Source organism: Limnohabitans sp. Hippo3 (assembly GCF_003063665.1).
Classification (GTDB): domain Bacteria; phylum Pseudomonadota; class Gammaproteobacteria; order Burkholderiales; family Burkholderiaceae_C; genus Limnohabitans_A.
In genome coordinates this window covers 54,720-109,752 of record NZ_NESF01000002.1, presented here as the reverse complement: position 1 = coordinate 109,752, position 55,033 = coordinate 54,720, and the positions used below count along the sequence as shown (strand labels likewise).

57 protein-coding genes (2 of these 57 only partly in view) are annotated in these 55,033 nt (G+C 61.8%); 44 read left to right on the top strand and 13 right to left on the bottom strand.

The window, feature by feature from the left end; translation table 11 throughout:
• Positions 1-549 carry the 5' portion of an ArsJ-associated glyceraldehyde-3-phosphate dehydrogenase gene (locus B9Z34_RS04940; RefSeq protein ID WP_108427002.1) on the bottom strand. The gene continues 495 nt to the left of window position 1, outside the view, so only the first 549 of its 1,044 coding nucleotides appear in the window; its start codon is at positions 547-549; its stop codon lies off the left edge, out of view.
• Positions 550-728: 179 nt separating this feature from the next.
• On the opposite strand from B9Z34_RS04940, the gene B9Z34_RS04935 reads away from it, so the two are divergent.
• The 13 genes from B9Z34_RS04935 (at position 729) to B9Z34_RS04875 (ending at position 13,763) form a co-directional block, all read left to right on the top strand.
• Positions 729-2,954, top strand: a complete 2,226-nt coding sequence (locus B9Z34_RS04935) for a PhoX family phosphatase (protein ID WP_108427001.1) — start codon at positions 729-731, stop codon at positions 2,952-2,954.
• Between the two features lie 393 nt (positions 2,955-3,347).
• The gene (pstS, locus tag B9Z34_RS04930; RefSeq protein ID WP_108427000.1) at positions 3,348-4,367 is read left to right on the top strand and encodes a phosphate ABC transporter substrate-binding protein PstS; all 1,020 of its coding nucleotides are present in this window, start codon (positions 3,348-3,350) and stop codon (positions 4,365-4,367) included.
• Between the two features lie 121 nt (positions 4,368-4,488).
• Positions 4,489-5,466 (top strand): phosphate ABC transporter permease subunit PstC, encoded by a 978-nt coding sequence (gene pstC / locus B9Z34_RS04925; protein ID WP_369907585.1) that lies wholly within the window; start codon positions 4,489-4,491, stop codon positions 5,464-5,466.
• A 13-nt stretch (positions 5,467-5,479) separates the two neighbouring features.
• Complete coding sequence (gene pstA / locus B9Z34_RS04920) at positions 5,480-6,328, top strand: phosphate ABC transporter permease PstA (RefSeq protein WP_108426998.1); 849 nt, start codon at positions 5,480-5,482, stop codon at positions 6,326-6,328.
• A 19-nt stretch (positions 6,329-6,347) separates the two neighbouring features.
• Positions 6,348-7,127 (top strand): phosphate ABC transporter ATP-binding protein PstB, encoded by a 780-nt coding sequence (gene pstB / locus B9Z34_RS04915; RefSeq protein ID WP_108426997.1) that lies wholly within the window; start codon positions 6,348-6,350, stop codon positions 7,125-7,127.
• Between the two features lie 13 nt (positions 7,128-7,140).
• Positions 7,141-7,839 carry a phosphate signaling complex protein PhoU gene (gene phoU / locus B9Z34_RS04910; RefSeq protein WP_108426996.1) on the top strand — a complete coding sequence of 233 codons (699 nt, stop codon included), beginning with the start codon at positions 7,141-7,143 and terminating at the stop codon, positions 7,837-7,839.
• Entirely contained in the window at positions 7,836-8,531 is a 696-nt protein-coding gene (phoB, locus tag B9Z34_RS04905) for a phosphate regulon transcriptional regulator PhoB (RefSeq protein ID WP_108426995.1), read from the top strand. Before phoU ends, phoB begins: the two co-directional genes overlap by 4 nt.
• A 3-nt stretch (positions 8,532-8,534) precedes the next feature.
• Positions 8,535-9,869: a phosphate regulon sensor histidine kinase PhoR gene (phoR, locus tag B9Z34_RS04900; RefSeq protein WP_108426994.1), complete on the top strand. Its 1,335-nt coding sequence runs from the start codon at positions 8,535-8,537 to the stop codon at positions 9,867-9,869.
• A gap of 131 nt (positions 9,870-10,000) precedes the next feature.
• The gene (locus B9Z34_RS04895; RefSeq protein ID WP_369907577.1) at positions 10,001-10,408 is read left to right on the top strand and encodes a DUF1924 domain-containing protein; all 408 of its coding nucleotides are present in this window, start codon (positions 10,001-10,003) and stop codon (positions 10,406-10,408) included.
• A complete protein-coding gene (locus B9Z34_RS04890; protein WP_108426992.1) occupies positions 10,405-10,890 on the top strand; it encodes a diheme cytochrome c in 486 nt (161 codons plus the stop codon). The genes B9Z34_RS04895 and B9Z34_RS04890 overlap by 4 nt, the downstream gene beginning before the upstream one ends.
• 58 nt (positions 10,891-10,948) lie before the next feature.
• Complete coding sequence (locus tag B9Z34_RS04885) at positions 10,949-11,722, top strand: cytochrome b/b6 domain-containing protein (protein ID WP_233249415.1); 774 nt, start codon at positions 10,949-10,951, stop codon at positions 11,720-11,722.
• Positions 11,723-11,751: 29 nt separating this feature from the next.
• A complete protein-coding gene (locus B9Z34_RS04880; protein ID WP_108426990.1) occupies positions 11,752-12,420 on the top strand; it encodes a winged helix-turn-helix domain-containing protein in 669 nt (222 codons plus the stop codon).
• Positions 12,417-13,763, top strand: coding sequence for an ATP-binding protein (locus B9Z34_RS04875; RefSeq protein WP_108426989.1), 1,347 nt, complete (start codon positions 12,417-12,419; stop codon positions 13,761-13,763). The genes B9Z34_RS04880 and B9Z34_RS04875 overlap by 4 nt, the downstream gene beginning before the upstream one ends.
• A 19-nt stretch (positions 13,764-13,782) precedes the next feature.
• Here the strand turns inward: B9Z34_RS04875 and B9Z34_RS04870 are convergent, their stop codons facing one another.
• Positions 13,783-16,491: a cation-translocating P-type ATPase gene (locus B9Z34_RS04870; protein WP_108427155.1), complete on the bottom strand. Its 2,709-nt coding sequence runs from the start codon at positions 16,489-16,491 to the stop codon at positions 13,783-13,785.
• Between the two features lie 106 nt (positions 16,492-16,597).
• Here B9Z34_RS04870 and B9Z34_RS04865 point away from each other — a divergent pair, with 106 nt between their 5' ends.
• Complete coding sequence (locus B9Z34_RS04865) at positions 16,598-17,209, top strand: hypothetical protein (RefSeq protein WP_108426988.1); 612 nt, start codon at positions 16,598-16,600, stop codon at positions 17,207-17,209.
• Here the strand turns inward: B9Z34_RS04865 and B9Z34_RS04860 are convergent.
• Complete coding sequence (locus B9Z34_RS04860; protein ID WP_108426987.1) at positions 17,198-19,189, bottom strand: site-specific recombinase; 1,992 nt, start codon at positions 19,187-19,189, stop codon at positions 17,198-17,200. The genes B9Z34_RS04865 and B9Z34_RS04860 overlap by 12 nt on opposite strands.
• Positions 19,190-19,285: 96 nt before the next feature.
• On the opposite strand from B9Z34_RS04860, the gene B9Z34_RS04855 reads away from it, so the two are divergent.
• The gene (locus B9Z34_RS04855; RefSeq protein ID WP_108426986.1) at positions 19,286-19,741 is read left to right on the top strand and encodes a MaoC family dehydratase; all 456 of its coding nucleotides are present in this window, start codon (positions 19,286-19,288) and stop codon (positions 19,739-19,741) included.
• On the opposite strand, the gene trmL is transcribed toward B9Z34_RS04855, so the two are convergent.
• Positions 19,732-20,229 (bottom strand): tRNA (uridine(34)/cytosine(34)/5-carboxymethylaminomethyluridine(34)-2'-O)-methyltransferase TrmL, encoded by a 498-nt coding sequence (gene trmL, locus B9Z34_RS04850; RefSeq protein WP_108426985.1) that lies wholly within the window; start codon positions 20,227-20,229, stop codon positions 19,732-19,734. The genes B9Z34_RS04855 and trmL overlap by 10 nt on opposite strands.
• Before the next feature lie 22 nt (positions 20,230-20,251).
• Positions 20,252-20,998 (bottom strand): ComF family protein, encoded by a 747-nt coding sequence (locus tag B9Z34_RS04845; protein WP_108426984.1) that lies wholly within the window; start codon positions 20,996-20,998, stop codon positions 20,252-20,254.
• A gap of 86 nt (positions 20,999-21,084) precedes the next feature.
• Between B9Z34_RS04845 and B9Z34_RS04840 the strand changes: the two genes are divergently transcribed.
• The 8 genes from B9Z34_RS04840 (at position 21,085) to B9Z34_RS04810 (ending at position 27,378) form a co-directional block, all read left to right on the top strand.
• On the top strand, positions 21,085-21,999 hold the full coding sequence (locus B9Z34_RS04840; protein ID WP_108426983.1) for a biotin synthase: 915 nt from the start codon (positions 21,085-21,087) through the stop codon (positions 21,997-21,999).
• Between the two features lie 94 nt (positions 22,000-22,093).
• Positions 22,094-22,570: a DUF2244 domain-containing protein gene (locus B9Z34_RS04835; protein WP_108426982.1), complete on the top strand. Its 477-nt coding sequence runs from the start codon at positions 22,094-22,096 to the stop codon at positions 22,568-22,570.
• 77 nt (positions 22,571-22,647) lie between these two features.
• A complete protein-coding gene (gene coxB / locus B9Z34_RS04830) occupies positions 22,648-23,820 on the top strand; it encodes a cytochrome c oxidase subunit II (protein ID WP_108426981.1) in 1,173 nt (390 codons plus the stop codon).
• Positions 23,821-23,852: 32 nt separating this feature from the next.
• Positions 23,853-25,469 carry a cytochrome c oxidase subunit I gene (gene ctaD / locus B9Z34_RS04825; protein WP_108426980.1) on the top strand — a complete coding sequence of 539 codons (1,617 nt, stop codon included), beginning with the start codon at positions 23,853-23,855 and terminating at the stop codon, positions 25,467-25,469.
• Between the two features lie 5 nt (positions 25,470-25,474).
• Positions 25,475-25,591, top strand: a complete 117-nt coding sequence (locus B9Z34_RS14705) for a cytochrome oxidase small assembly protein (RefSeq protein ID WP_369907575.1) — start codon at positions 25,475-25,477, stop codon at positions 25,589-25,591.
• A gap of 10 nt (positions 25,592-25,601) precedes the next feature.
• The gene (locus B9Z34_RS04820; RefSeq protein ID WP_108426979.1) at positions 25,602-26,231 is read left to right on the top strand and encodes a cytochrome c oxidase assembly protein; all 630 of its coding nucleotides are present in this window, start codon (positions 25,602-25,604) and stop codon (positions 26,229-26,231) included.
• Positions 26,228-26,452: a DUF2970 domain-containing protein gene (locus tag B9Z34_RS04815; protein WP_108426978.1), complete on the top strand. Its 225-nt coding sequence runs from the start codon at positions 26,228-26,230 to the stop codon at positions 26,450-26,452. Before B9Z34_RS04820 ends, B9Z34_RS04815 begins: the two co-directional genes overlap by 4 nt.
• Before the next feature lie 44 nt (positions 26,453-26,496).
• Positions 26,497-27,378 (top strand): cytochrome c oxidase subunit 3, encoded by an 882-nt coding sequence (locus tag B9Z34_RS04810; RefSeq protein WP_108426977.1) that lies wholly within the window; start codon positions 26,497-26,499, stop codon positions 27,376-27,378.
• A gap of 118 nt (positions 27,379-27,496) precedes the next feature.
• On the opposite strand, the gene B9Z34_RS04805 is transcribed toward B9Z34_RS04810, so the two are convergent.
• The gene (locus B9Z34_RS04805; RefSeq protein WP_199220066.1) at positions 27,497-27,730 is read right to left on the bottom strand and encodes a twin transmembrane helix small protein; all 234 of its coding nucleotides are present in this window, start codon (positions 27,728-27,730) and stop codon (positions 27,497-27,499) included.
• 14 nt (positions 27,731-27,744) lie between these two features.
• Here B9Z34_RS04805 and B9Z34_RS04800 point away from each other — a divergent pair, with 14 nt between their 5' ends.
• The 5 genes from B9Z34_RS04800 to B9Z34_RS04780 are packed head-to-tail and all read left to right on the top strand — an operon-like array spanning position 27,745 to position 31,797.
• The gene (locus B9Z34_RS04800) at positions 27,745-28,488 is read left to right on the top strand and encodes an SURF1 family protein (RefSeq protein WP_108426975.1); all 744 of its coding nucleotides are present in this window, start codon (positions 27,745-27,747) and stop codon (positions 28,486-28,488) included.
• On the top strand, positions 28,439-29,152 hold the full coding sequence (locus tag B9Z34_RS04795; protein ID WP_108426974.1) for a hypothetical protein: 714 nt from the start codon (positions 28,439-28,441) through the stop codon (positions 29,150-29,152). The genes B9Z34_RS04800 and B9Z34_RS04795 overlap by 50 nt, the downstream gene beginning before the upstream one ends.
• Positions 29,153-29,155: 3 nt before the next feature.
• Complete coding sequence (locus tag B9Z34_RS04790) at positions 29,156-30,286, top strand: heme A synthase (protein WP_108426973.1); 1,131 nt, start codon at positions 29,156-29,158, stop codon at positions 30,284-30,286.
• Entirely contained in the window at positions 30,283-31,179 is an 897-nt protein-coding gene (gene cyoE / locus B9Z34_RS04785; protein ID WP_108426972.1) for a heme o synthase, read from the top strand. The genes B9Z34_RS04790 and cyoE overlap by 4 nt, the downstream gene beginning before the upstream one ends.
• A gap of 9 nt (positions 31,180-31,188) precedes the next feature.
• Positions 31,189-31,797 (top strand): SCO family protein, encoded by a 609-nt coding sequence (locus B9Z34_RS04780; protein WP_108426971.1) that lies wholly within the window; start codon positions 31,189-31,191, stop codon positions 31,795-31,797.
• 59 nt (positions 31,798-31,856) lie between these two features.
• Here B9Z34_RS04780 and B9Z34_RS04775 read toward each other — a convergent pair whose 3' ends face one another.
• The 3 genes from B9Z34_RS04775 to ftsY all read right to left on the bottom strand — a co-directional run bounded on the left by B9Z34_RS04775 (position 31,857) and on the right by ftsY (position 35,070).
• Positions 31,857-32,861 (bottom strand): tripartite tricarboxylate transporter substrate binding protein, encoded by a 1,005-nt coding sequence (locus B9Z34_RS04775; RefSeq protein ID WP_108427154.1) that lies wholly within the window; start codon positions 32,859-32,861, stop codon positions 31,857-31,859.
• A gap of 104 nt (positions 32,862-32,965) precedes the next feature.
• Positions 32,966-33,898, bottom strand: a complete 933-nt coding sequence (rpoH, locus tag B9Z34_RS04770; protein WP_108426970.1) for an RNA polymerase sigma factor RpoH — start codon at positions 33,896-33,898, stop codon at positions 32,966-32,968.
• Between the two features lie 152 nt (positions 33,899-34,050).
• Positions 34,051-35,070: a signal recognition particle-docking protein FtsY gene (ftsY, locus tag B9Z34_RS04765; RefSeq protein WP_108427153.1), complete on the bottom strand. Its 1,020-nt coding sequence runs from the start codon at positions 35,068-35,070 to the stop codon at positions 34,051-34,053.
• 28 nt (positions 35,071-35,098) lie between these two features.
• Between ftsY and B9Z34_RS04760 the strand changes: the two genes are divergently transcribed.
• From B9Z34_RS04760 to coaD, 5 genes are all read left to right on the top strand, one after another.
• Positions 35,099-36,541, top strand: coding sequence for a pitrilysin family protein (locus tag B9Z34_RS04760; protein WP_108426969.1), 1,443 nt, complete (start codon positions 35,099-35,101; stop codon positions 36,539-36,541).
• Positions 36,542-36,582: 41 nt separating this feature from the next.
• Positions 36,583-37,950 carry a pitrilysin family protein gene (locus B9Z34_RS04755; protein ID WP_108426968.1) on the top strand — a complete coding sequence of 456 codons (1,368 nt, stop codon included), beginning with the start codon at positions 36,583-36,585 and terminating at the stop codon, positions 37,948-37,950.
• 165 nt (positions 37,951-38,115) lie between these two features.
• Positions 38,116-38,403: a cell envelope biogenesis protein TolA gene (locus tag B9Z34_RS04750; protein ID WP_108426967.1), complete on the top strand. Its 288-nt coding sequence runs from the start codon at positions 38,116-38,118 to the stop codon at positions 38,401-38,403.
• A gap of 141 nt (positions 38,404-38,544) precedes the next feature.
• On the top strand, positions 38,545-39,192 hold the full coding sequence (rsmD, locus tag B9Z34_RS04745; RefSeq protein ID WP_108426966.1) for a 16S rRNA (guanine(966)-N(2))-methyltransferase RsmD: 648 nt from the start codon (positions 38,545-38,547) through the stop codon (positions 39,190-39,192).
• 49 nt (positions 39,193-39,241) lie between these two features.
• Positions 39,242-39,748, top strand: a complete 507-nt coding sequence (coaD, locus tag B9Z34_RS04740) for a pantetheine-phosphate adenylyltransferase (protein WP_108426965.1) — start codon at positions 39,242-39,244, stop codon at positions 39,746-39,748.
• Positions 39,749-39,823: 75 nt separating this feature from the next.
• Here coaD and recJ read toward each other — a convergent pair whose 3' ends face one another.
• On the bottom strand, positions 39,824-41,533 hold the full coding sequence (recJ, locus tag B9Z34_RS04735) for a single-stranded-DNA-specific exonuclease RecJ (RefSeq protein WP_108426964.1): 1,710 nt from the start codon (positions 41,531-41,533) through the stop codon (positions 39,824-39,826).
• Between the two features lie 18 nt (positions 41,534-41,551).
• Complete coding sequence (locus B9Z34_RS04730; protein WP_108427152.1) at positions 41,552-42,511, bottom strand: hypothetical protein; 960 nt, start codon at positions 42,509-42,511, stop codon at positions 41,552-41,554.
• 112 nt (positions 42,512-42,623) lie between these two features.
• On the opposite strand from B9Z34_RS04730, the gene B9Z34_RS04725 reads away from it, so the two are divergent.
• The 3 genes from B9Z34_RS04725 to B9Z34_RS04715 are packed head-to-tail and all read left to right on the top strand — an operon-like array spanning position 42,624 to position 45,588.
• The gene (locus tag B9Z34_RS04725) at positions 42,624-43,808 is read left to right on the top strand and encodes an MFS transporter (RefSeq protein WP_158268704.1); all 1,185 of its coding nucleotides are present in this window, start codon (positions 42,624-42,626) and stop codon (positions 43,806-43,808) included.
• A gap of 21 nt (positions 43,809-43,829) precedes the next feature.
• Entirely contained in the window at positions 43,830-44,297 is a 468-nt protein-coding gene (locus tag B9Z34_RS04720) for a CoA-binding protein (protein WP_108426962.1), read from the top strand.
• A gap of 7 nt (positions 44,298-44,304) precedes the next feature.
• Entirely contained in the window at positions 44,305-45,588 is a 1,284-nt protein-coding gene (locus B9Z34_RS04715; protein ID WP_108426961.1) for an O-acetylhomoserine aminocarboxypropyltransferase/cysteine synthase family protein, read from the top strand.
• Between the two features lie 68 nt (positions 45,589-45,656).
• On the opposite strand, the gene B9Z34_RS04710 is transcribed toward B9Z34_RS04715, so the two are convergent.
• Together B9Z34_RS04710 and nhaA are read right to left on the bottom strand one after the other, a co-directional pair.
• The gene (locus B9Z34_RS04710) at positions 45,657-46,499 is read right to left on the bottom strand and encodes a phosphatase PAP2 family protein (RefSeq protein WP_233249413.1); all 843 of its coding nucleotides are present in this window, start codon (positions 46,497-46,499) and stop codon (positions 45,657-45,659) included.
• A gap of 135 nt (positions 46,500-46,634) precedes the next feature.
• Positions 46,635-47,822, bottom strand: a complete 1,188-nt coding sequence (gene nhaA, locus B9Z34_RS04705) for a Na+/H+ antiporter NhaA (protein ID WP_108426960.1) — start codon at positions 47,820-47,822, stop codon at positions 46,635-46,637.
• Positions 47,823-47,912: 90 nt separating this feature from the next.
• On the opposite strand from nhaA, the gene B9Z34_RS04700 reads away from it, so the two are divergent.
• The 8 genes from B9Z34_RS04700 to B9Z34_RS04665 form a co-directional block, all read left to right on the top strand.
• Positions 47,913-49,181, top strand: a complete 1,269-nt coding sequence (locus B9Z34_RS04700; protein WP_108426959.1) for a lipoprotein-releasing ABC transporter permease subunit — start codon at positions 47,913-47,915, stop codon at positions 49,179-49,181.
• Positions 49,174-49,869 carry a lipoprotein-releasing ABC transporter ATP-binding protein LolD gene (gene lolD / locus B9Z34_RS04695; RefSeq protein WP_108426958.1) on the top strand — a complete coding sequence of 232 codons (696 nt, stop codon included), beginning with the start codon at positions 49,174-49,176 and terminating at the stop codon, positions 49,867-49,869. The genes B9Z34_RS04700 and lolD overlap by 8 nt, the downstream gene beginning before the upstream one ends.
• Positions 49,870-49,873: 4 nt before the next feature.
• Complete coding sequence (locus B9Z34_RS04690; RefSeq protein WP_108426957.1) at positions 49,874-50,698, top strand: TatD family hydrolase; 825 nt, start codon at positions 49,874-49,876, stop codon at positions 50,696-50,698.
• Positions 50,695-51,240: a DNA-deoxyinosine glycosylase gene (locus B9Z34_RS04685; protein ID WP_108426956.1), complete on the top strand. Its 546-nt coding sequence runs from the start codon at positions 50,695-50,697 to the stop codon at positions 51,238-51,240. Before B9Z34_RS04690 ends, B9Z34_RS04685 begins: the two co-directional genes overlap by 4 nt.
• Positions 51,237-52,007 carry a spermidine synthase gene (locus B9Z34_RS04680; protein WP_108426955.1) on the top strand — a complete coding sequence of 257 codons (771 nt, stop codon included), beginning with the start codon at positions 51,237-51,239 and terminating at the stop codon, positions 52,005-52,007. Before B9Z34_RS04685 ends, B9Z34_RS04680 begins: the two co-directional genes overlap by 4 nt.
• 148 nt (positions 52,008-52,155) lie before the next feature.
• Entirely contained in the window at positions 52,156-52,644 is a 489-nt protein-coding gene (locus B9Z34_RS04675) for a tripartite tricarboxylate transporter TctB family protein (protein ID WP_108426954.1), read from the top strand.
• A 10-nt stretch (positions 52,645-52,654) separates the two neighbouring features.
• Positions 52,655-54,166: a tripartite tricarboxylate transporter permease gene (locus tag B9Z34_RS04670; RefSeq protein WP_108426953.1), complete on the top strand. Its 1,512-nt coding sequence runs from the start codon at positions 52,655-52,657 to the stop codon at positions 54,164-54,166.
• A gap of 172 nt (positions 54,167-54,338) precedes the next feature.
• Positions 54,339-55,033, top strand: partial view of a tripartite tricarboxylate transporter substrate binding protein gene (locus B9Z34_RS04665; protein ID WP_108426952.1) — the 5' portion only. 280 nt of this gene lie beyond the right edge of the window; 695 of the gene's 975 nt are visible here — the first part of the coding sequence; its start codon is at positions 54,339-54,341; the stop codon falls past the right edge of the window.

The following is a 55,033-nucleotide window of genomic DNA, read 5'->3' as shown; positions in this document are numbered from 1 at the left end:
GCGGATGCCAATGGCTTCGTGCACGACTTTGACCACCGGGGCCAGGCAATTGGTGGTGCACGATGCGGCCGTGACGATGCGGTCCTTGGCCGGGTTGTAGAGAGTGTGGTTGATGCCGACCACGATGTTCAGCACATCGCCCACCTTGACAGGCGCGGCCACAATGACGCGCTTGGCGCCCCGGTCCAGGTGGCCCTGAATCGTTTCGGGGGTCAAAAACTTGCCCGTGCATTCCAGCACCACATCCACCCCCATCTCGCCCCAAGGGATGTCGGCCGGATTGGCATGCGACGAGAAGCCAAGGGTGCGATCTCCGATGCGGATCTGGGTGTCACTTTCGTCTTCAATGCGCTCGCGCCATTTGCCCTGTACGCTGTCAAACGCGAGCAAATGCGCTGTGGCGGCTGCGCCGCCTTTGAGTTCGTTGACGTGCACCACCTCCAGGCGGTTGCCTGCGCGGGGGTCGTCCGAGGGGCGCTCGGCAGCACCCATGGCTGCACGCAAGGCCAAGCGGCCAATGCGGCCCATACCGTTGATACCGATTTTCATGGCTGATCTTTCAATGCTTCTGGAAATGTGATTTTCGGTACTTTGCCATGCATTTGTGACGCATTCATGACAAGATTTCAGAGGCAGCCGGCCGAGGATCTGTCATTCAAACTTCAGATTTTCGCCATCAAACTGTCACGTGAAAGCCCTTCAATCGGACTTTTCCCCAGGAGCTTCACATGTCTCACCACGACCTTGACCCGATTTGCAACACCTCTGACAACCCCCACTTTCAGGACGTCCTGAGCCAGTCCCTGCAAAACCCCGCACGCCGGGGTTTGCTGCGTGGTGGTTTGGGTTTGGCAGGGCTGGCCATGCTGCCCGGCTGCGCCAGCTTGACCACAGGTGCGCCTGCTGCGCCCAAAGCCTTGGGCTTTGCCGCTGTGGAAAAAAGCCTGCTCGACAACGTGATCTTGCCGCCGGGCTACCAATACAGCGTGCTGCACGCCACTGGCGATGCGCTCGATTCGGCCTTGGCGGCCTATTCCAACCGCGGCCTTGAGTCGGACGACTGGTCGCGCCGCATTGGCGATCACCACGATGGCATGGACATTTATTACATCGACGCCAATGGCCGCTATTTCGAGAAGGACACGGGCCGCGCCGTGCTGTGCGTGAACCACGAAAGCTCGGCCGATGCGCACTTCATGCACCCCAATGGCCAAACTTCCAACAAGGTCAGCGGCAAGAAATTTACCCAATTTGGCGACTGGGATTTGGGCGTCCGCCCTGAGTTGGAAGTGCTCAAGGAAATCAACCACCACGGCGTCTCTGTGGTCGAGATCGTGAAAACGCCGCAAGGCTGGCGAATCAAGCAAGATTCGCCCCTGAACCGCCGTATCACCGCACAAACGCCTGTGCGTATCAGCGGCCCCCGCGCTTCGATCGAGCAGATTCGCAGTCTGATGGTGACCCGCTGGGACACGGCCGGGGCCATGGCTCGCGGCACACTCAACAACTGCGGCCATGGCAAAACGCCGTGGGGCACGTATTTGGGCTGCGAAGAAAATTGGGCCTATTACTTCCAGACCACTGGCGAAGGCTTAGCCTTGACAGCGAAAGAGTTGGCCTCGCGCAAGCGCTACGGTGTGGCCGCTGCCGCGCCTGCTGCCGGTTCGACCAAGTCAGTCAGCCAGGGCTGGCATACGGTGTCGTCCACCGATGACCGCTTTGCCCGCTGGAACCTCGCGGCCGTGGGAGCGAATGCCGAAAAGGATTTCCGCAACGAAGCCAACACCTTTGGTTTCAACGTGGAGATCGACCCCCTGGCTCCCAACTCCACACCGGCCAAGCGCGTGGCCATGGGCCGTTTCGCCCATGAGGCGGCCGTCTGCGGTGTGCCCAAGGCGGGCGAGCCTTTGGCGTTTTACATGGGCTGCGACTCGCGCAACGAATACATCTACAAATTTGTGACCACTGCCGTGTGGGACCCACGTGACGTGGGTGGTGGCATGGCCGCTGGCGACAAGTACCTGAGCGAGGGCAAGCTCTATGCCGCCCGCTTTGATGCTTCGGGCCAGGGCGAATGGCTGGAGCTGACCATCGCCGACCCACGTATCGCCAAGCACAGCGCCTACCCATTCGCCAGCCAGGGGGATGTGTTGGTCCATGCCCGCCATGCCGCCGATGCCGTAGGTGCGACCAAGATGGACCGCCCGGAGTGGGGCGCTGTCAACCACCGCAATGGTGAAATTTATTTTGCGTTGACCAACAACAGCGCGGCCAACCGCACCCCTGGAAAAACCGATGCCGCCAACCCTCGCGCCTACATGGACATGGACGGCAAGAAAATCGCAGGCAACCCCAATGGGCACATCATCCGTTTCAAAGAGGCCGGGCAGACGGCCACCGCCAAAACTTTTGCATGGGACATTTTCCTCTTTGGTGCCGAAGAGGATATGGGTGATGCCAATTTGTCGGGCCTGACCGCCAAGAATTCTTTCTCTTCGCCCGACGGCCTGTGGTTCAGCAAAGCCACCGGCATTTGCTGGATCCAGACCGACGATGGGGCCTTCACCGACGAAACCAACTGCATGATGCTGGCCGCTATTCCCGGCCAGGTGGGCGACGGTGGCAAAGTCACCGTGAAAAACAAGATGGTGGTGGGCGGTGTCGAGCAGACCGGCACGCAGGAAACTTTCCTCGGTGCCGCTTTGGGTGAGGCCCAATTGCGCCGCTTCCTGGTGGCCCCAGCCGGTGCTGAAGTGACGGGCATCACCGAAACGCCAGATGGCCGTACCTTGTTTGTCAACATCCAGCACCCCGGCGAATTGTCCAAGCCCCTTTCCTCAGGCGCAGCGCCACAGAGCGTCTGGCCAGGTAATCAGGGTTATGGCGTGGCCGGTCGCCCACGTTCGGCCACCATCGTCATCACGCGCAAGGATGGTGGCGTGATTGGCTTGTGATGCTGCGCGGAAATCACCTCTGCCCGCTTGTCGGGTGAGTCCAAGGCCACGCCACCGCGCGTGGCCTTTTCAATTCAGGCGCTGCATGACCCTCCAAGAGAGCCACACCGCAGCGATGGCGGTGAACAGGCCCAAAGGTTGAAATCGGAAGGAAAACGCAACATTTGGGTGCTTTTAACTGCAAAAGCACCTCAAACCCCAGTGTTCAAGCCGGTTGCCCGATTGATCGGGGCCAGTCTTTGTTGCATTGACACGTGGCGCGTCACCAAAACAAGTGGCGAATTGACACGCAGTTGTCACAATTGGCGGATAGAGTTGAAACAAGGGAGCAGGAAACGATCTTGCGCACCTTTTGAAGAGCAGAATTTTTATCACCCTGAACCAGGAGTTGACATGTTGAAATTGAAATCCGTCATGGCCGCTGTGGGCCTGAGCGTTGTGGCTGCCACCACATGGGCTGCCGACATCACAGGCGCCGGTGCTACATTCCCGTACCCCATCTATGCCAAGTGGGCTGAGGCCTACAAAAAGGAAACCGGCACCGGTTTGAACTACCAGTCCATTGGCTCCTCTGGTGGCATTCGTCAGATCCGCGCCAAGACCGTGACATTCGGTGCTACCGATGCACCCGTGCCCGGTGCGGATCTGGACAAGGACGGCATGGTGCAGTTCCCGGCCATCATTGGTGGCACCGTGCCTGTGGTGAACCTGGACGGTTTCAAGCCCGGCGAGTTGCGCATCACCGGTACTGTGATGGCCGAGATGTTCATGGGCAAGATCACCAAGTGGAACGATCCCAAGTTTGTCGCTTTGAACCCCGGCAAGTCTTTGCCTGATCAAGCCATCACCGTGGTGCACCGCGCTGATGGTTCCGGCACCACCTTCAACTGGACCGATTACCTGACCGCTGTGAGCAAAGAGTGGGCCGACACTGTGGGTAAGGGTGCTGCTGTCAAATGGCCTGCCGCTTCGTCGGTGGGTGGCAAGGGCAACGAAGGCGTGGCCGCCAACGTGAACCGCGTCAAGGGTGCGATTGGCTACGTGGAATACGCCTACGTCAAGAAAAACAACATGAACTTCCTGCAGTTGCAAAACGCCGATGGCAAATACGTCAGCCCTGACGATTTGACATTCGCTGCTGCTGCGGCCGGTGCCGACTGGTTCAGCGTGCCCGGCATGGGCATCTCGATGGTGAACGCCAAAGGCGCCACCAGCTGGCCTGTGAGCACTGCTTCGTTCATCCTGATGTACAAGGACCCGAGCGACAAGAACCTGTCCAAAGAAGCCATCAAGTTCTTTGACTGGGCTTTCAAAAGTGGCAAAGGCATGGCTGCCGAGCTGGACTATGTGCCCCTGCCTGACGCTTTGACCAAGCAAATCCGCGAACGTGTCTGGACACAGATCAAGAACTGATGAGCCTTTGAAGGGTGTCGCTGGCGACACCCTGCCATGCAGCCCCGCCATCGGAGGATGCCGGGGTATGCAAGTTGAAAGTGAACACGTTGCTTTGTCTCAAGGAATCAATATGGACCCGATGGCCGTGGCGGACAGTGCGACCCAAGCCAACATGATGGCGGTGGTCAAGCGCCAACGCTTGCAGGATTTTTTCTTCCACAAGATCACCATGGGTTTTTCTCTCCTGGTGTTGTGTGCCTTGATGGGCATCATCATTTCGCTGCTGATCAATGCCTGGCCCTCGTTTGCCAAGTTCGGTGTCGGCTTTGTCTGGCGCGTCGAATGGGACATCATCAACGGTGAGTTCGGTGCAGCGATTGCCATCTTTGGTACGGTGGTCAGTGCGCTGATTGCACTGGTGATCGCCGTGCCTTTGTCTTTTGGCATTGCCCTGTTTTTGACCGAAACCTGCCCGACCTACCTGCGCCGCCCATTGGGCACGGCCATTGAGTTGCTGGCGGCGGTGCCTTCCATCATTTACGGCATGTTCGGCTTGTTCATTTTTGCGCCTTTGTTTGCCGAATATGGCCAGCCTGCACTCCAGTCCACCTTGGGTCAGATGCCCCTGATTGGCAGTTTGTTTGGTGGTGCCATGAACGGCATTGGCATTTTGGCGGCCGGCATCATTTTGGCCTTCATGATCTTGCCCTTCATTGCCGCTGTGATGCGCGATGTGTTCGAGATCGTGCCGCCCATCCTGCGCGAGTCGGCCTATGGCCTGGGTTGCACCACCTGGGAAGTGGTGCGCAACATCGTTTTGCCCTACACCCAAAAAGGCGTGATTGGCGGCATCATGCTGGGCCTGGGCCGGGCTCTGGGCGAGACCATGGCCGTGACCTTTGTGATCGGCAATTCGCAGCGCATCAGCGCTTCGCTGTTTTCGCCAGGCACGTCGATCGCTTCGACGCTGGCCAATGAGTTTGGCGAAGCCGATGACTTCCACCTTACCACCCTGTTTGCGCTGGGCTTTTTGTTGTTCGTGATCACATTTGTGGTGTTGGCCTTGGCCAAGATCATGATCATCCGGGCCGAAAAAGCCAAAGGCACCAAGACCTGAAAGGCCTGACACCATGAATCTGACCATTTACGCACGCCGCAAGCGCGTCAACCAGATCGGCCTGACCTTGTCGATGCTGGCCATGGCCCTGGGCCTGTTTGTGCTCTTGTGGATTTTGTTTGTGCTGTTCAAGAACGGCATCTCGGCCATCAACTGGGCCATGTTCACCGAATCCACGCCAGCCCCCGGCTCCGAGGGCGGCGGCTTGGCCAATGCCATCGTGGGCAGTGTCATGATGGTGCTGGTCACCGCCCTGGTCAGCACGCCCATTGGCATTTTTGCGGGCGTGTACCTGGCCGAATACGGGGACGAAAGCAAGACCGCCGAGTTGACCCGTTTTGTCACCGACATCATGCTGTCCGCGCCCTCCATTGTGCTGGGCCTGTTTGTGTACGCCATTCTGGTGGCGCAGGTGAAGCACTTTTCGGGTTGGGCGGGCTCGCTGGCGCTGGCGCTCATTGCCATTCCGGTGGTGGTGCGCACCACCGAAAATATGCTGCGCCTGGTGCCAGGCAGTCTGCGTGAAGCCGCTTTTGCACTCGGCGCACCGCGCTGGAAAGTCGCGACCTTCGTGACTTTGCGTGCCGCCAAAGCAGGCGTGATGACCGGTTTGCTGCTGGCGCTGGCCCGCATCAGCGGTGAAACCGCACCGCTGTTGTTCACCGCCTTGAACAACCAGTTCTTCTCGTGGGACATGAACTCGCCCATGGCAAACTTGCCTGTGGTGATTTTCCAGTTCGCCATGAGCCCCTATGACAACTGGGTCCGACTGGCCTGGGGTGGCGCACTGCTGATCACCCTGACGGTGCTGGTCCTGAACATTTTGGCCCGCGTGTTCTTCCGCGAAAAAGTCAAAGCCTGATTGAAAGACAAGGTTTCCTATGCCCAATACCGCTTCTGTGCCACTCAAAAATGCCATTGAAATCCGCGACCTCAGCTTTTTCTATGGCACCTTCAAGGGCCTGAAAAACGTCAACCTCAACATCGCCGAGCACAAGGTAACCGCCTTCATCGGGCCTTCGGGTTGCGGCAAGTCCACGCTGCTGCGCACGCTCAACCGCATGTACAGCCTGTACCCTGGTCAGCGCGCTGAGGGTCAGATCAACTTTTATGGCCAGAACATTCTGGACCCCAAACAGGATTTGAACTTGCTGCGTGCCCAGGTGGGCATGGTGTTCCAGAAACCGACACCGTTCCCGATGTCGATCTACGACAACATCGCTTTCGGCATTCGCTTGTATGAAAACCTCAGCCGTGCCGACATGGACGAGCGCGTCGAGTGGGCCTTGACCAAGGCGGCCATCTGGAACGAGGTGAAGGACAAGCTCGGCCAAAGCGGTTTGTCGCTGTCCGGTGGCCAGCAGCAGCGCCTATGCATCGCACGCACCGTGGCGGTCAAGCCCAAGGTCATTTTGCTGGACGAGCCCACCTCGGCGCTCGATCCGATCTCGACTGCCAAGGTCGAAGAGCTGGTCAGTGAGTTGAAGAAGGACTACACCGTGGCCATCGTCACGCACAACATGCAGCAAGCGGCCCGTGTGTCCGACTTCACGGCTTACATGTACCTGGGCGAGTTGGTCGAATTCGGGCAGACCGAGCAGATCTTCATGAAGCCCGCCCGCCAAGAGACCGAAGACTACATCACTGGCCGTTTCGGCTGATCAGGAGCACACCATGGAAAAACACATTTCAAGTCAGTTCGATGCGGACCTGACCAGCGTCTCTTCCCGCGTTCTGGAGCTGGGTGGCCTGGTGGAGTCGCAGACCCGCCACGCGGTCTATGCCTTGGCCCAGTTCAGTCTGGAAGTGGCCAACCAGGTCATTGCCACCGAAAAACAAGTCAACAGCTTGGAGGTCGAGATCGACGCCGAACTGGCTTCCATCATTGCCCGTCGCCAGCCCACGGCACGCGATTTGCGCTTGCTGATGGCGATCTCCAAAATCACGGCCAATCTGGAGCGTGCCGGCGATGAGGCCGAGCGCATTGCCCGCATGGTCAAACTGATCCTGGAGCAGGGCAGCCCCCGCAATTTGCCATCGTCGGAATTGCGCGTGGCGTCCGACCTGGCCTCCGGGCTGTTGCGCAAGGCCCTGGATGCGTTTGCACGGCTGGATGTGAACACGGCTTTGGTCATCCTGAAAGAGGACGACCTGATCGACGCGGAGTTCAACGGTTTTGTGCGCAAGCTGGTCACTTACATGATGGAAGACCCGCGCACCATTTCGGCCAGCTTGGACTTGCTGTTTGTGGCCAAGGCCATTGAGCGCATCGGCGACCATGCCAAAAACATCGCCGAGTTTGTGATCTACGTGGTCAAGGGTGCCGACGTGCGCCACACGGCCCTGACGGACATCGAAAAAGCGGTCCAATGAGAAGCTTGCCGAGAATTCTGATCGTCGAGGATGAAGCGTCGATTGCCGAATTGATTTCGGTGAATTTGCGACACAACGGTTTCCAGCCAGTCTGGGCGATGGACGCGGAATCGGCGCAACGTGAGCTCGATGAGATCCTGCCGGATGTCATCTTGCTCGATTGGATGCTGCCCGGCGAAAGCGGACTGACCCTGGCGCGCCGCTGGAGAGCGTCTGCAAGAACAAAGACCGTGCCCATCCTCATGCTCACAGCCCGTGGTGATGAGGCTGATCGCGTGGCCGGCCTGGACGCGGGTGCGGACGATTACATCGTCAAGCCGTTTTCACCGCGTGAATTGCTGGCGCGCATCCGTGCGGTCTTGCGTCGGCGTGTGCCCGAGTCTGCAGGTGGTGCCGTGAAGATTGGCGATCTGCAACTCGATGCCGACACCTACCGGGTGAGCTGGCAGGACAAGCCCCTGAAGGTCGGGCCGACAGAGTTCAAATTGCTGCAATACATGATGCGGCACCCAGAGCGGGTACACACCCGGGGCATGCTGCTCGACAAGGTCTGGGGCGATCATGTCTACATCGAAGAGCGTACCGTGGATGTGCACGTCAAGCGTCTGCGCGAATCGCTGGGCGATGCCGGTAGCATGATCGAGACTGTGCGGGGCGCAGGCTACCGCTTGACTGCTGCACCTGCAGCGTGAGCGATGTGGGTTCCTGTTCTTGAAATCCTGATGCTGGTGCTGCTGGCGGCAGCGCCTGCCTGGTTCTGGGGTGGGCCGCTTTGGGCGGCACTCGCGGCATGCGCCTTGTTGCTGTGGATTCTGCTTCAACAAATTTGGAAAATCCGGCGGCTGGAGCTGTGGTTGTCTCAGCCCGATTGGCGCACTGAATTGCCCTGGAAGGGTGTGTGGGCAGAAATTGCGCAGCGCATCCAGCGTCAATTGCGTCAGAACGACAAACTGTTGCTCACCAGCGAACAGCGCCTGCAGTATTTTCTCCAGGCCATTCAGGCTTCTCCCAACGGCGTGACCTTGCTTGACGCCGAGGGCCGCATTGAATGGTGCAATACCACGGCCAGCAACCACCTTGGACTGGACCCCAAGCGCGATGTCAAACAGCACATTGTTCATCTGTTGCGTGATCCGGTCTTTTCCAAGTATTTTGCGCAAGGCCAGCACGATGCAGAAGTCATCATCGATGGTCGGTCCAACTCGCTGATTCAAGCACCGAAGCTCTCAGTTCAGCTGCATGCCTATGGTGAGGCGCAGCTTTTGTTGCTCAGTCGGGACATCACCTCGGTGACCTTGGCCGATGCCATGCGCCGCGATTTTGTGGCCAATGTGTCGCACGAAATTCGCACGCCCTTGACCGTGTTGAGTGGATTTGTGGAAACGCTGCAAACCATTCCTCTGAATGAGCAAGAGCGCCTGAATTACTTGCATCTGATGTCGGTGCAGGCCGCGCGCATGCAAAGCCTGGTGGCGGATTTGTTGACCCTGTCACAACTGGAAGGCAGCTCGCCGCCAGGTAACCACGAGCAGGTGCCTTTGCCAGAGTTGATGACGCAAGTTGCCGCCGATGCGGCGGCTTTGTCGGCGGTTCTCTCGGGTCAAGAGGGGGACGAGCGTGGTCCCGTCCATGTGCTGAATTTTGACACCCAGGCGGATTGGGCCTTGCTGGGTGTGCGCTCCGAGTTGTTCAGTGCGATCTCGAATTTGGTCAGCAATGCCGTGCGCTACACCCCTGCGGGCGGCACGGTCCATGCATCCTGGATCAGGACCCCCGAGGGCGCGACATTTTCCGTGACCGATACCGGTCCGGGCATTGCCCCTGAACATTTGCCGCGACTTTCTGAGCGCTTTTACAGGGTCGACCGCAGCCGCTCACGCGAGACGGGTGGCACAGGTTTGGGCTTGGCCATTGCCAAGCATGTGGTGCAACGCCATGGGGGTGAGTTGCGCATTGAAAGCCAGGTGGGCAAAGGCTCCAAGTTCATGCTGACTTTCCCGGCCAGTCGGGTGGTGCCTTTGAAGGATTGACGGCGGGCATCGCCGTTTGGCAGGCCGTATGGGTTTGTCGCGCAGGGGTGCCCCAGCGGTATGGCTTAAGAGTCGCTTCAGGTAAGACCTTTAATCTCGAGTTTGAGACGGGATGAAAGGTCGATGCCGTGTTGAACTTCAAAAAATGGAGCTGCCTGATTACCTGGGCGCTTGCCTTCTTGGCCTGGGGCTCAGGCGCACATGCGCTGGCGGCCACGCCCGAGTCGGAACTGCAGCGCTGGCAGCAAGCCGCAGGGCAAGCGGGCGATGCGGCCAAAGGTCAGGCCTTCTTTCAGCAGCGCCATGGCGGCGAGTGGTCGTGTGCGTCCTGCCATGGACAGCCACCGACCCGCGAAGCCAAGCATGCGGCCACCGGTAAAAAGATCGCTGCTTTGGCTCCAGCCTTCAATGCCGAACGTTTGACCGACAGCGCCAAGGTCGACAAGTGGTTCAAGCGCAATTGCAAGGACGTCTTGTCGCGTGAATGCACACCCGCTGAAAAAGCCGATGTGCTGGCTTATCTGGCGGGTCTGAAATGAGCGGGCTGACGCTTTCCAAATTGACGGCTTTGTGCGCGTGGTACGGCGCGTTGTGTCTTGGCCTGACTGCGCCGGCCATGGCCGATGGACCGCTGATGCCCGCGCAGGTGCCGTCTGTTTACAAGCAGGAGTGTGCGGCTTGCCACACGGCCTACCCGCCGGGCTTGTTGCCTGCGGCGTCGTGGCGTCGCATCATGGGTGGGCTGGACCGGCATTACGGCAGTGACGCCTCTCTAGAGCCGGCCCAGGTGCAGCAAGTGTCTGCATGGCTCTTGGCCCATGCTGGTACCTACAAGCGCGTGCGCGAAGAGCCGCCACAAGACCGCATCACGCGTTCTGCCTGGTTTGCGCGCAAGCACCGCGAAATCGCGCCCGCCGTCTGGCAACGCGCCAGCATCCAGAGTGCGGCCCAGTGCAGTGCCTGCCACACCCAGGCCGAGCAAGGCCAGTTTGACGAACACCAGGTGCGAATCCCCCGTTGAACTGGGCCCCAACCGGCCGTGCAAACGGCGGGGGTTTGAACACAAGGAATTTGAAATGATGACCCATGCTTCTCTCGGTACCGCCGCCCGCACTGAGGCACCCATGCCGACCCGTCGCACGGTGGATGCGTTCACGCGTACGCTGCACGCTTTGTTGGCGATGAGTTTTTTGGGGGCCTACATCACGGCCGAGAGCGAAATTTTCAGGTTGGTGCACGTGACCCTGGGCTACACGCTGGGCGGTTTGTTGCTGGTGCGTGTGGTTTGGGGTTTGCTGGGGCCGCGCCATGCGCGACTGTCTGCGCTGCTGGGCAAGTTGCGCGGCTTGGGTGCCTGGCTGCAGGGGCTTGGTCATGGGCTTGCTAATGGGCTTGGTGGCGTGCAGGCCTCATGGCGTCAGGGTCAAAACCTGTACATGGCCTTGACGGTTGTGGCGGTGTTGCTGGCCATTGCCCCGGTGGTGTTTTCAGGCTACGTCACCTACCAAGAGTGGACGGGTGAGTGGATGGAAGAAGTGCACGAGTTTTTCGGCAACTTCATGTTGGTGGCCGTGCTGGCGCACATCGCCGGAGTGGTGGTCCTCAGCCTGCTGCGTCGACGTAATCTGGCCGCGCCCATGTTGACCGGGCGTGTGGAAGGTGCCGGGCCCGATTTGATCCGATCCAACCAGAGGTGGTGGGCTATTGTGTTGCTCGCTGCGGTTGTGTCGTTCTGGGTGTGGCAGTGGCAGGCCTCACCTCAGGGACAGGGCGAGGGTGTGGCCGCCTGGTTGCACCCTGCACCTGGCAAGGCACAATCGATGCAGAGCGACGATCATGACGATGACGATTGATTTTTCAGACCCCCATTCAGGCTGGACACATGCGCGTTTTATTGGCGGAAGATGACGAGTTGCTGGGCTCCGGCCTGAAAGCCGGTTTGCAGCAACAAGGCTTTTGGGTGGACTGGGTCCGCGACGGCGTGGCGGCTGAGCGTGAGCTGTTGGCCGGTGTGTACGAAGCCTGCGTGCTCGACCTGGGCTTGCCTCGCCAGGATGGCATGCAGTGCCTGGCGGCGGTGCGCCGCCAAAAAGTCACCACCCCGGTGTTGATTTTGACGGCGCGGGACGGCGTGCCCGACCGCATCGCCGGACTGGATGCCGGTGCCGATGACTACCTGGTCAAACCGGTGGATTTGATGGAGCTGGCCGCACGCCTGCGGGCACTGGTGCGCCGTGCCCATGGCGTCGCAGAGCCCATTCTGGAGGCCGGGGTTTTGCGCCTGGACCCGGCCTCGCGCCAGGTATGGTTGGGCGAGCGGGCGGTCGAATTGTCCTCGCGTGAGTACGAGGTGCTGCACATTTTCATGCTGCACGCGGGCCGTGTGCTGACCCGTGGACAGATCGAACAGCACCTGTACCAGTGGGGCACCGAGGTGAGCAGCAACACGGTCGAGGTTCACATTTACAACTTGCGCAAGAAGCTGCATGCGGACGTGATCGAAACCCTGCGAGGCGTGGGGTACATGCTGCCCCAGCAAGTCAAGGCATGAAAGTCTGGCGACCTTCTTCGCTTCAATGGCGGCTGACGCTTAGCCTGTTGGTGGTCACCGGGCTGGTCTGGACTTTGGTGCTGGTCATGACATGGCTCAAAACCGAGCACGAGCTCAACGAGTTGCTGGACGCCCATCTGGCGCAAACCGCAGCGGTGCTCGCGGTGCAGACCAGCGATGAGCACGACGACGACTTCACCACCGCACCGGTGCTGCACAAGTACCAGCCCCGGGTCGCCTTTCAGGTCTGGCATGAAAAAAAGCTGGTCTTTCGTTCGGCCGAGGCCCCTGTGTCGCCGTTGGCACCTTGGGACCAAACCGGCATCTCCGACCAGCGGCTCGGTGACCAAGCCTGGCGTGTCTTTGCCACACCCGGGCGCGAGCGCGATGTTCAGGTCATGGTGGCCGAGTTGCAATCGGCCCGCAACGACATCCTGAAAGCGGGCCTGAAGTCGGCCATCGTCCCCATGCTGCTGGCTTTGCCTGTTTTGGCCTTGCTGATCTGGGGGGCGATTTTCAAGTCCTTCGCGCCGCTTCGCCAGCTGAGCCAGTCGGTTTCGCAGCGCCAGGCCGATGCCCGCGAGCCTCTGAGTGAAGAGGTGTCGGCCGAAGTGCGGCCGCTGGTCAAGGCCCTGAACCGTTGGTTCGAGCAGACGGCCCAGCAAATGGATGGCGAGCGCCGTTTCACGGCCGATGCTGCACATGAGTTGCGAACACCGATTGCGGCCATTCGCATGCAGGCACAAGTGGCGCGTGGAAGCGATTCCGACAGCGATCGCCAGATGGCCCTGGATGCCGTGTTGCGAGGGTGTGACCGTGCCACACGGCTGGTGACCCAGCTCTTGCAGTTGGCCAGACTCGATGCCGATGACGCCGCGCAGGGCGCTGTGGTCAGCGATGCCGTCGCCGACACCCGGGCCCTGTTGGCGGACCTGGGTCCGCAGGCACGGGCCAAACAGCAAGTCTTGAGTCTTGACGCGCCTGCTTCCTTGCATGTGCCCATGCCGCCGGGTCTGGTGGGGGTGCTGGTGGGCAATCTGGTGGACAACGCCCAGCGCTACAGCCCGGTGGGTGCACAGATCCGTGTCCGTTGGGAAGCATCACCAACCCCATGCCTTAGTGTCGAAGACAGTGGCCCGGGTTTGAGTCCTGCCGATCTGGACCGATTGGGGGACCGTTTCTTTCGGGTCCCCGGCAATGGCGCGGATGGCAGTGGTTTGGGGTGGTCGATTGTTCGGCGCTTGGCCCAGCGCTACCGCTTGCAGGTGACGTTGGGGCACAGTCCAGACTTGGGTGGGTTGAGCGTCGTCGTGCGCTGGCCTGCCGTGCCAGCGCACAACTGAGCGGCTTGTGCGCTCAGCTTCAGCCACGGCCCTGGGGTGGGCTTGGCCTTGCGCTCATGGCCCAGTGCAAAACCGAGACGCCGATACCGCTGAGCACACCTGAAGCAACCGCGATGAGCCACGGCCATAGCGGCGGGGGCTCAAACTGAAGCGGACCTGAGAGCCAGGGCCAATGGATGGCCAAAACCAGAAATAAACCGGCCAGGGCGATCACCCCGTAGGCCACGGCGTTGGGGGTGCGCAAGCTGCGCCAGAACTGACCACCGCCTGCACGGTTGGACAGGATCAAGGCGGCATTGCCAGTGATCAGTGTGATGAACAGCATGGCGCGGATTTGCGCTTCGCTCAATTCCACAGTCAAAGCCATCGCATCCAGCACAGGTGTCCACGGTATGGACCGGAACCCCTCACCTGCGCCAGGCCAGAGCTTGGCAATGGCGTACGCCAGGGCCACACAGGCCAGCACGGCCAGTCCTTGTCCCAAGGCCAGGCCGATGGTCCGAGCGCCAAACAGGGCCGTGCGGGTATCGCGGGGTGCTTGCCGCATCACGTTGGCCGGAGCGGGCTCGTTCTCGAAGGCCAGCGAACAGGCCGGGTCGATCACCAGCTCCAGCAAAGCCACATGCAAGGGCAGCATCAGTGCAGGCCAGCCCATCAGCATGGGCACCAAGGCCATGCCTGCGATCGGAATGTGGATCGCAAAAATGTACTGCATCGACTTTTGCAGGTTGCCAAAAATGCGGCGGCCCAAACGGATGCCCCGAACGATCGAGGCGAAGTTGTCGTCCACCAGCACCAGGTCGGCGGCTTCGCGGGCGACGTCGGTGCCCCGTGCGCCCATGGCGATGCCCACGTGGGAGGCCTTCAGGGCCGGGGCGTCGTTCACGCCATCGCCCGTCATGGCCACCACCTGACCCTGGGCCTGCAGCGCCTGCACAATGCGCAGCTTCTGGTGCGGCGAGATGCGCGCACAGACGGTGACGTGGCGCAGCCGCTCGCGCAAAGCGGCGTCATCCAGGCCTTCCAGGACATCACCGGTCAGGGTTTCACCCTCGGGCAGTCCGGCTTGCCGGGCGATTTCGCGCGCTGTGGCAGGGAAGTCGCCCGTGATCACAATGACCTGAATGCCGGCCGATTGGCAGTCGGCCATGGCCTGAGGGATTTCGGGGCGCAAGGGGTCGGTCAGTCCGATCAGCCCCAGCCATTCAAAGTCAAAGTCGTGTAGGGTGTCGGGGTAGCTTTGGCCTTCAAACCGGCTGTGTGCCACCGCGAGCACGCGCAAGCCCTGTGCGGCCATGTCTGCCACGCGGGCCAGCCAGTGCGCGCGTGCACCCGGGCTCAGGTGGCACAGGTCCATGACGGCTTCGGGGGCCCCTTTGACCGAAACCACATGTGGGTCATCCGGGTCGAACTGCCAGACATGCGACATGGCTTTGAGGCTGGGGCTGAGGGCGTAGGTTTGCACCAGCTGGCCCTCGCCAAAAGTCCGATCGGCCTCGCTCAGATGGTCTTTGCCCATCGCATGGAAGGCACTCTCCATCGGGTCGAAAGGTGTAGGGGCACTGGCCAAAATGGCGTGCTCGATCAAGGGGTGAAAAGCCGCTGAGAGTGTTGCAGCGGCTGGGGCCGGCGTGGACGACGCATGGCCCAGTGTGGGTGTGTGCCATTGCAGCACCTCGCCAGGTTCTGAGCTGCCAGCCACCCGGGGCACGGCCAGTGCGGTCACGGTCATGCGGTTTTGCGTCAGGGTCCCGGTTTTGTCGGTGCACAAAACGCTGATGGCCCCCAGGGTTTCGATGGCGTTGATGTGGCGGGTGAGCACGCCTTCACGCGTCAGGCGACGCGCACCCATGGCCGGAAACAGTGTGAGGACCACGGAATACTCTTCGGGCAGGATGGCCATGGCCAGCGCGATGCCCGACAGCAAGGCGGGCACCCATTGACCGGTGCGCCATACCAGGGTCAGCACCATCACCACGCACAGCACCGCCACCAGACTGGCCAGCACCTTGACCAATCGGGCGGTCTGTTGTTGCAAGGGGGTGTCGGCTTCTTGTACCTGGCCCAATGACAGACCAATTTGTCCGATCTGGCTGCGCATGCCGGTGGCCGTGACCCGCACCTGGCCGCTGCCGCGCACAACAAACGTGCCGCCATGCACGCAGGCCTGGGGTGGCGGCTTGGGCATTGGCGACCCAGTGCCGCCTGGCTGTGGCTCCAGCGGGCTTTTGTCCACAGCCACCGATTCGCCCGTCAACAGGGATTCGTCCATTTGCAGGTTGCTGGCCTGCAGCAACCAGCCGTCTGCGGCCACCCGGTCGCCTTCTGACAGCAGCAAGCAGTCGCCTGCCACGACGTCGCTGGCGGGGATCAGCTGTGTTTGACCGTCCCGCAGCACGCGGGCCTGCGCTTGTGTGAGCTGGCGCAGGGCCTCGATGGCGGCTTCGGATTTCCCCTCCTGGTAAAAGCTGAGCACCAGCACGGCCAAGACAAAGACCGACAGCGTCAGACCTTCGGTCAGGTCGCCCAGCAGCATGTAGAGCAGGGCTGCCGCGACCAGCAAGGCGAACATGGGTTGGCGCAGCATGTCGGCCAGGCGTCGCCAAACGGAGCGACGCGTGCCCTGCGCCACTTCGTTCGGGCCATCCGCGGCCAGCCGCACTTGGGCTTGGGCTGTGGTCAAGCCTGGTGCGGTGTTAAGGTGATCGGGTGGATGATCGATTGCCATGGTCATCGCTCAGTTTGCGGGTGCTCATACGGGCGCGTTTTGACGCAAGTCAAGTGAAGCCGATGGCCTCGCCCTTTGTCCATCTGCGTTCGCCCAAGGAGGCCCCATGAACCCCAAAATTCAGGAATTTCTGGACCGCATTCAGCAGCTGGAAGCGGCCATTGAGCAAGAAGCCAAAAGCCGCCGACAACAGCGGCAAGCCGATTTTGAAGAACACAAGGTGCGCTTTGAAAAAGAGGTGCTGGCGCAGCAAAAGCGCTTCAAGGAGGGCTTGCTCGGTTATGTGCTCACGGCCGAGTGGCGGCATGTGTTGTGTGTGCCCTTCATTTACCCGGTGCTCTTGCCCATGCTGCTGCTTGACGCGTTTGTCACGCTCTACCAATGGGTGTGCTTTCCTCTGTGCGGCATTCCCCGCGTCAAGCGCTCGGATTATTTTGTGTACGATCGCACACACTTGGCCTATTTGAACTGGCTGGAAAAAATCAACTGCGCCTACTGCTCGTATGGCAATGGCTTGATGGCCTATGGCCGTGAGGTGGTGGGATTGACCGAAAAATACTGGTGCCCGATCAAGCACGCACGCCGCATGATGCAAACGCATGCGCACTACCATGGCTTTGCCGATTACGGCGACGCTGAAAACTACCGCGCCGAATTGGCCCGTTTGCGGGCCGAACTGATGCAGATGCGCACGGACGCTTCGAACTCAGACCTCTGATGCCGCAGCAGTTGCGGGTGGCCTGAGGAACGACATCGGTTGTGTGCGGATGCGTTGCACGATGGCTTGGCGGATGCGCCCCCGGTTGGCCATGCTCACACTTTGTGAGGTCAAGGCCACGCGGAAGGCCAGGTAAAAACTCACGCCCAGGTTGAGCGGCCCGATCACCAGCAAACCCGCCAAGGCCCAGCTGAAGGCCGGTGTGCCGAGCGCGGGCAGGCCCAGCGTGAACGCTGCCGCAGCGATTTGACCGGCCGAGAGGGTCACGTGCCGGACGTCCAGACCCAGTCCAAAAAATTGGGCAATGACCGGCACCAGCCCGAGCATCAAGCCCAGCGAGATGTTGGCGGCCAGGCCTGAAACATGGCTTTGCAGATACAGACCCAAGCGCTCTGCCCGCTGCACCCCGATCCAGCGGCGCAGACGCGGGTGGTAGCGCAAAGCCGAGCCCAGCTGGTGCAGCACAAAAGCGTTTTCCACCCAGCCTGCGACGATGCTGGAGACAAACAGCAGCACGCCTGTGAAGGCGGCGAACAAGGCTGTGGGGCCCAGCAAACTGACCGAGGACAACACATACCGGGCTTCGGCCTCGTTGGCCATGGGGGCCAGTCCGAGTTGGGACAGCGCCAGGCAAATCAGCAACACCATCGGCACCACAGCCAGCAGGTTGCCCAAAATGGCCGCAATCTGGGACCGGAACAGGTGAGCCACCTCGTCCACAAAGCCTTGCACGCCCTCGTCGTTGTCGATGGATTTGAGTTTGGCGGCCATGGCAGGCGCTGTCACGGCCGGTTGTTTTGTGGCCACGGTCCAGTGCAGCAGCATGACCAGCACAAACGACGCCGCATAGTTGGTGCCTGCGGCCAGCCCTGCCCAGAAAGGGGAGAGGGCCAGACCCACGATCGCGAATTTGGCCCAGGTGGTCAGGCCGATGACCGCGCCACCGCCCAGGGCCTTGCCCAGCATGCGTCGGTATTCCACAGCGTTGCGGGTGATGTAGTGCTCACCGTTTTCAGCGCTGCGCTGCGCCACTTTTTCGGCCAGCATGTGGCTGTTGGCTGCCCACAGGCTGCGGATGCTGCGGCTGTCGTGGCAGACCTGCGCCAGGTGCGCCAGCAAAGCCAGCATGGCCGGGATGGGTTCGTGCGTGAGCAAGGCTTCCATCAGGTATTTGCAGCGGATCACCAGATGCCGCAACTGCCGCAGCCGGAACACGATGCCCACCGAAATGCCGTGTTCCTGCAGATGGGCATACACGGTGTAGGCCGCATGCCTGCAATGGTCCAGTTGCAGCTTGAGGGCTTGTGCGGCCGTTTGGCAGGCTTGACTGTGCGGGCCGTGTTGCTGCAAGGCCTGGCGAAACACCTCCAGCGCCATGGGCAGATCGTGAAACGGCCGGGTGTTCTCGTCCCGGCTGCTCATGCGGGTGCGGATTTCGGCCGAGTGGCCGGTGGCATTGATCTGGCCCACGCAATAGGTCAGCGCGTCCATCAGATTCTCTTGCAATGCCGGCGGGGCTTGCGCAGGGGCCTGGGGCAGCATCAGCCGCGTCAAACCGCCCAGCGTGTGCTCGTCCAGGGCTTGCAGCCATTGCACATCAAAAGGTTCTGGCTGCAGAAACAGGAACAGTGAACCCAGATCGCCTGTATCGGGGGTGGCGGGCAACAGCTTCATGCGCAGGCGCTGGCCCATGTCGCTGATGAACGCCGTGCGCGGTGCAAAACCCAAGTCGGCCAGCAAAGGCGTGGGATCGGTGTCGTCCAGAAACGCCCACCACCAGCTTTGCCAGGCGGCCGTCAAGTCGGGGCGGGCCAGCAAAGCGTCGACCAGCAGGCCCAGCCGGGCCGCCGCTTCCCCGGGCGATTGCCGGTCACCACGCACCCACTGGACCACATCGTTGAGCCACAGGTGACGGTCGACCCTGTGGGGCAGTTGCATCAGTTGTTGTGTCAGGCTCAGCAGGGTCGGTGGAGAGGGCATGCGGTAAAGGGGTTGTGGTTGTCGTTTTTCACCATACCGCAAAGTGGTGTCTCTTCGTCGACAGCCCGGGTTTTGCAAGGTGAATAAAGTAACCGAATGAAAACATTTCAAACATTGGCCGATCTGGCCGCTTGCGTGGGCCAGGATGTGGCCGCGACCGAGTGGGTGACCATCACCCAGCAACAGGTCAAGCAGTTTGCCGAAGCCACGGGTGATCACCAGTGGATCCACGTCGATGTGGAGCGGGCCAAGCAGGGCCCATTTGGCGCGCCCATTGCGCACGGCTTCCTGACCTTGTCCCTGTTGTCGCAGTTCTTTGACAAAACCATTGTGGTTTCGTCGGCCCGCATGGGGGTCAACTATGGCCTGAACAAGGTGCGTTTCATGGCGCCGGTGCCGGTGGGCAGCCGTTTGCGCGCGCACCTGCATTTGTACTCGGCCACGCCCATTGAAGGCAATGGCTTGCAGCTGCAGTGGAATGTGACGGTGGAGCGCGAAGGCAGCGACAAACCAGTGTGTGCGGCCGAGTCGCTGGTGCGCATTTACGCCTGAGTCGGCAGGCCCGGTGCCGGGCTGGCCCCGGCAAAGCCGTTTTGCCGCCAGGCTTCGAACACGGTCACCGCCACCGCGTTCGACAGGTTCAGGCTGCGCTGGCCCTCGCGCATGGGCAGTTTGATGCGCTGGGCTGGGCCGAACTGTTCACGCAGCTCGGGTGACAGGCCCCGGGTTTCCGAGCCAAAGACCAGCCAGTCGCCGGGTGCAAAAGCCACGCCGTGCGCAGCGCGGCTGCCGCGTGTGGTCAGGGCAAACATGCGCTCGGGGTCGGGTTGTTCGTGTGCCAGAAAACTGGCCCAGTCGGCGTGGCGGCGCAAGTCGGCGTACTCGTGGTAGTCCAGACCCGCACGGCGCATGTGCTTGTCGTCCATCGAAAAGCCCAGCGGCTCGATCAGGTGCAGTGTGCAGCCGGTGTTGGCCGCCAGGCGGATGACGTTGCCGGTGTTCGGCGGGATTTCGGGCTCAACCAGGACGATATGGAACATGGCCGGTATTGTGCCTTGGCCTTCAGACGTCGCTGCCTGCTTCGGTGCGTGCCAGCACCAGGGCGCTGACCTGCGCAGCCCCGGCTTCGCGCAGCACCCGGGCTGCGGTGTGCAGGGAGGCGCCGCTGGTCATGACGTCGTCGATCAGCAGCACTTTTTTGCCGCGCAGTTGTGCGGCCCGCAAGGGCTCTACCGCGAAAGCGCCCACCAGATTGGCCAGCCGCTGCGCACGGGGCAGGGTGCGCTGCGAAGGCGTGTCGCGGGTGCGCAGCAGCAATTGGGCGTCGGCTTTGTAGGGGCTGAGCTGGCGTGCCAGCAGCCAGGACTGGTTGTAACCGCGCTCGGCCAGGCGCTGGGCCGACAGCGGAATCGGCAGGACCCAGTCGGCCGCGTCCAGCGTGTCTTCGGCCCAGGGGGTGCTCAACATCAGGGTGGCCAAAGGTCCGGCCCAGCCAGGTTGCTGCTGAAACTTGTAGCGGGCGATCAGGTCCACCCAGGGCCAGGCATAGGCGGTGGCTGCCAGACACCGGTCCAGTGGCGGCGGGGTTTGGATGCAGGCGCCGCAGCGCTCGCTGGGGTGGGGCAAGGGCAGGGCGCAGCCCGAGCAGCGGTGTTGTGGCTGGGCAAAGCGGCTGATGCAGGCTTCGCACAGCGGTGACTGGGGCCAGCTTTGGCAAATGGCGCAGCGGCTGGGCAGCCAGCCCCAAACAGGGTCGAGGTGCGGCGACCTGAACTTTGAGCCTATCCCTTGAAACCATTTGGGCCACATGAAATCAATATACTGCCGCCACCCCCTGACCACAAGGCGAACCTGTCGTTGGCCTGAAGCAGGACCTCATCTTTTGAGCCTTGGCCATGTCTGCACCTGAACGCCCCCCCTCGCTGGACCCTGTTGCCGCTGCCCGCTGGTCGGTGCATCCGGTGGGCAAGGCTTCGCCTTGGCTGCACGAAGAAGTGGCTTCTCGCATGCAGGAGCGGCTGGATTTCATCAAGTTGCAGCCCGAGCGCTGGGTCCATTGGGAGCCTTGGCGCGGTGGGCTGCAGGCGCAGCGGGCTTTGCAAAAGCGTTACCCGAAAGCCGAAGTCTGGTTGACCAGCGAACAGCCAGCTGAGGCCATGACCGCGCGAGAGGTGGCGCAGGCCCGTTGGTGGCAGGCCGAGCGTTGGCTTGGGCCCCGCATCGCGCTGGGCTTGCCGCCAGCAGGCCAGGCCCAGATGCTGTGGGCCAACATGCTGCTGCACACCTGTGCCCAACCTCAACAAATTCTGAAAATTTGGCACAACACCCTGGCTGTGGATGGCTTTTTGATGTTTTCTTGTTTGGGGCCTGACAGCTTGAGGGAATTGCGCGAGGCCTATGCCCGTCAGGGCTGGCCCGCACCTGCCCATGAATTCACCGACATGCACGACTGGGGTGACATGCTGGTGGAGGCTGGTTTTGCCGAACCGGTCATGGACATGGAGCGGATCACCCTGACTTATGAAACGCCTGAGCGCCTGCTGGCCGATTTGCGTGCCTGGGGCCGAAATTTGCACGTCCAGCGTTTTGCAGGTCTGCGAGGGCGTCGCTGGCGAGCGCAGCTGGATCAGGTGCTGATGGCACTGGCCAGACCTGAAGAGGGCGGGCGTTTGTCGCTCAGTTTCGAGATCGTGTATGGCCATGCGCTGAAACCCCAGCCACGAGCCGCTGTGAGTGCCCAAACCGAAATCGGCTTGGATCAGATGCGTCAAATGCTGCGCAGTGGCAGCCGGATATCCGACAAAGTTTGAGTTGAATCAAAACCCCGAGTTAACTCGGGTAAAATCCGCCCGGTTTTGGCCAGATTGCGTGCCGCCAGCATGTTAGGTTATTGAAAGTTGACGCGTGTCAAATCCAACTTACCAGTTTGCACAAGAGTCCGGACCGGCCATTCAATGGCAGCTTCGGCGCAATTGCTCGGTGACGCCCGCCCAGCTGGGTTGGCTTTACCTGTCCTTGTGTGCCTTGTCGCTGGGCATTGGGGTGTTCTTCTGGATGCAGGGGGCCACTTTGGTTCTGGCTTTCGCTGGGCTTGAAATCGCGCTGGTGGGCTTGGCTTTTTTGGCCTACGCCCGGCATGCGACCGATGGCGAATGGATTTCATTGCAGGGCACCAGCCTGGTGGTGGAGAAAGAGTCTGCCGGACGCCGTGAGCGTGCTGAGTTTGCGCGTCAATGGGTGAGGGTTGAGCCCAAATCCGGTGACCACAGCCTGATCGAGTTGTCAGGCCAGGGTCGCTCGATCGAGGTGGGGCGCTTTGTGCGCCCCGAGCTGCGTCAGGTTTTGGCGCGAGAAATCAGAAGGGCATTGCGTTCCGCGTGATGCCTGGCGGTAGACAGGGCTGGGCCTGGTTTGCCAAAGGTGTGAGTTCAACAGAGTCTTGGAAGTTAGTGAGAACCATGAAGAATATTTCCAACCAATTGGCTTCGCTGCTATCCCGCGCGGGCATTTTTGCAGGCGCTTGGGTGGCTACGGCAGCCCATGCCGTCAATGATTTGCCGGGCGGCCCTGCGGTCAACCAGCTCAACTTCGCACCTGCAGCGACCAAAATCGCGGAAGAGCAGCACTGGCTGCACTGGATGATGTTGATCATCTGCACGGTGATCTTCATTGCCGTGTTTGCGGTCATGTTCTATTCCATCTGGAAGCACCGCAAGTCGGTGGGTCACAAACCTGCGACCTTCACCGAGTCCATCACCGTGGAGGTCGTCTGGACGGCTGTGCCTTTCCTGATCGTGATCCTGATGGCCTTGCCCGCCACCAAAGTGCTGGTGGCCCAGAAAGACACCACCAACGCCGACCTGACCGTGAAGGTCACGGGCTACCAGTGGAAATGGGGCTATGACTACATCAAGGGCCAGGGCGAAGGCCTGAGCTACATCTCCACCCTGGACTCCACCCAGCGTGCCATGTCTGACGCGGGCAAGCCAGAAGGCGACAACTACCTGTTGAAAGTGGACAACCCCTTGGTGGTGCCTGTGGGTCAGAAAGTGCGCGTGATCACCACCGCCAACGACGTGATCCATGCTTTTGCCGTGCCTGCTTTCGGCATCAAGCAAGACGCGATTCCCGGTTTCGTGCGCGACACCTGGTTCCGTGCCGAGAAGACCGGTGATTTCTACGGCCAGTGCCAGGAACTGTGCGGCAAGGAACACGCTTACATGCCCATCCATGTGAAAGTATTGTCTGCTGCCGATTACGCGGCCTGGGTTGACACCGAGAAGAAAAAGCAAGCGGCCAAAGCTGACGATCCAGCCAAAGTGTGGGCACTGGACGACTTGTCCAAGCGTGGTGAAAAAGTGTATGCCGCCAATTGCGCTGCTTGCCACCAAGCCAACGGCAAAGGTGCGGGTGCCATCAAGGCCATCGACGGTTCTGCCGTGGTGCTGGACGCTGACAAATCCAAGCAAATTGCGATTTTGCTCAACGGCCAGAACAACGGTGCCATGCCTGCCTGGAAGCAGTTGTCGGACACCGAGATTGCCGCTGTGATCACGTACACCAAGAACAACTGGTCCAACAAGACCGGTCAAATCGTGCAACCGGCTGAAGTTCTGGCCGCTCGCAAATAAGCCGTACCGTATTCAAATCAAAGGAAATCAAGATGAGTGCCGTTCTAGACCATCACGATCACGCCCATGACGATCACGGTCACGCGCCTGCGGGCTGGCGTCGCTGGGTGTATGCCACCAACCACAAAGACATCGGTACTTTGTACCTGTTGTTCAGCTTTGCCATGCTCATGATCGGTGGCGTGCTGGCGCTGGGCATCCGCGCCGAGCTGTTCCAGCCCGGTCTGCAAGTGGTCAACCCCGAGCTGTTCAACCAGTTCACCACCATGCACGGCATCATCATGGTGTTCGGCGCGATCATGCCCGCCTTCGTGGGCTTTGCGAACTGGATGCTGCCTTTGCAAATTGGCGCTTCCGACATGGCCTTTGCCCGCATGAACAACTTCAGCTTCTGGTTGATGATTCCTGCTGGCCTGATGCTGGTCGGTTCGTTCTTCATGCCTGGCGGCGCACCTGCTGCGGGCTGGACGCTTTACGCACCTTTGACTCTGCAAATGGGTCCCTCCATGGATGCGGGTATTTTTGCCATGCACATCCTGGGTGCTTCGTCCATCATGGGCTCGATCAACATCATCGTGACCATCCTGAACATGCGCGCCCCCGGCATGACCTTGATGAAGATGCCCATGTTTGCATGGACCTGGCTCATCACCGCTTACTTGCTGATCGCCGTGATGCCTGTGTTGGCTGGCGCGATCACCATGACCTTGACCGACCGTCATTTCGGCACCAGCTTCTTCAACCCCGCTGGTGGTGGTGACCCGGTCATGTACCAGCACATCTTCTGGTTCTTCGGTCACCCCGAGGTGTACATCATGATCTTGCCGGCCTTCGGCATCATCAGCCAGATCGTGCCCGCGTTCTCGCGCAAGAAACTCTTCGGCTACGCCTCCATGGTGTACGCGACATCGTCGATCGCCATCCTGTCGTTCATTGTGTGGGCCCACCACATGTTCACGACCGGCATGCCAGTGACCGGCCAGCTGTTCTTCATGTACGCCACGATGTTGATTGCCGTGCCGACCGCTGTGAAGATCTTCAACTGGATCGCCACCATGTGGCGCGGTTCCATGACGTTTGAAACCCCCATGCTGTTCGCAGTGGGCTTCATCTTCGTGTTCACCATGGGTGGTTTCACCGGCTTGATTTTGGCCATGGCCCCCATCGACATCCAGTTGCAGGACACGTATTACGTGGTGGCCCACTTCCACTATGTGCTGGTGGCTGGTTCCTTGTTCGCTTTGTTTGCCGGTTTCTACTACTGGGTGCCCAAGTGGACCGGTGTGATGTACAACGAAACACGCGGCAAAATCCACTTCTGGTGGTCGCTGATTTCCTTCAACATCACGTTTTTCCCCATGCACTTCCTGGGTCTGGCCGGCATGCCACGTCGTTATGCCGACTACCCCATGCAGTTCACCGACTTCAACATGATCGCTTCGGTGGGTGCATTCTTCTTCGGTTTTGCCCAGGTGTACTTCTTCCTGTTCGTGGTCTTGCCGACCATGATGGGCAAGGGCGAGAAAGCCGCTCAGAAGCCATGGGAAGCTGCCGAAGGTCTGGAGTGGGAAGTGCCCTCGCCAGCGCCCTTCCACACCTTTGAAAACCCACCCAAGCTGGACGCCACCGCGACTCGCGTGATCGGTTGATCAACATGGCCATGACACCTGAGCAAAGAAAAAGCAATGTGCGCCTGGGCCTGATCCTGGCTTCGGTCGCACTGGCGGTGCTGCTGGGTTTTGTGGCCAAGTTGCTTTTGTTGAACCCTTGAAAGACCTCCAATGAACCTGCGTGGTGAAAACCTGAAGATGGTGGGCAAGCTGGCGGTGGTGACCGCGGGCATGTTCTGCTTCGGTTACGCGCTGGTGCCCATTTACAAGGCCATTTGCGAGATCACAGGCATCAACATCCTGTCGATTTCCGAAACCCAGATCCCTGGTAATGCCAAGGCGGGTAAAGCGGCCGAGGTCTTGCGCAACAGCCAAGTGGACACCACGCGCACCATCACCGTCGAATTCGATGCCAACGTGCGCGGTCCCTGGCAGTTCAAGCCTGAAAAGCGATCCATGCAGGTTCACCCCGGTGAATTGAGCACGGTGATGTACGAGTTCCAGAATGTGCAAAACCGCCGCATGGCAGCGCAAGCCATTCCCAGCTATGCACCACGGCAGGCGGCCAACCATTTCAACAAGCTCGAGTGTTTCTGTTTCAACCAGTACACCCTGGAGCCTGGCGAAAAGAAGGCTTGGCCTGTTGCCTTTGTGATCGACCCGAAGTTGTCCAAAGACGTGACCACCATCACGCTGTCCTACACCTTCTTTGAAGTGGGTGGCAAGACACCGGCTGCGCCGACAGCACCCTTGGCGGCTGCCGTACAACCCTTGCCGGTCAAAACAGGTCTGGGTTCATGAGCGGGCCAAAGCTTCCCGTGTCCAAAACGTCCTGGTTGCGTACCATTCAGGCCGTTCTTTGGTCCTTTATAGGTCTTCGCAAGAACGCCGAATATCAGCAAGACATTGAGAAGCTGAATCCGTTCCACATCATCGGTGTGGCCATCGGCGCAGCATTGTTGTTTGTCCTGGGGCTGATCGCCCTGGTCAATTGGGTTGTGGTCCAGCCAACGGGCCTTTGATCCATCAAAATTAGATTTCGAAAGAAGAGAGAGCAGGAGTCCCCATGAGTTCAGCAGCACACGGCAGCACGCCTTATTACTTCGTACCGCACGAATCACGTCATCCGGTCATGTCGGCCATTGGCTTGTTTTTCGTGATCCTGGGCGCAGGCCAGTGGATCAATGGCTCCGAGTGGGGCATGTATTGCTTGTTTTTTGGCTTGGCCTGGTGGCTCATCGTTTTGTACCAGTGGTTCTCGGAAGCCGTTCGTGAAAGCGAAGGCGGCATGTACGGTCACAAGATCGACCTGTCCTACCGCTGGAGCATGACCTGGTTCATCTTCTCGGAAGTCATGTTCTTCGGCGCTTTCTTCACGGCCTTGTGGTGGGCGCGTTCGCATTCGGTGCCAGCCTTGGGCAGCCTTGAAAACGCATTGCTGTGGCCTGACTTCAAAGCGGCCTGGCCCAGTGTGGTGGCCGGTGCCACCTCTTCGCCAGCGGGCATCGTCGAGCCCTTCCAGACCATGGGCCCTTTCTGGTTGCCCACCATCAACACGGCTTTGCTGCTGACATCGGGCGTCACTTTGACGATTGCACACCATGCCTTGCAAGTGGGTGACCGCAGCAAGACCATCAAATTCATGTGGTTGACCGTGTTGCTGGGTGTGACCTTCCTGTTTGTTCAGGGCTATGAATACGCCCACGCCTGGGGTGACTTGAACCTCAAGCTGTCGTCCGGCATCTACGGCTCCACTTTCTACATGTTGACCGGCTTCCACGGTTTCCACGTGTTCGTGGGCATGTTGATGCTCTTGTTCATCACCTTGCGTCTGCAAAAAGGCCACTTCACCAAAGACCGCCACTTCGGCTTCGAGGGTGCGGCTTGGTACTGGCACTTTGTGGACGTGGTCTGGCTGGGCTTGTACATCCTGGTGTACTGGATGTGATAGAGCCGATGGCACAACAAAAAAGCGCCCAAGGGCGCTTTTTTGTTGCGGGTTGGCCTCGTTGGAGTGGTGTGCAGTGCCAGATCGAAGTGGCAGCGGTCAAGCCAGCGGGATGCGTTCAGGTTCCCGGTGGAATGCCCGTGGGTTGGATCCAACCCATCTTCCAGGACACCAGAACGCAAATGAAGAGGACAATCGAAAAGCCCACCCGGAAAGCCAAAGCGGTGGCCATGTTGCCTTTTTTGGGTGCCTGGCCTTCGGCAGGGGGCGCGCTGCCTCGCATCATGTACATCAGGGCCGCACCCAGACTCAACAAAATGGCAACGAAGGCGATGGCAACCAGAATTTTCATGGACACATTATCCAATGACTGAGAAAACCCCGGGCTGGCAAAGATGGCTGTTGCTTGGCATGGCGCTGCTGGGTGTGGCTGTGACTTTCTCTCTCGGTCTGTGGCAGCTCGGTCGAGCGGCCGAGAAAACTGCGCTGCAAGACGCCAGAACGCAGCAATCGGCCATGGCCGCGCTGGACGGCCGCAGCCTGGGCTCGGCACCGGGCGACGCAGCCTCGCGTGCCGCGCTGATCCACAGGCGCATGGTGCTGACAGGGCGTTGGCTGCCCCAACACACGGTGTACCTGGAGAATCGGCAAATGAACGGCAAGCCCGGCTTCTTTGTGCTGACCCCGCTGCAAATCGAGGGCACGGGCGCGGTGATGCTGGTGCAGCGCGGCTGGGCGCAGCGCGCCTTCACCGACCGCACCGCATTGCCTCCCATCGAGACCCCGGCCGGGCAAGTCGAAGTGCCAGGCCATTTGGCCCCATGGCCATCAAGGCTCTATGACTTTGGCGGGGCCGAGGAAGGCCCGATACGGCAAAATCTCGACCTGCAAGCATTTCGGCGTGAGACGGCACTGCCTTTGTTCGAAGTCACCTTGTTGCAATCGGGTGCAGCGTCTGAAGGCTTGCTGCGCGAGTGGCCTGTGGTGGCCAGTGGTGTTGAAAAGCACCACGGATACGCTTTTCAATGGTTTGGCCTGAGTGGCCTGATCGCTCTACTTTATGTCTGGTTCCAAATTGTCCAACCCCGCCGCCAAAAACGACCTGCCTGACAGTCCCCTGGCCATGACCGTGCACGAGATGCCCCGACCGGGCGATATCGTACAGGCCGATGCACAGCGCACGCGCATGGGCCGCTGGAAGATGATCGCCATGCTGCTGATCTGCGCTTCGCCGGTCATCGCGTCGTATTTCACCTACTACGTGGTGCGCCCAGAAGGACGCCGCAATTATGGCGAACTGATCCAGCCCCAAAAAGACATGCCCAAGGCCTCGGCCCAAAATCTGCAGGGCGAGTCGGTACCCCTGGCCGGCCTGAAAGGCCAGTGGCTGCTGGTGAATGTGGGCTCGGGTGCGTGCGCCGAGCGTTGCCAGCAAAACCTGTACTTCCAGCGCCAGTTGCGCGAAATTTTGGGCCGTGACAAGGACCGTCTCGATCGTGTCTGGTTGATCACCGACGATGCGCCGGTGGCCGAGACCTTGTTGCCGGCCCTGAACATGGCGCACGTGCTGCGCCTGGATGCAGCCACGGTGCAAAGCTGGATCAGCCCGGCCCCGGGCCAGCAACTGCAAGACCATCTGTACGTGGTCGACCCGATGGGCAACTTCATGATGCGTTTTCCCGCCAACATGGATGTGCCCAGCGCGTCCAAAGCCAAACGCGATCTGGAGCGGCTGCTCAAGGCCTCAGCGTCCTGGGACCAAGCGGGGCGCTGACACATGACCGAAGTGGACCTGTACAACCTGGCACCTGTTTTCCAGTTGATGGCCGTGGGCCTGGCCGTGGCCGCCTTGCCCCTGGCCTGGTGGTTCTGGCGGCAGCGCAGTGCCACGCCCGCCAGCCGTTTGAAGGCCTTGACCCTGATCACCTTGTTCCTGACCTTCGATTTGGTGCTGTTTGGCGCTTTCACCCGCTTGACCGATTCCGGCCTGGGATGCCCCGATTGGCCGGGCTGCTATGGCAGTGCCACACCCCTCGGGGCCAAAACCGAAATCACGGCCGCGCAGACCGCCATGCCCACCGGGCCCGTGACGCACGGCAAGGCCTGGATCGAGATGGTGCATCGCTACCTCGCCACGGGCGTGGGGGTGTTGATCATGAGCCTGGCGGCCATGACCTGGTGGCAGCGTCGTCACAGCCGCGTGCTCAGCCCCTGGTGGCCCACTTTCACACTGGTCTGGGTGTGCTTGCAAGGGGCATTCGGGGCGTTGACGGTGACCATGAAGCTGTTCCCCGCCATCGTGACCTTGCACCTGATGTTCGGCATCGGCTTGCTGGCCTTGCTGATGGCGCAGGCAGTGCGTTACGAAGGGGCTGCATCCCGGCCCATCCCGTCGGCCTTGCGCAGTGGTTTGTGGTGGGGTTTTGGCTTGCTGTGGCTTCAAATCGCTTTGGGCGGCTGGGTCAGCACCAACTATGCGGTGCTGGCCTGTCCTGATTTTCCGACCTGCAACGGCGAGTGGGTGCCTGACATGAACTGGCAGGGCTTCAGCCTTTGGCGGGAGTTGGGACTCACGCCCGAGGGTCAGGTCCTGCCTTTTGTGGCCCTGTCGACCATCCATTTTGTGCACCGCTCGGCGGCCTGGCTGGTGTTGGCGGTGTTGCTGTGGTGTGGCTGGCGCTTGCGTCAGCAAGCAAAACTGCACACGGCGGGCCGACTCTTGCTCTGCCTGTCGGCCCTTCAGTTCTTCACAGGTTTGAGCAATGTGGTGTTTGACTGGCCCCTGCTGGCCGCTGTGCTGCACACCGGGGGCGCTGCGGCGATGGTCGTCACGCTGACTTGGGTGCTCTCCATCAGTCGGGCCGATAATGCCTTGCGTTTTTCCAATCCATCAAGGCCTGCCGAATGACCGCCGCCACTGCCCGTTTGCCCCTGTCCGCCTGGCAACAGTATTACGCGCTGACCAAGCCCCGCGTGGTTCAGCTGATCGTCTTTTGTGCCTTGATCGGCATGGTGCTGGCTGTGCCCGGCCTGCCCAGTTTCGCTGAATTGAAGCTCGGCCTGTGGGCCTGCATCGGCATCTGGCTGGTGGCGGGTGCCGCAGCGGCCTTCAACTGCCTGGTCGAAAAAACCATCGATGCCAAAATGAAGCGCACCGCCTGGCGACCTACCGCCAAGGGCGAATTGAGTGACCGACAGGCCTTGCTGTTCTCGGCCGTGCTCTGCGCGGTGGGCTCGGCCGTGCTGTACGTGCTGGTCAACCCGCTGACCATGTGGCTCACCTTTGCCACTTTTGTGGGCTACGCCATCATTTACACGGTGATCCTGAAACCCTTGACGCCGCAAAACATCGTGATCGGCGGGGCCAGCGGGGCCATGCCGCCCGTGCTGGGCTGGGCGGCCATGACGGGCCAGGTCGGGCCCGAGGCGCTGATCCTGTTCCTCATCATCTTCCTGTGGACACCCCCGCACTTTTGGGCGCTGGCGCTGTACCGGGTGGAGGACTACCGCAAGTCGGGCCTGCCCATGCTGCCGGTGACGCACGGCAACGAATTCACCCGTCTGCAGATCCTGCTGTACACCATCGTGCTGATGGCGTCCTGCCTGATGCCCTTTGTGTACGGCATGAGCTCCTGGCTGTACCTGGCCGCGGCGGTGGTGCTGAGCATCGGCTTCATCGGCTATGCGGTGGCTTTGTACCGCGAATATTCGGACGAGCTGGCTCGCAAGACCTTCCGTTTTTCGCTGATCCACCTGAGCGCCTTGTTTGCCGCTTTGTTGATCGACCATTACATTTTTTGAGACCCCAGCATGTTGCAACGCAGAGTTTTTTCACGCGCCGCTTTGGCTTTGGGCCTGGCTGCCGTGGTCGGTGGCCTGATGGGTTGCGGTCAGGACAAACCGGCGTTCCGCGCGGTGGACATCACAGGCGCTGACTATGCCCAAGGCTGGGAGCTGAGCGACCAGGACGGTCAGGTGCGCACCCTCAAGGACTTTGCGGGCAAAGCCGTGGTGGTGTTTTTTGGTTTCACCCAATGCCCCGACGTCTGCCCCACCGCCTTGCAGGAAATGGCGCAGGCCAAACAATTGCTGGGGGCCGATGGGGCCAGGCTGCAGGGCATCTTCATCACGGTGGACCCTGAGCGCGACACATCGGAGTTGCTCAAGGCCTACATGGCCAATTTCGGTCCGGATTTTGTGGCCTTGCGCCCCACGCTGGAGCAGCTGCCCCAGGTGACCAAGGACTTCAAGATCTATTACAAAAAGGTCGAAGGCAAAACCCCCACCAGCTACACCATGGACCACTCGGCGGGCAGCTTCACCTTTGACCCGCAAGGGCGGATTCGCCTGTACAACCGCCATGCCAGCGGCGCCGAAGCGCTGGCCGCCGATGTGAAGATCTTGCTCAGCGGCAAATGAGTCCGGGCTGATGGGCCCGGGGCTGAACACACAGCTTCAGGTGTCCCGCTTCAGGTCCTTCAGTTCAACTCGATTTTCTGGCTGCGGATGATGTCGCCCAGGGCTTTCGTGTCGGACTGAATGCGGTTGCGCAAACCTTCGGGCGACGAACCCACCACCTGCCAGCCCTGCTGGAACAGCCGCGCACGCATCTCGGGCGCACGCACGATTTCGCTGACCACGGCCGACAGCTTGCTGGCCACAGCTGCGGGCATTGAGGCCGGAGCGGCCACCGCGTTCCAGATCTCCAGCTGATAATCCTTCACGCCGATCTCGCTCAGACTGGGCACATCGGCAGCCAAGGGGCTGCGCCCGGTGCTGGATGTTCCGATGGCCCGCAATTTCCCGCCACGCACTTGGGCGGCGGCCATGGCGGGCGGTAGCAAGGCCAGTTGCACCTGGCCACCGATCATGGCAGTGATGATTTGCGGATTGCCGGGGTAGGGCACATGCACGGGCGCAATGCCAGCTTTGGTCTTGAGCAGCTCCATGCCCAGGTGCGCCACCGTGCCCACGCCAGGCGAGGCATAACTGAGTTGGTCACCCGCTTTTTGGGCCTGGCTCAGCCATTCGGCAGCGGTTTGACCCGGCGCGTTGGCCGGTACTGCCAGCACCAGTGGCGCTTTGCCGATCAGGCTGATGGGCGCCAGGTCTTTCAGCGGGTCATAAGGCACCTTGGGGTTCAGGATGCGGGTAATGGTCATGTTGCCGTTGATCATCAGGCCCAGGGTGTGGCCGTCGGTGGACTTGGCGACAAAGTCGGCGGCGATGTTGCCGCCCGCGCCCACCTTGTTCTCGACGATCACGTTCTGGCCCAGGGCTTTGGCCAGCGGTTCGGCCAAGGCACGCGCTGTCAGGTCGGGGCTGGAGCCTGCCGGAAAGCCCACCACCAGACGCACGGTTTGCGTGGGCCAGGACGCTGTTGGCGAGGCGGCCCAAGCGGGTGCCAGGCCCAAAGCCAAAGCCGTACCCACGGCTTGGACCCAGTGGCGACGGGAAAAACAGGCGGGGTGGCGAGTGGTCATGGCAGGGTCTTTCAAGACAAAACAAGTTTCACTTTAACGCACGGCAAACGAAAAAATACCCGGTCAAAGACCGGGTAGGCGCAGGGCGGTTGTCTGCAGGGGCTTCAGGCGAATTCGACCAAAGCCTTCTTCATCTTCTTCATGGCCGCGACTTCGATCTGGCGGATGCGTTCGGCACTCACACCGTATTCGTCGGCCAGCTCGTGCAGCGTCATGCCGCCCGAGCCGTTGTCGTTCACCTTGAGCCAACGCTCCTCGACGATGCGGCGGCTGCGTGCGTCCAGCACATCCAGTGCGGTCGCCAGACCATCGCTGGCCATCACATCGCGCTGGTGCGCTTCGATCATGGCGGTGGGCTCGTGGTTCACATCGGCCAGGTAGGCGATGGGGCCAAAAGCCTGTTCGCCGTCGTCCGAGGGGGCCGGGTCCAGCAGCACATCGCCGCCAGCCATGCGCATTTCCATCTCCAGCACTTCCTCGCGCTTGACGTTCAGGCTGCTGGCCATCGCGTCCACCTGGTCGGGCGTCAGGGTGTCGCGGTGCGTGCCTTCGTCGGCATCGGCTTTGTAGCCCTGCTTCATCGAACGCAGGTTGAAAAAAAGTTTGCGCTGGGCCTTGGTGGTGGCCACCTTGACCATGCGCCAGTTTTTCAGGATGTACTCATGGATTTCGGCCTTGATCCAGTGCAGCGCGTAACTGACCAAGCGCACGCCTTGCTCGGGGTCAAAGCGCTTGACGGCCTTCATCAAACCCACATTGCCTTCCTGGATCAGGTCGCCGTGGGGCAGGCCGTAGCCCAGGTATTGGCGCGACACCGACACCACCAGACGCAGGTGCGAAAGCACCAGCTTGCGGGCGGCTTCGAGGTCGTCGTTGGCTTTGAGTCGGCGGGCGGCTTCCTGCTCTTCCTCGAGGGTGAGCATGGGCATGCGGTTGACCGCAGAGATGTAGGCGTCGAGGTGGCCGAGCGAGGGCACGACCGCCCAGGGGTTGCTCAGCGCGAGGGCTGTGGCGGGGGAACCAGTTTGAATGTTCATACCAGAACTCCTTTCAGAATACTGCAATATTAGCACTCTCCAGCCGTGAGTGCTAAAGCGAGCCCGATACCACATGGGCATCAGGGTTTTCCCTTAATTACAAGGCAATGATGCGCGCAAGGCGAGGCTGCGTCTGTGCTCTGCTGAACGCTTCAGCTCAAGAGCGCCTGGGCAAATTCGCGGGCGTTGAAGGTTTCCAGGTCTTCCAGTTTTTCGCCCACGCCGATGAAATACACCGGAATCGGCTTTTCCCGGGCGATGGCGCACAGCACCCCGCCCTTGGCCGTGCCGTCCAGTTTGGTCACGATCAGGCCCGTCAGGCCCAGCGTATCGTCAAAGGCCTTGACCTGGGCCAGGGCGTTTTGGCCGGTGTTGCCATCGATCACCAGCAGCACCTCGTGCGGGGCGGTGCCGTCGGCCTTTTGCACCACGCGCTTGATCTTTTTCAGTTCTTCCATCAGGTGCAGCTGCGTCGGCAGGCGTCCGGCTGTGTCCACCAGCACCACATCGCGCCCCCGTGCGCGGCCAGCGCTGACCGCGTCAAAGCTCACGGCCGCCGGGTCACCGCCTTGCTGGCTGACGATCTCCACCGTGTTGCGGGTGGCCCAAACTGCCAGCTGCTCTTTGGCGGCGGCGCGGAAGGTGTCGGCGGCAGCCAGCAGCACGCTCAGGCCCTCGTCGGCCAGGTGCTTGGTCAGTTTGCCAATCGAGGTGGTTTTGCCCGCGCCGTTGACCCCCGCCACCATGATCACCGTGGGCTGGTGGTCGCCAATGGCCAGCGGCTTTTGCAAGGGCTGCAGCAGGTCGGTGATGGCATCGGCCAGCAAGGTTTTGACCTGCGAAGGGTCGGTGGCCTTGCTGTCTTTCACGCGGCGCTTGAGGTCTTGCAGCAAATGCTCGGTCGCTTTGACCCCGGTATCGGCCATGAGCAAGGCGGTTTCCAGCTCTTCGTAGAGCTCGTCGTCGATGCGCGTGCCGGTGAAGACGGTGGTGATGCTGGAGCCGGTCTTGCGCAGCCCGGCCTTCAGGCGGTCTAGCCAGCCCTGGCGAGCGGCCGGGGCGGCGGTGGGCTCAACAGCCGTGACAGGGGCAGCAACAGGCACCGCCGGGACAGGCGCAGCGGCCGATTGTACCTCGGTGGGCGGGGATTTTTTTTTGAAAAAACTGAACATGGTGTGGATTTCAAGGATCATGCATTCTATGAAACCGAACTTTCTCTTGGGACTTTCGCTGGCCACCGCCTGTCTGGCCAGCAGCGGCAGCGTCTGGGCGCAGGCACCACAAGGCTTGCAGCAGACCCAGGCCCAGCCCGGCCACGCTGCAGCGGCCCAGGCCCACACCTTCACCCTGGCCAACGGCATGGCGTTGTGGGTCAAGCCCGACCGGCGCGCGCCCACTGCGGTGCACATGGTCTGGCTGCGTGCGGGCTCGATGGACGAGGTGGACGGCACCAGCGGCGTGGCCCATGTGCTGGAGCACATGCTGTTCAAAGGCACGCCCACCCTGGCTGTGGGCGAGTTCTCTCGCCGGGTGGCCGCTTTGGGTGGGCGTGACAACGCGTTCACATCGAAGGACTACACCGGCTACTTCCAGCAAATCCCGTCGAACCAGCTCGAAGCCGTGATGCGTCTGGAGGCCGACCGCTTTGCCAACAACCAATGGCCCGACGCCGAATTCGCCAAAGAACTGGAAGTGGTGAAAGAAGAACGTCGCCTGCGCACCGAGGACAACCCGCGTGCCCAGCTGCACGAAATGTTGTCCGCGACCGCTTTGATCGCCTCGCCCTACCGCCGCCCCATCGTGGGCTGGATGAGCGATCTGGAAGCCATGACGGCGCAGGATGCCCGCGACTTTTACCGCAAGTGGTACACGCCAGCCAACGCCGTGGTGGTGGTGGCGGGCGATGTCGACCCGCTGCAAGTCAAGGCCTTGGCCGAGAAAACCTATGGCCTCATCCCGACCCGCGCCGTGCCCGAGCGCAAACCCCGGGATGAACCCGCGCAGCAAGGCCTGCGCCGTTTCGAATTCAAAGCGCCTGCCGAGCAGTCGTATGTGGCGCTGGCCTTCAAGGTGCCGCGCTTGGCGAACCTCGCGGCCTCGCCCGAGCATGACGATGCCCTGGCCTTGACGGTGTTGGCCGCTGTGCTCGATGGCTACAGCGGTGCCCGGCTGGAACGTGCCCTGACGCAAGGCGAGAACCGCCTGGCCGACAGTGTGGGGGCGCACAATGGCTTGATGGGTCGCGGCCCGCAGTTCTTTTACCTGGACGGCGTGCCCGCCAAAGGCCAAAGCCCCGAAGCTCTGGAGGCGGCCTTGCGTGCCCAGGTGCAGCGCGTGGCCACAGAAGGCGTGACCGAGGCCGAGTTGCAGCGCGTCAAGACCCAATGGGTGGCCAGTGAAATCTACAAGCTCGACTCGGTGTTCAACCAGGCCCGGGAATTGGGCGTGGCCTGGACACTGGGCCTGCCTCCCGACTACGGCGCGCAGTTGATCGCGCGTTTGCGGCAAGTCACCCCCGCCCAGGTGCAGGCCGTGGCGCAAAAATATTTTGGCGATGACAGCCTCACCGTTGCCACCCTGCGGCCCCAACCCCTCTCGGGCCAGCCCCGGGCACGCCGTGCCTTGCCGGGTGCCCGGCATTGAGCCGCGATTCAGTCATGAAAGTTCATCACCCCATGTCCCCGATGCCCTCCCTGTTCAAGACCCCCAAGGCTTTGCTGCGGTCCGCCTTGGCGCTGACCTGCTGGGGCGCGTCCTGCTGGGCCCAAGCGGCCTTGCCCATCCAGCACTGGACCCAGCCCAGCGGTGCACGCGTGTACCTGGTCGAGAGCAACGCCATCCCCATGGTCGATGTGCAGATCGATCTGGATGCGGGCAGCCGACGTGATCCGGCTGCGCAAGCTGGGCTGGCCTCGGTCATGGCCGGGCAAATGGCCAGTGGCATGCGAGCCCATCCCCAGGGCCAGGGGCCGTATGCGCAGGCCATGGATGAAAACCAGATCGGTGAAGCCTGGGCCGACCTAGGCGCCAGCTTTGGCGGCAGTGCGGGTGCAGACCGCATGAGCTTTGCCCTGCGCAGCCTGAGCTACCCCGACCTGCTCGACAAGGCCGTGGCCTTGGCGGCACGGCAAATGGCGCATCCCGCCTTTCCCGAGGCCATGTGGGTGCGCGACCGCGAGCGCATGAGCGCGGCCATCCGCGAGTCGCTGACCAAACCGGCCACGCTGGTGCAGCACCGCTTTGCCTCGGCCGTCTACGGCACGCACCCTTATGGCTACCGCACCACCCCCGAGACCCTGTCGCGCATCGGTGTGCAGGACTTGCAAAAGCTGCATGCCCAGTCGCTGCAGACCTGCCGTGCAACGGTGAGCGTGGTGGGCGCACTCACCCGGGCGCAGACCGATGCGCTGGTCACCCGTTTGCTGGCCTTGTGGCCCAACAATGCGGCGTGCAAGCCCTTGCCCGCTGTGCCCGAAGTGGCGGCTTTGACCCAAGCGCAAAGCCTGACCGTGCCCTTCGATTCGGCCCAGGCCCATGTCCTGATCGGGCAGCCCGGCTACCCACGCAGCGACCCCGACTTCTTTGCCCTGCTGGTGGGCAACCACATTCTGGGCGGTGGGGGCTTTGTGTCGCGCCTGACCGAGCAAGTGCGCGAAAAGCGGGGTTTGTCCTACAGCGTGTACAGCTACTTTTCACCCGGTTTGCATGCGGGGGCTTTCACTGTGGGCCTGCAAACCCGCCCGGATCAAGCCGCGCAAGCGGTCGCGGTGGCACACGAGGTGGTGCAAACCTTTGTGCGCGAAGGCCCCACCGAGGCCGAGTTGCAGGCGGCCAAATCCAATCTGGTGGGCGGCTTTGCGCTGCGCATTGACAGCAACCGCAAGCTGCTGGACAACGTGGCCAACATCGCCTGGAACCGTTTGCCGCTCACTTACCTGGACACCTGGACCCAGCAAGTCGAGCGGGTGAGCCTGAGCGATGTGCGCCGCGCCATGGCCCGGGTCTTGCAACCCGAGCGCATGGTCACGGTGGTGGTCGGTACAGCGCCTTGATGCCAGTTAAATGGGCATCGGGTGCGAGGCGATTTTCGGTACACAGGAAAACACAAGGCGTTACAACTGCAGTGCTTCACGGGTCATCAGCCAGGTATTCGACCGCGTTGTAGTTGCAAGTCCAGCAAGGTGTTGGACTTGCAACCTGAACCAAGGATCTTTCAAATGAACAAGCTGCTCGCCACTCTCGTCGCCGGTTTTTTTGCTGTTGGCGCATTCGCCCAAGCACCTGCTGCTGCGCCCGCTGCAGCTGCGGCTGCCCCTGCTGCTGCAGTGGCCACGGCCAAAACAGAAGCCAAAGATGCCAAGGCCGCTTTGAAAGCCGATGCCAAAGCCGAGAAAAAGGCCGCCACCAAAACAGACAAAAAAGCGGCCCAAGTTGCAGCCAAAGCCGATGCGTCGGTGGTGAAAGCCGAAGCCAAAGTGGACGCCAAAGTCGCCCAGCCCAAGTGAGCGCCATGGCCAGGCTTCTGGCCTAGCCAGCGCAGATGAAAAAAACCAGCGGTTCGCTGGTTTTTTTCTGTCGGCGCCTCAAGCCCGAGCAGGGGTCGCATGTCCGGGGGCTCGTCGTCCTGGCCTTTACACTTGTGGCCTATGTCTTCACCCTCTTCTTCACGCCAGTCGGCCAGCGGCAGTTCCCGCACAGTTGACGCCAAAAAGCCTCAGCACCGAGCGCCCAAAGGCCCGCCTTCGCACGAGATCCGCATCATCGGCGGTCAATGGCGCCGCACCCGGCTGAAGGTGATCGACAAACCCGGTCTGCGTCCCACACCCGACCGTGTGCGCGAAACCTTGTTCAACTGGCTGGGCCAGGACTTGAGCGGTTGGCGCTGTGTGGATGCGTTTGCAGGCACAGGCGTGTTAGGTCTCGAAGCCGCCTCGCGTGGCGCAGCCCATGTGCTGATGGTCGAGCAAGATGCCGTGCTGGTGCGCGACTTGCAGGACAACGCCACCCGCCTCAAAGCCAGCATGGTCAGCGTGCAGCGCGGTGACGCCGTGACCGCCTTGGGCCGTTTGCCCGCGGCCAGTGTGGACCTGGTGTTTCTGGACCCGCCTTTTGACGGACCCTGGTTTGAGCCCGCCCTCATCGCGGCAGCCAAGGCCGTGCCCGTGGGTGGGTGGATTTATCTGGAAGCGCCTGTGGCCTGGACCGCTGAGGCCTTGGGTGCCTTTGGCCTTCAATGTGAACGCCACCTCAAAGCCGGCGCTGTCCACGCCCATCTGCTGCAACGAACCGCATAATTGACGGGTCAAACCCTTCAAGCCCGCTCCCGCCTTTCAAGGATCCTCCATGAGCCGCTCTGCCAACACCCTTGTGACCGCCGTCTATTCGGGCACGTTTGATCCGCTCACGCTGGGGCACGAAGACGCGATCCGACGGGCCGCGAAAATGTTTGACCAGGTCATCATTGCGGTGGCCGTGGCGCACCACAAAAAAACCCTGTTCAGCCTGGACGAGCGTGTGGCCTTGGCGCAAGCCGCTTTGCCCGATTGCCCCAACGTGAAGGCGCTGCCCTTTGACGGTCTGATTGTGGAATTTGTACGCGCGCAAAACGCCCAGGTCATCGTGCGCGGCCTGCGCTCGGTGACCGACTACGACTACGAAACGCAAATGTCGGGCATGAACCGCCACCTGGCCCCCGAGTTGGACACCGTGTTTTTGCACACCAGCGCGGGTGTGCAGCACATCAGCAGCACCCTGGTTCGCGAAATCGCCAAACTCGGCGGTGATGTGTCGGGCTTGGTGTCGGCACCTGTGCTCAACGCCTTGCAGAGCAAGGTCGCGACCAAGCACTGAGAGGCATGTCGGGGCTGAAGCCGCCGACCTACCAGAGACGCTCCCTGTAGGTCGGACCTTCAGGTCCGACTTTTTTCAAATCTCCGCGCCTTCCACCAAAAAGCGCACCCGTTTTTGCCCCTGCCACTCGTCGGCGTCCAGTCGGTAAGCCAATTTCACCCGCGCTGGCAAAGGTTCAGTCCGGCCAAACCAGATGCCGTCCACCGGCTGGCCTTGGTGCTTCATCTTGAGGGACAGGTGTTTTTCGCCCACCAGGCGCTGCGACACCACTTCGATCTCTTCGCAAAACACGGGCGGTGCAAAGCCCTGGCCCCAGACCTCGTGGTGCAGCATGTCCACCAGATCGACCCGGCGGTATTCGGCAGGCAGCGGGCCGTCGGTTTCCAGGCGGCGCTGCAGCGTGGCCGCGTCCAGCCATTCCATGGCCACCTGGTTCAGCGTTTCCTCGAAGACATCCAGATGCTCTTCGGCAATCGTGCAGCCTGCCGCCATGGCGTGGCCGCCAAAGCGCAGCAGCACGCCCGGGGCGCGTTTGGCCACCAGATCGAGCGCGTCGCGCAAATGAAAGCCAGCGATCGAGCGGCCTGACCCCTTGAGTTCGTGCTCCTTGCCCGGGGCGCTGCTGGCCGCAAACACAAAAGTGGGGCGGTGCAGCTTGTCCTTGATGCGCGAGGCCACGATGCCCACCACGCCTTCGTGAAAATCCGGGTCGAACACACAAATGGCAGGCGGCGGCTCGTCGCCTTCGTCAAACAGGGATTCGGCCATCTCCATCGCCATCTCGCGCATGTCGCCTTCGATGACGCGGCGCTCGCGGTTGATCGCGTCCAGCTGCTTAGCCAACTCGTCGGCGCGGCCTGCGTCGTCGGTCAGCAGGCACTCGATGCCCAGCGTCATGTCGGCCAGGCGGCCTGCCGCGTTGATGCGTGGCCCCAGGGCAAAACCAAAGTCAAAGGTCGTGGCCTTGGCGGTTTCGCGGCTGGCCGCACGCATGAGCGCGGCCATGCCTGGGGGCAGGGCATCTGCACGTACGCGGCGCAGGCCTTGTGCCACCAGGCGGCGGTTGTTGGCGTCGAGCTTGACCACGTCGGCCACGGTGCCCAAAGCCACCAAGGGCAGCAGGGCGTCGAGGCGTGGCTGGTTGCTGGCGTCAAACACGCCGCGCTGGCGCAGCTCGGCCCGCAGGGCCAGCAGCACGTAAAACATCACGCCCACGCCTGCGATGGACTTGCTGGCAAAGCCGCAACCGGGCTGGTTGGGGTTGACGATGACCTCCGCCGTGGGCAGTTCGCTGCCGGGCAAATGGTGGTCGGTCACCAGCACCTGCAGGCCCAGGGCTTGCGCCGCCTGCACGCCCGCCACGCTGGCGATGCCGTTGTCCACGGTGATCAGCATATCGGCGCCTTGCGCGTGCACACGCTGGGCGATGGTGGGTGTGAGGCCATAGCCGTCCACCACGCGGTCGGGCACCAGGTAGCTCACGTTCTGCGCCCCCAGCATGCGCAGGCCACGCACGCCCACGGCGCAGGCGGTCGCGCCGTCGCAGTCGTAATCGGCCACGATGCACATGCGCTTGTTGTGCGCGATGGCGTCGGCCATCAGCTTGGCCGCTTCCGTTGTGCCCAGCATGCCCGCCGGGGGCAGCAAAAGGTTCAGCGCGTCGTCGAGTTCGTCTTTGGACTGCACGCCACGGGCGGCGTACAGGCGGGCCAGCAGGGGGTGGATGCCTGCTTGTTCCAGCGCCCAGGCGCTGCGGGGGGGCACATCTCGGGTGAGCAAATTCATGGGGCGATTCAGGGATGTTCAGGAGGTGATGAGGGCTTGGAGTGCCGCTGCAGGAGAGGGTTTGTTGAACAGCTGGGTTAATGTGCGAGTGGTGCGCTGGTACCAAGCGGCAGGTGCAGCGGTGTAGGTGTGGGCTGTGTGCTCACTGCACAGGCTGAGCGTGCCTTGGCCCGTGGCCTTGACGTGTTGCAACAGGTCGGCGACGGCCGTGGCATCGAGTTGCTGCCAGGCTTGCTGCCAAGCCTGCACGTCGCCATGCAAAGCACTGCTGCGCAAGGCGTGCGACAAAGTCACGGCCTGTTCAGCGGCGACTGTGTGGTCGGGCAGCATGCCCGCGCCGTGCAGCCAGAAAGCGTTCACGGTGTACTGCCGCTTGGCTTCTCGGGCATCGTTGACCGGATGGTTGTAGAGCAGCATTTGCATCTCGCTTTGCAGGCGCTGCAAGGGGCGGGCTGCCGGATGATCGGGCATCCAGGGCTTCACGTTCTGGCCAATCACCCGGTCCAGCGAGGCGGTGGGCACGTCGGCCAGCAGCGCCCCCTGGACATGCCAGAGCAAGGCGCTGTGCCAGGTGACGTGCAGGCCGTCTTCCTGCAAGAACGGTTGCATGGCTTGCAGCAGTTGCTGCGATTCATCGTCGGACAGGTGCAAATGCGCCGGGTCGGCCATGACCACCTCGTCCATGCCGATTTGCCAATGGCAGGGCGTCATCCAGGCTTGGGGGGCGGTGCTGTGCCTGCCTTGCTGCGCCTGGTGCCAAGCTGCCCAGGGCAAGGTGTTGGCATCCGGTGACCAGCCCAGGGCTTGGGCTTGCAGGCGTTCGTGCGGCAGGTGCCAGGGGGTGGGGCGGCGGTCTTGCAACACCTGCTGGCGCTGCAGCTGGCCCAGCAGGGTTTGCAGCTTGGGCAACTGCAAACCGGCCCAGACCTCGGGGCCGGTGAAGGCCTGGCTGGCCGCATAAGGAATGATCAGGTGCATGGGGTGGGATTGTCGCAGGCTCCAAATAGGCATTGGGATGATCCATGGCGGACAGACCTGCCGATCTCTTGAAGGCACAATGGCCAACACCTTTGAAAAGTACGGAGACCGCATGAAAGAAACCCCCTATGCTTGGGTGGTGGTTTGGGCCACCTTTGTGTGCCTGGCGCTGATCTTTGGGGTGTCGTACTCGTTTGCGGCGTTTTTTGAGTCGTTTGCGACCGAGTTCTCGGCGCAGCGGGCTGATGTGTCCTGGATTTTTGGCCTGTCAGGCTTTGTCTACTTTGTGCTGGGCGCGGGCGGTGGCATGCTGGCCGACCGCTTCGGGCCGCGCATCGTGTGCTCGGCAGGCATGATGTTCATTGCGCTGGGCCTGCTGGCCACCAGCTGGGCCTCGTCCTTGCTGGCGGTGTATGTCAGCTACGGCTTGCTGGTGGGCTTCGGCATTGCGCTGGTTTACACGCCGTCGATCGCCAGCGTGCAGCCCTGGTTCACCACCCGCCGGGGTCTGGCCGGGGGCATTGCTAGCTCGGGGGTTGGGGCGGGCACTTTGCTGGTGCCTGTACTGGTGGCCATGGCGATTGGGCCCATGCCCTGGCGCGAGGCCATGCAGCTGCTGGCCTTGGCCGTGTTGGTGCTGGGCTTGTTGGCGGCGGGTTTGCTCAAGCGTGCACCGAGCAACACCTCAAGCGGTGCGGGCGGTTCGGCCACAGGCCTGAGCTTGCGCGAGACCTTGCGCAGCCCCACTTTCCGATGGCTCTACCTGGCCACGGTGCTGGCCTCACCGGTGATGTTCATTCCTTTTGCGCATGTGTCCGCCTCGGCGCGCGATCTGGGCCTGGGCGAAGCTTTTGCCGTGGGTCTGGTGGGTTTGATTGGCGTGGGCAGTCTGGTGGGGCGCTTTGCCATCGGTGTGGTGGCCGATCGGCTGGGCCGGGCGCAGACGCTGGTGCTGATGCAACTGTCCATGGGCGCGTCGTATCTGCTGTGGGGCGCGGCGGGCGGGCAGGCCCTGCTGCTGGTGTTTGCGCTGTGGTTTGGCCTGAGCTATGGCTCCATCGTGTCGCTCTTGCCCGCCATTTGCATGGATTATTTTGGTGGCCGTTCGGTGGCCAGCGTGGTGGGCACGCTCTACAGCGGCGCGGCGCTGGGTAATTTGCTGGGCCCTGTGCTGGCTGGGGCAGCCTTTGATTTCAGTGGGCACTACCTGGGCGTGATGGCCGTGTGCGGCGTGCTGTCGCTGATGGCCACCTGGGCCTCACGGCAAATGAAACGCTGCGGCCAAGCGCGGTATTGATTTTTGAGAAAGAAGCACCTGATGCACAACGATTTGCACGCGCTGCGGCGCATCCTCAAAAGCTGCCACACCATCGCGGTGGTGGGCCTGTCAGCCGAATGGCATCGGCCCAGTTACTTTGCTGCCAAGTACATGCAGTCGCACGGTTTCAAGATCGTGCCCGTGAACCCCCGCTATGCGGGCACGCCTGTGCTGGGCGAGACCTGTTACGCCAGCCTGGGCGACATCCCCTTCCAGGTGGACATGGTCGATGTGTTTCGCCGCAGCGACGATGTGCTGCCAATCGCCGAGCAGGCGGTGCAGATCGGCGCCAAATGTCTTTGGCAGCAGCTGGGCGTGGCCAACACGCAAGCCGATGCGCTGGCCCAGCAGGCGGGCATGGATTCGGTGACGAACCGCTGCGTCAAGATCGAACACGCCCGGCTGTTTGGCGGCCTGAACTGGGTGGGCGTGAACACCGGCATCATCTCGGCGCGGCGGCTGGTATAAAAAGACCATGACCGACCGCCAATTCCACCCCGAGACCCTGGCCATCCACGCCGGGCAAATCCCCGATGCGGCCACAGGCGCACGCGCCTTGCCGATCTACCAGACCAGCAGCTTTGTGTTTGACAGCGCCGAGCATGCGGCATCGCTCTTCAACCTGCAGACCTTTGGCAATGTGTATTCGCGCCTGAGCAACCCCACGGTGGCGGTGCTCGAAGAGCGTGTGGCCGCGCTCGAAGGCGGGCGCGCTGCGGTGGCCAGTGCCTCGGGCATGGCGGCCGAAACCATGGCGCTGATGACCATCTTGCAATCGGGTGACCATGTGGTGGCGGCCGGGGCCTTGTACGGCGGCTCGGTCACCCTGCTGGCGACCAGCCTGGCCAAGTTTGGCATCGAAACCACTTTTGTGGACGCGACAAAGCCTGAGGCCTTTGCCGCTGCCATGCGTCCCAACACCCGAGCGGTGTATGCCGAGAGTCTGGGCAACCCGAGCATGGTGGTGCTGGACATCGCCGCCGTGGCCGAGGTGGCCCATGCGCACGGTGTGCCGCTGGTCATCGACAACACCGTGCCCAGCCCTCTGCTGTGCAACCCGCTGGCGCTGGGCGCCGACATCGTGGTGCATTCGGCCACCAAATACCTGGCCGGGCACGGCACCACGCTGGGCGGCGTGGTGGTCGAAGGCGGCAAATTCCCTTGGGACAACGGCAAGTATCCGGGCATGACCGAGCCCTCGCAGGGCTACCACGGCGTGAAGTTTTACGAGACCTTTGGCGACTTCGGCTTCACCATGCGCTGCCGCATGGAAAGCCTGCGCGTGTTTGGCGCATCGCTCAGCCCCATGAGCGCCTGGCAGATTCTGCAGGGTGTTGAGACCTTGCCGCTGCGCATGAGCAAGCACTGCGACAACGCTTTGGGTGTGGCGAAGTTTTTGCAGGCCGACCCGCGCGTGGCCTGGGTCAACTACCCCGGCCTGAGTGACCACCCACAGCACGCCCTGATGCAGCGGCAGATGCGCGGCGCTTCGGGCCTGTTTTCGTTCGGCGTGAAAGGCGGCTTGGCGCAAGGCGTGAAGTTCATCGAGTCGGCCCAGTTCATGAGCCACCTGGTCAACATCGGCGACACCCGCACCCTGATCAGCCACCCGGCCAGCACCACGCACCGTCAGCTCGATGAAGCCCAGCAACTGGCCGCAGGCGTGCCGCCCGATATGGTGCGCATTTCGGTGGGTCTGGAGAATCTGGACGACATCCTGTGGGACATCGACCAGGCGCTGGACAAGGCCAGCCGCTGAACAGCCTTGGCAAAAGCACTGGTCAGGGCTGGAGCCATCGAGCTGTGAAAACCACAGGCCTTGGTTTGTCAGCGCTTGAGGGCCGCAGCTTCGGCCGCGCAATCCTGGCGGTCTGATTTCAGGCCTTTGGCCCGGGCCTGCGCAATCTCGGCCTTGGCCAGCTGGGCTTGGGCCTGAAACACCGGGTCGGCCTGCAGTCGGGCCACGGCGGCAGCGCCCACCACGCGCCCGGCTTCCAGGTCACTTTGCCAGTGCACGCCGCACACCATGCGGCTATCGCCAAAGGCGTGGCCGCGTTGCAGCAAGGCATTGGCCTTGTCCGGGGCCAGGCCCGCCAGGATCAGGCCCCAGGCCCAGCCCAGCGCCGCGTGGCCCGAGGGGTAGGAGCCGTCTTTCGACAAGTGGGCTTCTTCCTTGGGGGCGCAGGTGGTTTCACCCAGTTCGGCAAAGGGGCGCTTGCGGTTGTAGTGGTCCTTGGCTTTGTAAGTCGCAAAGCCCGCGTCCACCAGACTGCGGCGCAGCAGCATGTTCAGGTGGGGCGTGGCCTCTTGCGAGATGGGCATGTCCAGGGCACATGAGAACACCCCAGCGGCTTCGGGGAACTTCAGGTTCACGTCCTTGAAAGCGTAGGTCCAGCGCGGCGTGTCGCGCAGGGCCCGGGTTTGCTGGTGCAGTTGCAGATCGGCCGCCTGGCGGGCCGAGCCGGGGGCGGGTGGGGGCGGCACCAGGGCCAGGCTGTCGGGCAGCTCCTTGCGGTCGATGTAGCCGTGCAGGTAGCCTGAGCCTTTGCGGAATTCGCCCACCACTTCGGGTGAGGTCGGTGGGACAGCGGTTTGGACTGGGGCGGTTTGGCAGGCGCAGAGCAGGGCGGCAGCGGCCAGGGCGCACAGGGGCATCAGGCGTGTGATCACAGGGGTCTCCTTGGTGGTGCAGTGGGGCCCGATGTCTCATGGGGCCATCGGAATTTCAGACCGGAGCCGTGCTGAAAATCGTCACCGCTGCGACTTTTTAAGTGGAAACACCATGCCGGGTTTTGTGCCTTGAGGTCATCGGGCGTGCGAGCGGTGGTGGGTGCGCAACAGCCAAGTGCCCAACACACCTGCCACGAGCGAGCCACCCAGCACCCCCAGTTTGAGCTGGAGTTCAAACTGCGGGCCGAGCCCGGCAAAAGCCAAACCGCCAATGAACAAACTCATGGTGAAACCGATGCCGCACAACATGCTCACTCCCAACAGTTGCAGGGTTGACGCATGGGCAGGCGCTTGGGCCAGGCCGCTGCGGACCATCAGGAGTGCCGCGCCAAAGACCCCGATGGCTTTGCCCGCGACCAGACCCAGGCCGATGCCCAGTGGCACAGGTGACATCAAGGTGCTGAAGCTGACCCCGTCCAGCACCACACCCGCGTTGGTGAAGGCAAACATCGGCAAGACCCCAAAGGCCACCCAGGGGTGCAGGCCGTGTTCGATGCTGGCCAGAGGTGACTGGCCACGCGCATCGCGCATGGGGACGGCCAGCGCCGTGATGACCCCGGCCAGCGTGGCGTGGATCCCGGACTTGAGCACGCACACCCACATCAACAGGCCCACCACGATGTAAACATCGACCCGGGTGATGCGCAGGCGGTTCAGCACGAAGAGCACTGCGCCCGACAACAGTGCGCCCGCCAGCATGGGCCAGGACAAGTTGGCGGTGTAGAACAGCGCAATGACAACGATCGCGCCCAGGTCATCGATGATGGCCACAGCGGTCAGAAACACCTTGAGCGACACAGGCACCCGCGAGCCCAGCAAGGCGACGATGCCCAAAGCAAACGCAATGTCGGTGGCCGCCGGTATGGCCCAGCCGCGCAAGGCCGTGCTGTCCCCCCAATTGATGGTGGTGTAAATCAATGCGGGCATGAGCATGCCCCCCAGTGCCGCCACAGCGGGCAGCAACAGCTGGCCTGGCCCTGAGAGCTCGCCTTCCAGGAACTCCCGTTTGATTTCCAGCCCCACCAAAAAGAAGAAGACCGCCATCCAAAGGTCATTGACCCACACAACCAGAGGTTTGGACAGCACCAGGGCCTGATCGCCAATGAGCACCTGGCCGGGGATGCTCAGAAAAAACTGGTACCAGGCCCCCCAGGGCGAATTGCTGACCAGCAAAGCCGCCAAGGCAGCCAGGGCCAGGACGATGCCTGGGGCGGACTCTTGGGCAAAAAAGCGTGCGACAGCGGAGTTTGGAAGGGTTTTCATCGGGCCATTGTCCTCAATGGGGGCTGCGCGTTCACATTTCACGGGCCCCCGGTGGGGGCTTGTCGGGCTGGCATTGCACAATAGTGGCTTATGGCTTTTTTCAAGAACATCCCCTACGAGCTGGTGCTGGGCTGGCGCTACACGCGAGCAGGCCGGGCCACCCGGCGCAACGGCTTCATCTCCTTCATCTCGGGGGTGTCCATGATGGGCATTGGCCTGGGGGTGGCGGCGCTCATCATCGTGCTGAGCGTGATGAATGGCTTTCAGAAAGAGGTGCGCGACCGCATGCTGGGCGTGGTCTCGCACATCGAGGTCTATGCCGCCGATGGCGCGGCCGTGGCCGATTTGCCTGCCTTGCTGTCCCGCTTGAAGGCGCACCCGCAGGTGCTGGGCGCGGCCCCCTTCATCACCGCGCAGGCCTTGCTGGCGCGGGGCGAGGATATGAAGGGCGTGCTGGTGCGCGGCATCGACCCGGCGCTGGAGCCCGAAGTCAGCGATTTGTCGAACGACACCCAAGCCGGGGTGCTGCAGCGCCTGCAGCCGGGCGCGTTCAGTCTGGTGCTGGGCCGCGATCTGACCAACAACCTGGGTTTGCAAAACGGCGACCCGGTGACCCTGGTGTCACCCTCTGGCCAGGTGACGCCCGCAGGCGTGGTGCCGCGCATGAAGCAAATGGGCGTGGTCGGCACCTTCTCGTCTGGCCACTACGAATACGACTCGGCGCTGGCACTCATGCACGTTGAGGATGCTGCCCGCATGTTCCGGCTGGAAGGACCGAGCGGCGTGCGCCTGAAGTTGCACGACCTGCACCAGGCGCGTGAGGTGGCGCGGGATCTGCAGCTGGACTTGGGACCGCAGTTTTTTGTGCGCGACTGGACGCAGCAAAACAAAACCTGGTTCGCCGCCGTGCAGGTTGAAAAACGCATGATGTTCATCATCCTCACACTCATCGTGGCGGTGGCGGCTTTCAATCTGGTCAGCACGCTGGTGATGACGGTCACGGACAAACGCGCCGACATCGCGATCTTGCGCACGCTGGGGGCCAGCCCCCGCAGCATCATGGGCATTTTTGTCGTGCAGGGCGCCACCGTGGGCGTGATCGGCACCATGAGTGGCTTGGGCTTGGGGCTGCTGGTGGCCTTCAACATCGATGTGATCGTGCCTGCGCTGGAAAAGCTGTTCAACGCCAGCTTTTTGCCGCGCGACATTTACCTGATCAGCCGCATGCCCAGCGAGCCCTTGGCCAGCGACATCCTGCCTGTGGCCATCATTTCTTTGGTCCTGGCTTTTGTGGCCACGCTCTACCCCAGCTGGCGTGCCAGCCAGGTCAACCCGGCGGAGGCGCTGCGCTATGAATGAGATGCAAAACCCCGTGGTGCTGCAGGCCCAGGGCCTGACCAAGCGCTTTTCCGAAGGGCGCCTGGATGTGACGGTGCTGCAAGGTGTGGACCTGGCCGTGCACGCGGGCGAAACACTCGCCATCGTGGGCGCTTCGGGCTCGGGCAAAAGCACTTTGCTGCATTTGCTGGGTGGGCTGGATGTCCCCACGCAAGGGGCGGTCCAACTGAAAGGTCAGCTGTTGTCGGCCCTGAGCGCGTCCGAGCAAGGCCAGTGGCGCAACCGTTATTTGGGCTTTGTCTACCAGTTCCACCATTTGCTGCCCGAGTTCAGCGCCCTGGACAACGTGGCCATGCCGCTGTGGATTCGCAGGCTTGACCGAGCCCAAGCCGCAGCCGTGGCCACGGGCTGGTTACAGCGCGTGGGCTTGGGTGAGCGCTTGCACCACCGCCCCTCGGAGTTGTCGGGCGGCGAGCGCCAGCGTGTGGCGCTGGCCCGCGCCTTGGTCAACGACCCGGCCTGCGTGCTGGCCGACGAGCCCACGGGCAACCTGGACCGCGAAACCGCCGACGGCGTGTTTGCGCTGATGCTGCAACTGGCCCGTGAGCGCGGCACCGCTTTTGTGGTGGTCACGCACGACCAGGCTCTGGCGGCGCGTTGCGACCGGCAGCTTCATTTGGTCAAGGGCGTGTTGCAAGCGCCTGTTTGACAGGATGTGGATCGACACGCACTGCCACCTGGACGCGGCCGAATTTGACGCCGACCGCGATGCGGTGCGCCAAGCGGCTCGCGTTGCAGGTGTGACGCGCTGCGTGATCCCGGCGGTGCACGCCGCGCACTGGCCCCAGGTGGCGCGATTGGCCGAGCGGCATGGCGACGCCTACGCCTTGGGCATCCACCCTTTGTATGTGCCGCAAGCGCAAGAAGCCGACTTGCAGGCGCTGGACCGCGCATTGACCGAGCGCCGTGATGACCCGCGCCTGGTGGCCGTGGGCGAGATCGGGCTGGACTTTTTTGTGACCGAACTGTGCAAGCCCCCCATGCGCGAGCGGCAATGGGGGTTCTACACCGCGCAACTGAAGCTGGCCCAAAAGCACGGCCTGCCCGTCATCCTGCATGTGCGGCGCTCGGCCGATTTGTTGCTCAAAGGTTTGCGCCAGTGCCCGGTGATCTCCGGCATCGCGCACGCCTTCAATGGCAGCAGCCAACAGGCCGAGGCCTTTGTGGACCTGGGCTTCGCGCTGGGTTTTGGTGGCACGCTGACCTACGAGCGCTCATTGCAGCTGCGTCGCCTGGCCAGCGAACTGCCCCTGAGCGCGCTGGTGCTGGAGACCGATGCGCCCGACATCCCGCCGCAGTGGCTCTACCAGACCGCCGAGCAGCGGGCGCTGGGTGTGCCGCAGGGGCGCAACAGCCCGGCCGAGCTGCCGCGCATCGCGCAGGTGCTGGCTGGGTTGCGGGGCTTGAGCCTGGCCGATCTGGCAGTCGCCACCAGCGCCAACGCGCAGCGTGCCTTGCCCCAACTGGCGGCCGCATGAGCAGCTCTGCGCCAACCGTGTCATCGGCCAGCCCCCGTTTGCAGGGTTTGCCTCCCTTGGTGGGGCCGGGCACGCGTGTGCTGGTGCTGGGCAGTTTTCCCAGCGTCAAGTCTTTGCAGTTGCAGCAGTATTACGCCCACCCACAAAACCATTTCTGGCGCATCGTCCAGGCCCTGTGGCCCGATGCCCCTTGGCCTGCAGACCGGGACTACGCCCGCCGCTGTCAGTGCCTGCTGGCCCAGGGCGTGGGGGTGTGGGATGTCTACGCCGAGTGCGAGCGCCAAGGCAGCCTCGACAGCGTCATCCGCCATGCGCAGCTGAACGACTTTCCGGCCTTGTTGCAGCGCTGCCCGCAATTGAGTGCCATCGCCCACAACGGCGGCGAGAGTTACCGCCACGCCAAAGCGGTCGAAAAATCACTGGCCCAAGCCGGTCTGGCCGGGCGTGTCTCGCTGCATCGCCTACCATCGACCAGTCCCGCAAATGCGTCCTGGATCTTTGAACACAAACTCACCGCCTGGCGGGCGGTGCTGACCCCATGACCCCAAAAAAATCCTCTGCCTCCACCCTTGCACTGCCCGAAGTCAATTTCTCGGAAGACGGCGACATCCGCTACCTACACCTGGGCACCGAGTGGATTCAGGGCTCCATGTTTCTGGACCGGCCCTTCGACATCGAGCTGGAATATGTGCAGCGCATGTTTGGCTGGTTGCTGTTTTTCCCGCACGACGAGGTCAAAGGCGCGCACGCCATGCAGCTGGGGCTGGGGGCGGGCACGATCACCAAGTTTTGCTACAAAAAGCTCAAGATGACCTGCACCGCTGTGGAGCTGAACCCGGGCGTGCTGCACGCTTGCCGGGGCTGGTTCCGTTTGCCGCCTGACGACGAACGCCTGCGCGTGGTGCTGGCCGACGCGTTGCTGGAAATCCAGAAAGACGAATGGCACGGCACGGTCGATGCGCTGCAGGTGGACCTGTACGACGAAGAAGCCGCCGCCCCGGTGCTGGACACGCCCGACTTTTACCGCCATTGCCGCGAGCTGCTCACCCCGCAAGGCTGCATGACGGTCAACCTGTTTGGGCGCTCGTCGAGTTACGCTGAGAGCGTGGAGAAAATCTGCGCCGCCTTTGGCGAAGACGCGGTCTGGATTTTTAAACCCACGCGAGAGGGCAACGCCATCGTGCTGGCGCAGCGCACCGCCAGCCGGCCTACGCGGGATGCTTTGCTGGAGGCCGCCAGCGCGATCGAAGAAAAATGGGGCCTGCCTGCCAGCAAATGGCTCAAGGTGTTCAAACCCCTCGCCAAATGAGTGCACGCCCGCCCGGTTGGGGTGCATAAGTTGAAAAATTAAGGGTAAACCATGAGTCCGAAGGGCTGCTTGCGTAGGTGTAACCCACATCCAGCCTGAGGACTTGTTCGCGGAGAATCACTCCAACTCAAATCAGAGGAGATATCTCGTGAACATCAAGAGTCAAAAAGACTTTTTTTCCGGCCTGTTCTACACCGTTGCAGGCTCGGCTTTCGCTTACGGTGCCACCAATTACACCGTGGGCACAGGTGCCCGCATGGGTCCTGGTTACTTTCCCTTGCTCCTGGGCATCTTGCTGGCAGTGATTGGTGCTTTCGTCATGTTCAAATCCTTGACGGTGGAGACACAGGACGGGGACAAGATCGGTTCCTGGGCCTGGAAGCCCTTGTTCTTCATCATCGCTGGCAACGTCTTGTTCGGCATTTTGTTGGGCGGTCTGCCGAGCATCGGTGTGCCAGCCATGGGCCTGATCGTCGCGATTTTTGGTACCACCTTGGTGGTGAGCCTGGCGGGTGACACCTTCAATCTCAAAGAAGTCTTGATCCTGGCCACGATCCTGTCCATCGGCAGTTATGGCGCTTTTGTGCTGCTGCTGAAGTTGCAGTTCCCCGTCTGGCCCACATTCATTACAGGTTGAGGAGAAAACCATGGAATTGTTTGACAACCTCGCCCTGGGTTTTGGGGTCGCATTCACCTTTCAGAACCTGCTGTACGCGCTCATCGGTTGCCTTTTGGGCACGCTGATTGGCGTTTTGCCAGGCATTGGCCCGGTCGCGACCATCGCGATGCTGCTGCCTGCCACCTATGCGCTGCCCCCTGTGGCTGCGCTGATCATGTTGGCCGGTATTTACTACGGTGCCCAATACGGTGGCTCGACCACTGCGATTCTGGTCAACCTGCCGGGTGAAGCTTCCTCGGTCGTGACCATGATCGATGGTTACCAGATGGCACGCAAAGGCCGTGCCGGTCCTGCTTTGGCAGCGGCGGGTCTGGGTTCTTTCTTTGCCGGTTGCGTAGGCACCTTGGTTTTGGCCGCCTTCGCTGGCCCCCTGACCGAAGTGGCTTTCAAGTTCGGCCCTGCCGAATACTTCTCGTTGATGGTTTTGGGCCTGATCGGTGCCGTGGTGCTGGCTTCGGGTTCCTTGGTCAAGGCCGTGGGCATGATCGTGCTCGGCTTGTTGATGGGTTTGATTGGTACCGACGTGAACTCGGGTGTGGCCCGTTTCAGCTTCGATATTCCTGAGCTGACCGACGGTGTAGGTTTCATCACCATCGCCATGGGCGTGTTCGGTTACGGCGAAATCATCTCTAATCTTTCACAAAAAGAAGCAGATCGAGAAGTCTTCACCGCCAAAGTGACGGGTTTGATGCCCACTGCTGAAGACTTCAAAAATATGACGCCTGCTGTTTTGCGTGGTACCGCCCTGGGCGCGGCTCTGGGTATCTTGCCCGGTGGCGGTGCTTTGTTGGCAGCTTTTGCGGCCTACACCATCGAGAAGAAAACCAAACTCCGTCCAGGCGAAGTGCCTTTCGGTCAAGGCAACATCCGTGGTGTGGCCTCGCCCGAATCCGCCAACAACTCGGCTTCGCAAACCTCCTTCATCCCTTTGCTGACCCTGGGCATCCCGCCCAACGCCGTGATGGCCTTGATGGTGGGTGCGATGACCATCCACAACATCCAGCCTGGCCCTCAGGTGATGACTAGCAACCCCGAGTTGTTCTGGGGTCTGATCGCCTCGATGTGGATCGGCAATGCGATGTTGGTGATCTTGAACCTGCCTCTGATCGGTATCTGGATCAAGCTGCTGTCGGTGCCTTACCGCTGGTTGTTCCCGGCCATCGTGCTGTTTTGCGCAATCGGTGTGTACTCGACCAACAACAACACCTTCGACATCTGGATGGTGGCCATGTTCGGTGTGGTGGGCTACGGCTTCATCAAACTCGGCATGGAGCCCGCGCCTTTGCTGCTGGGTTTCATTCTGGGCCCGATGATGGAAGAAAACCTGCGCCGTGCCATGCTCTTGTCGCGTGGCGACTGGAGCGTGTTCGTCACGCGTCCTTTGTCAGCGAGTTTGCTGGCGGCGGCTGTGCTGCTGCTGATCATCGTGACGCTGCCGTCCATCAAGTCCAAACGCGAAGAGGCTTTCGTCGAAGACTGATGGCTTGGGCCTGAACGCAGTCAACGGCCTCTTCGGAGGCCGTTGTCTTTGGTGGCTGCAATTCGTGTTCAGGCTGCGTGGTCTTGTCACTTGGGCGCAGCGCCGGCGTGCGGCGTCTGCCAAAATGGCCTGTTCAATATTTGGCAAATTGGTCCCTTGGAGGAGTGTTCCCATGGAAAAAAGAAATTGGCTCCGCAGCCTGTGCGCTTCGGCACTTGTTTTGCTGGTTTGGGGCGGTGCGCAAGCCCAGAACTACCCGACCAAACCTGTGCGCTTGATCGTGCCCTTCCCGGCGGGCGGGGCCACCGATTTGTTTGCCCGCACGCTGTCCCAAAAGCTGAGCGAAAAAATGGGCGCTTCCCTGGTGGTGGAAAACCGCCCGGGTGCTGGCGGCACGCTGGGCTCCGATCTGGCGGCCAAGGCCAGCCCCGATGGCTACACTTTGCTGCTGTCCACCTCCAGCACCCACTCGATCGGTCCCAACTTGAACCCGCGCATGCCCTACGACGCGGTCAAGGATTTCACCCCCATCAGCCAGGTGGGCAATGCGCCCAGCATCATGCTGGTGCCCAACAGCTCTCCGGCCAAAACGGTCAAGGAGTGGATCGACTACGCCAAAAAGAACCCTGGCCGTTTGAACTACGCGTCGAGCGGCAACGGCACCATCGTGCAGTTGTCGGCGGAGCTGTTCAAGGCGCAGGCCGATCTGTTTGTCGTGCACATCCCCTACAAGGGCACAGCCTTGGCCATTCCCGATCTGGTCAGTGGCAAGGTCGATGTCTTGTTTGACAGCTTGCCCACTGGACTGCCGCATGTGCGCGATGGCCGTTTGCGTGCCTTGGGTGTGACCTCCCTCAAACCCACCGC

Bases quoted from the DNA above. Each gene is read 5' to 3' on its own strand.
- cyoE (WP_108426972.1), top strand. From the start codon at position 30,283: ATGACCGCCGCCACTGCCCGTTTGCCCCTGTCCGCCTGGCAACAGTAT.
- B9Z34_RS04700 (WP_108426959.1), top strand. From the start codon at position 47,913: ATGGCTTTTTTCAAGAACATCCCCTACGAGCTGGTGCTGGGCTGGCGC.
- B9Z34_RS04820 (WP_108426979.1), top strand. From the start codon at position 25,602: ATGAACCTGCGTGGTGAAAACCTGAAGATGGTGGGCAAGCTGGCGGTG.
- B9Z34_RS04690 (WP_108426957.1), top strand. From the start codon at position 49,874: ATGTGGATCGACACGCACTGCCACCTGGACGCGGCCGAATTTGACGCC.
- B9Z34_RS04800 (WP_108426975.1), top strand. From the start codon at position 27,745: ATGACTGAGAAAACCCCGGGCTGGCAAAGATGGCTGTTGCTTGGCATG.
- B9Z34_RS04890 (WP_108426992.1), top strand. From the start codon at position 10,405: ATGAGCGGGCTGACGCTTTCCAAATTGACGGCTTTGTGCGCGTGGTAC.
- phoR (WP_108426994.1), top strand. From the start codon at position 8,535: ATGTGGGTTCCTGTTCTTGAAATCCTGATGCTGGTGCTGCTGGCGGCA.
- B9Z34_RS04860 (WP_108426987.1), bottom strand. From the start codon at position 19,189: ATGCCCTCTCCACCGACCCTGCTGAGCCTGACACAACAACTGATGCAA.
- pstB (WP_108426997.1), top strand. From the start codon at position 6,348: ATGCCCAATACCGCTTCTGTGCCACTCAAAAATGCCATTGAAATCCGC.
- B9Z34_RS04840 (WP_108426983.1), top strand. From the start codon at position 21,085: ATGTCTGCACCTGAACGCCCCCCCTCGCTGGACCCTGTTGCCGCTGCC.
- rsmD (WP_108426966.1), top strand. From the start codon at position 38,545: ATGTCTTCACCCTCTTCTTCACGCCAGTCGGCCAGCGGCAGTTCCCGC.
- pstA (WP_108426998.1), top strand. From the start codon at position 5,480: ATGAATCTGACCATTTACGCACGCCGCAAGCGCGTCAACCAGATCGGC.
- B9Z34_RS04750 (WP_108426967.1), top strand. From the start codon at position 38,116: ATGAACAAGCTGCTCGCCACTCTCGTCGCCGGTTTTTTTGCTGTTGGC.
- rpoH (WP_108426970.1), bottom strand. From the start codon at position 33,898: ATGAACATTCAAACTGGTTCCCCCGCCACAGCCCTCGCGCTGAGCAAC.
- B9Z34_RS04810 (WP_108426977.1), top strand. From the start codon at position 26,497: ATGAGTTCAGCAGCACACGGCAGCACGCCTTATTACTTCGTACCGCAC.
- B9Z34_RS04855 (WP_108426986.1), top strand. From the start codon at position 19,286: ATGAAAACATTTCAAACATTGGCCGATCTGGCCGCTTGCGTGGGCCAG.
- B9Z34_RS04870 (WP_108427155.1), bottom strand. From the start codon at position 16,491: ATGGCAATCGATCATCCACCCGATCACCTTAACACCGCACCAGGCTTG.
- coaD (WP_108426965.1), top strand. From the start codon at position 39,242: ATGAGCCGCTCTGCCAACACCCTTGTGACCGCCGTCTATTCGGGCACG.
- trmL (WP_108426985.1), bottom strand. From the start codon at position 20,229: ATGTTCCATATCGTCCTGGTTGAGCCCGAAATCCCGCCGAACACCGGC.
- phoB (WP_108426995.1), top strand. From the start codon at position 7,836: ATGAGAAGCTTGCCGAGAATTCTGATCGTCGAGGATGAAGCGTCGATT.
- B9Z34_RS04755 (WP_108426968.1), top strand. From the start codon at position 36,583: ATGCCCTCCCTGTTCAAGACCCCCAAGGCTTTGCTGCGGTCCGCCTTG.
- B9Z34_RS04775 (WP_108427154.1), bottom strand. From the start codon at position 32,861: ATGACCACTCGCCACCCCGCCTGTTTTTCCCGTCGCCACTGGGTCCAA.
- B9Z34_RS04865 (WP_108426988.1), top strand. From the start codon at position 16,598: ATGAACCCCAAAATTCAGGAATTTCTGGACCGCATTCAGCAGCTGGAA.
- lolD (WP_108426958.1), top strand. From the start codon at position 49,174: ATGAATGAGATGCAAAACCCCGTGGTGCTGCAGGCCCAGGGCCTGACC.
- B9Z34_RS14705 (WP_369907575.1), top strand. From the start codon at position 25,475: ATGGCCATGACACCTGAGCAAAGAAAAAGCAATGTGCGCCTGGGCCTG.
- coxB (WP_108426981.1), top strand. From the start codon at position 22,648: ATGAAGAATATTTCCAACCAATTGGCTTCGCTGCTATCCCGCGCGGGC.
- B9Z34_RS04845 (WP_108426984.1), bottom strand. From the start codon at position 20,998: ATGTGGCCCAAATGGTTTCAAGGGATAGGCTCAAAGTTCAGGTCGCCG.
- nhaA (WP_108426960.1), bottom strand. From the start codon at position 47,822: ATGAAAACCCTTCCAAACTCCGCTGTCGCACGCTTTTTTGCCCAAGAG.
- B9Z34_RS04790 (WP_108426973.1), top strand. From the start codon at position 29,156: ATGACCGAAGTGGACCTGTACAACCTGGCACCTGTTTTCCAGTTGATG.
- B9Z34_RS04730 (WP_108427152.1), bottom strand. From the start codon at position 42,511: ATGCACCTGATCATTCCTTATGCGGCCAGCCAGGCCTTCACCGGCCCC.
- pstS (WP_108427000.1), top strand. From the start codon at position 3,348: ATGTTGAAATTGAAATCCGTCATGGCCGCTGTGGGCCTGAGCGTTGTG.
- ftsY (WP_108427153.1), bottom strand. From the start codon at position 35,070: ATGTTCAGTTTTTTCAAAAAAAAATCCCCGCCCACCGAGGTACAATCG.
- phoU (WP_108426996.1), top strand. From the start codon at position 7,141: ATGGAAAAACACATTTCAAGTCAGTTCGATGCGGACCTGACCAGCGTC.
- B9Z34_RS04715 (WP_108426961.1), top strand. From the start codon at position 44,305: ATGACCGACCGCCAATTCCACCCCGAGACCCTGGCCATCCACGCCGGG.
- B9Z34_RS04720 (WP_108426962.1), top strand. From the start codon at position 43,830: ATGCACAACGATTTGCACGCGCTGCGGCGCATCCTCAAAAGCTGCCAC.
- B9Z34_RS04880 (WP_108426990.1), top strand. From the start codon at position 11,752: ATGCGCGTTTTATTGGCGGAAGATGACGAGTTGCTGGGCTCCGGCCTG.
- B9Z34_RS04670 (WP_108426953.1), top strand. From the start codon at position 52,655: ATGGAATTGTTTGACAACCTCGCCCTGGGTTTTGGGGTCGCATTCACC.
- B9Z34_RS04795 (WP_108426974.1), top strand. From the start codon at position 28,439: ATGTCTGGTTCCAAATTGTCCAACCCCGCCGCCAAAAACGACCTGCCT.
- B9Z34_RS04805 (WP_199220066.1), bottom strand. From the start codon at position 27,730: ATGAAAATTCTGGTTGCCATCGCCTTCGTTGCCATTTTGTTGAGTCTG.
- B9Z34_RS04685 (WP_108426956.1), top strand. From the start codon at position 50,695: ATGAGCAGCTCTGCGCCAACCGTGTCATCGGCCAGCCCCCGTTTGCAG.
- B9Z34_RS04815 (WP_108426978.1), top strand. From the start codon at position 26,228: ATGAGCGGGCCAAAGCTTCCCGTGTCCAAAACGTCCTGGTTGCGTACC.
- B9Z34_RS04725 (WP_158268704.1), top strand. From the start codon at position 42,624: ATGAAAGAAACCCCCTATGCTTGGGTGGTGGTTTGGGCCACCTTTGTG.
- B9Z34_RS04885 (WP_233249415.1), top strand. From the start codon at position 10,949: ATGACCCATGCTTCTCTCGGTACCGCCGCCCGCACTGAGGCACCCATG.
- B9Z34_RS04935 (WP_108427001.1), top strand. From the start codon at position 729: ATGTCTCACCACGACCTTGACCCGATTTGCAACACCTCTGACAACCCC.
- pstC (WP_369907585.1), top strand. From the start codon at position 4,489: ATGGCCGTGGCGGACAGTGCGACCCAAGCCAACATGATGGCGGTGGTC.
- recJ (WP_108426964.1), bottom strand. From the start codon at position 41,533: ATGAATTTGCTCACCCGAGATGTGCCCCCCCGCAGCGCCTGGGCGCTG.
- B9Z34_RS04680 (WP_108426955.1), top strand. From the start codon at position 51,237: ATGACCCCAAAAAAATCCTCTGCCTCCACCCTTGCACTGCCCGAAGTC.
- ctaD (WP_108426980.1), top strand. From the start codon at position 23,853: ATGAGTGCCGTTCTAGACCATCACGATCACGCCCATGACGATCACGGT.
- B9Z34_RS04780 (WP_108426971.1), top strand. From the start codon at position 31,189: ATGTTGCAACGCAGAGTTTTTTCACGCGCCGCTTTGGCTTTGGGCCTG.
- B9Z34_RS04760 (WP_108426969.1), top strand. From the start codon at position 35,099: ATGAAACCGAACTTTCTCTTGGGACTTTCGCTGGCCACCGCCTGTCTG.
- B9Z34_RS04875 (WP_108426989.1), top strand. From the start codon at position 12,417: ATGAAAGTCTGGCGACCTTCTTCGCTTCAATGGCGGCTGACGCTTAGC.